At 36.0% G+C, this 57671-nt stretch carries 60 protein-coding genes, 2 pseudogenes and 3 riboswitches (1 of these 65 running past the window's edge); of the genes and pseudogenes, 51 read left to right on the forward strand and 11 right to left on the reverse strand.

Annotated elements, in window-relative coordinates:
- Positions 1-22: 22 nt before the first annotated feature.
- The 3 genes and pseudogenes from K9V48_RS12390 to yxiS form a co-directional block, all read right to left on the reverse strand.
- A pseudogene (locus K9V48_RS12390) lies at positions 23-1381 on the reverse strand (IS1182 family transposase).
- A 207-nt stretch (positions 1382-1588) separates the two neighbouring features.
- Positions 1589-2011 (reverse strand): VOC family protein, encoded by a 423-nt coding sequence (locus tag K9V48_RS12395; protein WP_224139303.1) that lies wholly within the window; start codon positions 2009-2011, stop codon positions 1589-1591.
- 2 nt (positions 2012-2013) lie between these two features.
- Positions 2014-2328 carry a protein YxiS gene (gene yxiS, locus K9V48_RS12400; RefSeq protein ID WP_224139304.1) on the reverse strand — a complete coding sequence of 105 codons (315 nt, stop codon included), beginning with the start codon at positions 2326-2328 and terminating at the stop codon, positions 2014-2016.
- Between the two features lie 246 nt (positions 2329-2574).
- On the opposite strand from yxiS, the gene K9V48_RS12405 reads away from it, so the two are divergent.
- Complete coding sequence (locus K9V48_RS12405) at positions 2575-2988, forward strand: VOC family protein (protein ID WP_224139305.1); 414 nt, start codon at positions 2575-2577, stop codon at positions 2986-2988.
- A gap of 74 nt (positions 2989-3062) precedes the next feature.
- The gene (locus K9V48_RS12410; protein WP_224139306.1) at positions 3063-4157 is read left to right on the forward strand and encodes a PRK06851 family protein; all 1095 of its coding nucleotides are present in this window, start codon (positions 3063-3065) and stop codon (positions 4155-4157) included.
- A gap of 144 nt (positions 4158-4301) precedes the next feature.
- Here K9V48_RS12410 and K9V48_RS12415 read toward each other — a convergent pair whose 3' ends face one another.
- Complete coding sequence (locus K9V48_RS12415; RefSeq protein WP_224139307.1) at positions 4302-4973, reverse strand: SIMPL domain-containing protein; 672 nt, start codon at positions 4971-4973, stop codon at positions 4302-4304.
- 279 nt (positions 4974-5252) lie between these two features.
- Between K9V48_RS12415 and K9V48_RS12420 the strand changes: the two genes are divergently transcribed.
- Complete coding sequence (locus tag K9V48_RS12420; protein ID WP_224139308.1) at positions 5253-5522, forward strand: DUF1292 domain-containing protein; 270 nt, start codon at positions 5253-5255, stop codon at positions 5520-5522.
- A 67-nt stretch (positions 5523-5589) separates the two neighbouring features.
- Positions 5590-6513 carry a DUF1835 domain-containing protein gene (locus K9V48_RS12425; RefSeq protein WP_224139309.1) on the forward strand — a complete coding sequence of 308 codons (924 nt, stop codon included), beginning with the start codon at positions 5590-5592 and terminating at the stop codon, positions 6511-6513.
- Positions 6514-6576: 63 nt separating this feature from the next.
- Here the strand turns inward: K9V48_RS12425 and K9V48_RS12430 are convergent, their stop codons facing one another.
- Complete coding sequence (locus tag K9V48_RS12430) at positions 6577-7266, reverse strand: MgtC/SapB family protein (protein ID WP_224139310.1); 690 nt, start codon at positions 7264-7266, stop codon at positions 6577-6579.
- A gap of 302 nt (positions 7267-7568) precedes the next feature.
- On the opposite strand from K9V48_RS12430, the gene K9V48_RS12435 reads away from it, so the two are divergent.
- The 14 genes from K9V48_RS12435 to K9V48_RS12495 all read left to right on the forward strand — a co-directional run bounded on the left by K9V48_RS12435 (position 7569) and on the right by K9V48_RS12495 (position 21559).
- Entirely contained in the window at positions 7569-8324 is a 756-nt protein-coding gene (locus K9V48_RS12435) for an exodeoxyribonuclease III (protein ID WP_224139311.1), read from the forward strand.
- Between the two features lie 34 nt (positions 8325-8358).
- Positions 8359-9003, forward strand: coding sequence for a branched-chain amino acid aminotransferase (locus tag K9V48_RS12440; protein WP_224139312.1), 645 nt, complete (start codon positions 8359-8361; stop codon positions 9001-9003).
- A gap of 893 nt (positions 9004-9896) precedes the next feature.
- Complete coding sequence (locus K9V48_RS12445; protein ID WP_224139313.1) at positions 9897-11033, forward strand: M20 family metallopeptidase; 1137 nt, start codon at positions 9897-9899, stop codon at positions 11031-11033.
- Positions 11034-11234: 201 nt separating this feature from the next.
- Positions 11235-11609, forward strand: a complete 375-nt coding sequence (locus K9V48_RS12450) for a nucleotide excision repair endonuclease (RefSeq protein ID WP_224139314.1) — start codon at positions 11235-11237, stop codon at positions 11607-11609.
- Positions 11610-12037: 428 nt separating this feature from the next.
- Positions 12038-13393, forward strand: a complete 1356-nt coding sequence (locus K9V48_RS12455; RefSeq protein ID WP_224139315.1) for an arsenic transporter — start codon at positions 12038-12040, stop codon at positions 13391-13393.
- 181 nt (positions 13394-13574) lie between these two features.
- Entirely contained in the window at positions 13575-14435 is an 861-nt protein-coding gene (locus K9V48_RS12460) for a gamma-glutamylcyclotransferase family protein (protein ID WP_224139316.1), read from the forward strand.
- 211 nt (positions 14436-14646) lie between these two features.
- Entirely contained in the window at positions 14647-15081 is a 435-nt protein-coding gene (locus tag K9V48_RS12465) for a YueI family protein (protein WP_224139317.1), read from the forward strand.
- 108 nt (positions 15082-15189) lie between these two features.
- Positions 15190-15348, forward strand: a complete 159-nt coding sequence (locus K9V48_RS30175) for a hypothetical protein (RefSeq protein ID WP_498043124.1) — start codon at positions 15190-15192, stop codon at positions 15346-15348.
- A 324-nt stretch (positions 15349-15672) separates the two neighbouring features.
- Positions 15673-15885, forward strand: a complete 213-nt coding sequence (locus K9V48_RS12470) for an acetyl-CoA carboxylase biotin carboxyl carrier protein subunit (protein ID WP_224139318.1) — start codon at positions 15673-15675, stop codon at positions 15883-15885.
- 35 nt (positions 15886-15920) lie between these two features.
- Complete coding sequence (locus K9V48_RS12475; protein WP_224139319.1) at positions 15921-16826, forward strand: hydroxymethylglutaryl-CoA lyase; 906 nt, start codon at positions 15921-15923, stop codon at positions 16824-16826.
- Positions 16827-16873: 47 nt separating this feature from the next.
- A complete protein-coding gene (locus K9V48_RS12480) occupies positions 16874-18406 on the forward strand; it encodes an acyl-CoA carboxylase subunit beta (RefSeq protein ID WP_224139320.1) in 1533 nt (510 codons plus the stop codon).
- Positions 18407-18615: 209 nt separating this feature from the next.
- Positions 18616-19755 carry an acyl-CoA dehydrogenase gene (locus K9V48_RS12485; protein ID WP_224139321.1) on the forward strand — a complete coding sequence of 380 codons (1140 nt, stop codon included), beginning with the start codon at positions 18616-18618 and terminating at the stop codon, positions 19753-19755.
- 29 nt (positions 19756-19784) lie between these two features.
- Positions 19785-21131 (forward strand): acetyl-CoA carboxylase biotin carboxylase subunit, encoded by a 1347-nt coding sequence (locus K9V48_RS12490; protein ID WP_224139322.1) that lies wholly within the window; start codon positions 19785-19787, stop codon positions 21129-21131.
- 77 nt (positions 21132-21208) lie between these two features.
- On the forward strand, positions 21209-21559 hold the full coding sequence (locus K9V48_RS12495; RefSeq protein WP_224139323.1) for a nucleotidyltransferase family protein: 351 nt from the start codon (positions 21209-21211) through the stop codon (positions 21557-21559).
- 244 nt (positions 21560-21803) lie between these two features.
- Here K9V48_RS12495 and purF read toward each other — a convergent pair whose 3' ends face one another.
- Positions 21804-23183 carry an amidophosphoribosyltransferase gene (purF, locus tag K9V48_RS12500; RefSeq protein ID WP_224139324.1) on the reverse strand — a complete coding sequence of 460 codons (1380 nt, stop codon included), beginning with the start codon at positions 23181-23183 and terminating at the stop codon, positions 21804-21806.
- 307 nt (positions 23184-23490) lie between these two features.
- Between purF and purT the strand changes: the two genes are divergently transcribed.
- From purT to K9V48_RS12550, 10 genes are all read left to right on the forward strand, one after another.
- On the forward strand, positions 23491-24654 hold the full coding sequence (purT, locus tag K9V48_RS12505; protein ID WP_224139325.1) for a phosphoribosylglycinamide formyltransferase 2: 1164 nt from the start codon (positions 23491-23493) through the stop codon (positions 24652-24654).
- 777 nt (positions 24655-25431) lie between these two features.
- Positions 25432-25592, forward strand: a riboswitch (cobalamin riboswitch).
- 499 nt (positions 25593-26091) lie between these two features.
- Positions 26092-26295, forward strand: a complete 204-nt coding sequence (locus K9V48_RS12510) for a DUF1657 domain-containing protein (RefSeq protein WP_224139326.1) — start codon at positions 26092-26094, stop codon at positions 26293-26295.
- Positions 26296-26424: 129 nt separating this feature from the next.
- Entirely contained in the window at positions 26425-26817 is a 393-nt protein-coding gene (locus K9V48_RS12515) for a YhcN/YlaJ family sporulation lipoprotein (RefSeq protein WP_224139327.1), read from the forward strand.
- Between the two features lie 13 nt (positions 26818-26830).
- Entirely contained in the window at positions 26831-27310 is a 480-nt protein-coding gene (gene spoVAC / locus K9V48_RS12520) for a stage V sporulation protein AC (protein WP_224139328.1), read from the forward strand.
- Positions 27310-28326 (forward strand): stage V sporulation protein AD, encoded by a 1017-nt coding sequence (gene spoVAD, locus K9V48_RS12525; RefSeq protein WP_224139329.1) that lies wholly within the window; start codon positions 27310-27312, stop codon positions 28324-28326. Before spoVAC ends, spoVAD begins: the two co-directional genes overlap by 1 nt.
- The gene (gene spoVAE, locus K9V48_RS12530; RefSeq protein ID WP_224139330.1) at positions 28323-28673 is read left to right on the forward strand and encodes a stage V sporulation protein AE; all 351 of its coding nucleotides are present in this window, start codon (positions 28323-28325) and stop codon (positions 28671-28673) included. Before spoVAD ends, spoVAE begins: the two co-directional genes overlap by 4 nt.
- 10 nt (positions 28674-28683) lie before the next feature.
- A complete protein-coding gene (locus tag K9V48_RS12535; RefSeq protein WP_224139331.1) occupies positions 28684-28890 on the forward strand; it encodes a DUF1657 domain-containing protein in 207 nt (68 codons plus the stop codon).
- A gap of 25 nt (positions 28891-28915) precedes the next feature.
- Positions 28916-29776: a DUF421 domain-containing protein gene (locus K9V48_RS12540; RefSeq protein WP_224139332.1), complete on the forward strand. Its 861-nt coding sequence runs from the start codon at positions 28916-28918 to the stop codon at positions 29774-29776.
- Positions 29777-30409: 633 nt separating this feature from the next.
- Complete coding sequence (locus K9V48_RS12545) at positions 30410-31894, forward strand: aldehyde dehydrogenase family protein (protein WP_224139333.1); 1485 nt, start codon at positions 30410-30412, stop codon at positions 31892-31894.
- 40 nt (positions 31895-31934) lie between these two features.
- Positions 31935-32081, forward strand: a complete 147-nt coding sequence (locus K9V48_RS12550; protein WP_224139334.1) for a hypothetical protein — start codon at positions 31935-31937, stop codon at positions 32079-32081.
- 134 nt (positions 32082-32215) lie between these two features.
- Here K9V48_RS12550 and K9V48_RS12555 read toward each other — a convergent pair whose 3' ends face one another.
- Positions 32216-32428 (reverse strand): hypothetical protein, encoded by a 213-nt coding sequence (locus K9V48_RS12555; RefSeq protein ID WP_224139335.1) that lies wholly within the window; start codon positions 32426-32428, stop codon positions 32216-32218.
- A 379-nt stretch (positions 32429-32807) separates the two neighbouring features.
- On the opposite strand from K9V48_RS12555, the gene K9V48_RS12560 reads away from it, so the two are divergent.
- The 7 genes from K9V48_RS12560 to K9V48_RS12590 all read left to right on the forward strand — a co-directional run bounded on the left by K9V48_RS12560 (position 32808) and on the right by K9V48_RS12590 (position 38870).
- Entirely contained in the window at positions 32808-33602 is a 795-nt protein-coding gene (locus tag K9V48_RS12560; protein ID WP_224139336.1) for an alpha/beta fold hydrolase, read from the forward strand.
- Positions 33603-34031: 429 nt separating this feature from the next.
- Positions 34032-35318 carry an ergothioneine biosynthesis protein EgtB gene (egtB, locus tag K9V48_RS12565; RefSeq protein ID WP_224139337.1) on the forward strand — a complete coding sequence of 429 codons (1287 nt, stop codon included), beginning with the start codon at positions 34032-34034 and terminating at the stop codon, positions 35316-35318.
- Positions 35315-36289, forward strand: a complete 975-nt coding sequence (gene egtD / locus K9V48_RS12570) for an L-histidine N(alpha)-methyltransferase (protein ID WP_224139338.1) — start codon at positions 35315-35317, stop codon at positions 36287-36289. The genes egtB and egtD overlap by 4 nt, the downstream gene beginning before the upstream one ends.
- A 334-nt stretch (positions 36290-36623) precedes the next feature.
- Complete coding sequence (locus tag K9V48_RS12575) at positions 36624-37226, forward strand: DUF421 domain-containing protein (RefSeq protein WP_224139339.1); 603 nt, start codon at positions 36624-36626, stop codon at positions 37224-37226.
- Positions 37227-37825: 599 nt separating this feature from the next.
- The gene (locus K9V48_RS12580) at positions 37826-38125 is read left to right on the forward strand and encodes a hypothetical protein (RefSeq protein WP_224139340.1); all 300 of its coding nucleotides are present in this window, start codon (positions 37826-37828) and stop codon (positions 38123-38125) included.
- A gap of 170 nt (positions 38126-38295) precedes the next feature.
- Positions 38296-38604 carry a hypothetical protein gene (locus K9V48_RS12585; protein ID WP_224139341.1) on the forward strand — a complete coding sequence of 103 codons (309 nt, stop codon included), beginning with the start codon at positions 38296-38298 and terminating at the stop codon, positions 38602-38604.
- Between the two features lie 98 nt (positions 38605-38702).
- Positions 38703-38870 (forward strand): hypothetical protein, encoded by a 168-nt coding sequence (locus tag K9V48_RS12590; protein WP_224139342.1) that lies wholly within the window; start codon positions 38703-38705, stop codon positions 38868-38870.
- Between the two features lie 99 nt (positions 38871-38969).
- Here the strand turns inward: K9V48_RS12590 and K9V48_RS12595 are convergent.
- Positions 38970-39674, reverse strand: a pseudogene (locus tag K9V48_RS12595) (DUF421 domain-containing protein).
- A 330-nt stretch (positions 39675-40004) separates the two neighbouring features.
- Here K9V48_RS12595 and K9V48_RS12600 point away from each other — a divergent pair.
- The 14 genes from K9V48_RS12600 (at position 40005) to K9V48_RS12665 (ending at position 53977) form a co-directional block, all read left to right on the forward strand.
- Positions 40005-40382: a hypothetical protein gene (locus tag K9V48_RS12600; RefSeq protein ID WP_224139343.1), complete on the forward strand. Its 378-nt coding sequence runs from the start codon at positions 40005-40007 to the stop codon at positions 40380-40382.
- Between the two features lie 529 nt (positions 40383-40911).
- Positions 40912-41100, forward strand: a riboswitch (cobalamin riboswitch).
- A 142-nt stretch (positions 41101-41242) separates the two neighbouring features.
- Complete coding sequence (locus K9V48_RS12605) at positions 41243-41785, forward strand: cob(I)yrinic acid a,c-diamide adenosyltransferase (protein WP_224139344.1); 543 nt, start codon at positions 41243-41245, stop codon at positions 41783-41785.
- A 19-nt stretch (positions 41786-41804) separates the two neighbouring features.
- Positions 41805-43187 carry a cobyrinic acid a,c-diamide synthase CobB gene (locus K9V48_RS12610; protein ID WP_224139345.1) on the forward strand — a complete coding sequence of 461 codons (1383 nt, stop codon included), beginning with the start codon at positions 41805-41807 and terminating at the stop codon, positions 43185-43187.
- Positions 43174-44697 (forward strand): cobyric acid synthase, encoded by a 1524-nt coding sequence (locus tag K9V48_RS12615; RefSeq protein WP_224139346.1) that lies wholly within the window; start codon positions 43174-43176, stop codon positions 44695-44697. Before K9V48_RS12610 ends, K9V48_RS12615 begins: the two co-directional genes overlap by 14 nt.
- Positions 44694-45767, forward strand: a complete 1074-nt coding sequence (gene cobT / locus K9V48_RS12620) for a nicotinate-nucleotide--dimethylbenzimidazole phosphoribosyltransferase (RefSeq protein ID WP_224139347.1) — start codon at positions 44694-44696, stop codon at positions 45765-45767. The genes K9V48_RS12615 and cobT overlap by 4 nt, the downstream gene beginning before the upstream one ends.
- A 59-nt stretch (positions 45768-45826) precedes the next feature.
- Positions 45827-46025, forward strand: a riboswitch (cobalamin riboswitch).
- Positions 46026-46162: 137 nt separating this feature from the next.
- The gene (locus tag K9V48_RS12625) at positions 46163-47161 is read left to right on the forward strand and encodes an ABC transporter substrate-binding protein (protein ID WP_224139348.1); all 999 of its coding nucleotides are present in this window, start codon (positions 46163-46165) and stop codon (positions 47159-47161) included.
- Positions 47124-48188 carry a FecCD family ABC transporter permease gene (locus K9V48_RS12630; RefSeq protein ID WP_438803891.1) on the forward strand — a complete coding sequence of 355 codons (1065 nt, stop codon included), beginning with the start codon at positions 47124-47126 and terminating at the stop codon, positions 48186-48188. Before K9V48_RS12625 ends, K9V48_RS12630 begins: the two co-directional genes overlap by 38 nt.
- A gap of 2 nt (positions 48189-48190) precedes the next feature.
- The gene (locus K9V48_RS12635) at positions 48191-49657 is read left to right on the forward strand and encodes an adenosylcobinamide amidohydrolase (RefSeq protein ID WP_224139349.1); all 1467 of its coding nucleotides are present in this window, start codon (positions 48191-48193) and stop codon (positions 49655-49657) included.
- Positions 49654-50607, forward strand: coding sequence for an adenosylcobinamide-phosphate synthase CbiB (cbiB, locus tag K9V48_RS12640; protein WP_251525887.1), 954 nt, complete (start codon positions 49654-49656; stop codon positions 50605-50607). The genes K9V48_RS12635 and cbiB overlap by 4 nt, the downstream gene beginning before the upstream one ends.
- A 20-nt stretch (positions 50608-50627) precedes the next feature.
- Positions 50628-51710 (forward strand): threonine-phosphate decarboxylase CobD, encoded by a 1083-nt coding sequence (cobD, locus tag K9V48_RS12645; RefSeq protein WP_224139350.1) that lies wholly within the window; start codon positions 50628-50630, stop codon positions 51708-51710.
- On the forward strand, positions 51704-52234 hold the full coding sequence (locus K9V48_RS12650; RefSeq protein WP_224139351.1) for a bifunctional adenosylcobinamide kinase/adenosylcobinamide-phosphate guanylyltransferase: 531 nt from the start codon (positions 51704-51706) through the stop codon (positions 52232-52234). The genes cobD and K9V48_RS12650 overlap by 7 nt, the downstream gene beginning before the upstream one ends.
- Positions 52222-53013: an adenosylcobinamide-GDP ribazoletransferase gene (gene cobS, locus K9V48_RS12655; RefSeq protein ID WP_224139352.1), complete on the forward strand. Its 792-nt coding sequence runs from the start codon at positions 52222-52224 to the stop codon at positions 53011-53013. Before K9V48_RS12650 ends, cobS begins: the two co-directional genes overlap by 13 nt.
- Positions 52965-53594 (forward strand): histidine phosphatase family protein, encoded by a 630-nt coding sequence (locus K9V48_RS12660; RefSeq protein WP_224139353.1) that lies wholly within the window; start codon positions 52965-52967, stop codon positions 53592-53594. Before cobS ends, K9V48_RS12660 begins: the two co-directional genes overlap by 49 nt.
- Positions 53558-53977 carry a bifunctional adenosylcobinamide kinase/adenosylcobinamide-phosphate guanylyltransferase gene (locus K9V48_RS12665; RefSeq protein WP_224139361.1) on the forward strand — a complete coding sequence of 140 codons (420 nt, stop codon included), beginning with the start codon at positions 53558-53560 and terminating at the stop codon, positions 53975-53977. Before K9V48_RS12660 ends, K9V48_RS12665 begins: the two co-directional genes overlap by 37 nt.
- Positions 53978-54068: 91 nt before the next feature.
- Here K9V48_RS12665 and K9V48_RS12670 read toward each other — a convergent pair whose 3' ends face one another.
- Complete coding sequence (locus K9V48_RS12670; RefSeq protein WP_224139362.1) at positions 54069-54884, reverse strand: metallophosphoesterase; 816 nt, start codon at positions 54882-54884, stop codon at positions 54069-54071.
- Positions 54885-55087: 203 nt separating this feature from the next.
- The gene (locus tag K9V48_RS12675; protein WP_224139354.1) at positions 55088-55633 is read right to left on the reverse strand and encodes a YkoP family protein; all 546 of its coding nucleotides are present in this window, start codon (positions 55631-55633) and stop codon (positions 55088-55090) included.
- 197 nt (positions 55634-55830) lie between these two features.
- On the opposite strand from K9V48_RS12675, the gene K9V48_RS12680 reads away from it, so the two are divergent.
- Positions 55831-55998 (forward strand): hypothetical protein, encoded by a 168-nt coding sequence (locus tag K9V48_RS12680; protein ID WP_224139355.1) that lies wholly within the window; start codon positions 55831-55833, stop codon positions 55996-55998.
- Between the two features lie 114 nt (positions 55999-56112).
- Here K9V48_RS12680 and K9V48_RS12685 read toward each other — a convergent pair whose 3' ends face one another.
- Positions 56113-56817, reverse strand: a complete 705-nt coding sequence (locus K9V48_RS12685; RefSeq protein ID WP_224139363.1) for a DUF421 domain-containing protein — start codon at positions 56815-56817, stop codon at positions 56113-56115.
- Positions 56818-57088: 271 nt separating this feature from the next.
- On the opposite strand from K9V48_RS12685, the gene K9V48_RS12690 reads away from it, so the two are divergent.
- On the forward strand, positions 57089-57671 hold the 5' portion of the coding sequence (locus K9V48_RS12690) for a DEAD/DEAH box helicase (RefSeq protein WP_224139356.1). 719 nt of this gene lie beyond the right edge of the window; only the first 583 of its 1302 coding nucleotides appear in the window; its start codon is at positions 57089-57091; its stop codon lies off the right edge, out of view.

Consider the following 57671-nt stretch of genomic DNA (forward strand, 5'->3'; position numbering starts at 1 on the left):
AGACCTCTCTTAGCTCACTTTATTATGCCATTTCTGAACCTCGCCATGTCCAGTTAGCCATCTTCTTCAAATTCATGGCAGCGAAAGTAAGCATCGCCTGCATCGACAATTTTTTAAGTCCCCTTAATGTTGTCCAACGCATGCCATGCTTTTCTTTTGCATCTGCGAATACACGCTCAATCGTTTCTTTACGTTTCGCATAAATGGATTTTACCTCTTTGTGATGGCGAAGATGGTCTGCTTCTTCCATGTATTCTTGCCAAATATGACGTGTTACCACTTTTTGATGCTCTTTACTTTCTGTACATTGCGCTAAAAAAGGACACGTCGCACAAAGGTGTTTTGGTGATTTGTACTCACGATAACCCTCTTTATTCGTTGTCGAATAGTTCAATACTTCACCTGCTGAGCAAAGGTAACAGTCGAAGTATTCATCATAAACATATTCATGTTTTCGGAAGAATCCTTCTTTCGTGCGTGGTCGTGTGTAAGGCAAGACAGGTGTCATTTCATTTTCAAATAAGTAACTCGTAATCGCAGGTGTTTTATAAGCTGCATCTGCGGCAACAGCTTCGGGCTTTCCAACTCTTTCAATTACTTTTTCAACTAATGGCTCTAAGATATGACTATCATGTGTGTTACCTGGTGTGACAATCGTGCCAAGTACAAAGCCATTGCGGTCTGCGGCCGCATGGAATGAATAGGCGAACTGTTTTGTCCGTTCGTCTTTGACGTAGTAACCACTATCTGGATCGCTTGTGCTTTCTTTGATTTCTTTCGATTCTTCCTTATCGAACTTATCTGGTGGAAACGGCTTTTTTCCATGGTCTTCACAGTCTTGATTAATCTCTTCTTGAAGGCGTTCTTAATAAGCACGTGTTTCTTTGCGAACGACTTTCTTTTCGAATTTGCGCTTATTCGCACTCGCTTTCACATGTGTGGAATCGACGAAAACGTGCTCTGCGCTAATTAACTTTTTCTCGGCAGCTGTCTTTAATATACGATAGAAGATCTGTTCAAACAGGTCTGTACCTTTAAAGCGACGCTCGTAGTTTTTCCCGAAAGTGGAGAAGTGCGGCACTTTATCATGAAAGCCGTAACCTAAGAACCAGCGATAGGCCATGTTTGTTTCCACTTCTTCAATCGTCTTACGCATCGAGCGAATACCAAAGGTATATTGAATGAATGTCAGTTTAATCAAAATCACCGGATCAATACTTGGACGACCTACTTCTGAATACATATCTTTCACCAAGTCATAGATGAAAGAGAAATCAATTGCCGCCTCTATTTTTCGGACCAAGTGGTTCGTGGGCACCAGTTGATCTAAAGCAATCATTTCAATTTGATCTCGTTGAATGGAATTATGTTTCGAAAGCATCGTCATCAGCTCAAGGTTTTTCTTATTTCTAGTTTAAAGCAAAAAAGACTGTAAGCAAACTCGATTTTCATCGAATTTGTCTACAGTCTGAAATGATCTGTTAAAGCAGATCATTTTTTGTGTTATAGGAAACTATAAAATTCTTGTACTGTGGCTAATCAAGGCGCTTGCGCCTTTGTTCTTGAAGGGGATAAGAACTGTCTTACTTCATAGTCCCTTGTTTGGATAATCGCAATATTCAATAATTGTTCCTTCCGTATCTGCAGGGTTTAGGTAGATTAACCTTCTGCCATGTTTATTAGTACGTAAGGAATCTGCTAATATACGAATTCCTTGTTCTTCAAGCTCTATTATCGCTTCATCAAGGTTTTCAACTTGATACGCAATATGGTGGACGCCTTTTCCTTTTTGCTTGATAAAACGTGCAATAGGTGAAGTTGTATTATTTGTTGGAGATAATAATTCGATTCGATCACCATTCACGTCCATTATTGCGATTTCGCTTTCAACACCAATCGCATCACTTCGATATCGGTCTATTAACGTCCCACCTAAAACATTCTTATAGATAGATATACTATTTTCTAGATCGCGCACAGCTATTCCTATATGATCTATTTTTTTTCTCATGTTTAACCCGGGATTCCTTTTTTCTTATTTTTATTCATTTCCTCTGTCACGACAAATGCTAAGTCTTCATTTCCATATAAAGATAATACATTTAGTAAAGTAGTATCAGGAATTTCTTCTGATTCTTCTTTTGGTACAGTTAACTCAATTGCTTGTTTAAGTGCATAATTATTGGCTTGATCTGGATAAGCTTTTAAATAGATATCCTGTGGATTTAAGCTGCGGTTCACGCACCATTGAGCAAATATTAAGATCATCATTTGTTCATCTTTTTGATAGTTTTGAATGATTCTTTGTTCTAACTCTTTTGAATTCAATCGTAATTTCCCCTTTAAACGTTATACAAATCATTATATCGGACGCGATTATGAATTCGCAATAAATACTCTGGAATTGTTGTCTTTTATGTAAGCATAGAAATCATGACTAGATCAAAGAAGCAGCTTGTCACATCGCATATAGGAAGAACTTATCTGTTCGAAGTAACTTGGGAATTGTCAGACTCTTTGTAAAATAATAAAGTAGACTAGAACAAAATAAAAACAATAATAGGAAAAATAAAAATGACAAAACAATTTTGGATTAATTTGCCGGTGAAAGACATCAATAAATCAAAAGAGTTTTTCATGAAACTAGGTTTTTCTATTACGACGCCACATGGCAATGGTGATCATGCGAAATTAGTCATCGGAGATAATAATGTTCCCGTGATGCTTTTTCCGGAGTCCACTTTCAAACGGTTTACGAGAAATGAAATAACAAATACAAAAGAAGCTTCAGAGGTATTGTTTTCCATTGATGCTAAGAGCAGAGAGGAAGTAGATGAAATAGCAAAAAGGGCTGAAAGTGCAGGCGGTACAATTTTTGGTAAGCCTGCAGAAAACCAGGGCTGGATGTACGGATGCGGATTTACCGATTTGGATGGTCATCGTTGGAATGTATTATACATGGATATGAGCAAGATGCCAAAGGAGTAAGGAATAGAACTGGGCATTCACCCTTGTAAGATAATCTACATATGCTAGGAGAAAAGGTGTGAAAGGGTGATTTGATGACTGCAACGATTCGTCATTACTATGCTAAGGGTAACACAGCAAGAGGGTTATATAGTCTCTATGACTCAGTATTAGAGGGGTTAGATCGAGTGTACATTTTGATAGGAGGAACTGGAGTCGTTACATCCTCGTTACTGAAAAAGATTGGTGAAGTAATGGAAGCAAAAACACTTGATGTTGATTATATTCAATGCGCCTCAGATAATAACTCAATCGATGGAGTTATACTACCTACCTTAAAAGTTGGGATTGTTGATGGTACAGCCCCAACTATGATTGAAGCAAAAGCACCTGGTGTTATTGAAAAGTATGTGAATTTAGGAATTGCATTGGACACAGAAAGGTTAGCAACAAATAAAGAAGTGATATTGAAATTAAATGAAGCTATCGCGATTAAGTTCAAAAGTGCATATGATACATTCGCTGCTGCATTAAGAGCTCATGATGAAATTGAAGATATTTATATTTCAAATATGGATTTTTCAGAAGCAAATAAATTAACAACGGAATTAATTGCCCAATTTTTTGATGAAGAAATCTTAGATAAAAAATCAACGATCAAGCATCGATTTTTAGGTGCAGCTACTCCAAATGGTGCTGTTGATTATATTCAAAATTTAACAGAAGATATCGAAAAACGGTACTTTGTAAAAGGGAGAGCAGGATCAGGTAAATCGACAATGCTGAAGAAGCTTGTAGCAGCAGGGGAAGAAAAAGGCTTTGACCTTGAGGTTTATCATTGTGGTTTTGATCCAAATAGTCTTGATATGGTTATTTTCCGCGAAAAAGGAATTGCGATTTTCGACAGTACGGCTCCGCATGAATACTTTCCTGACCGTGATTCTGATGAAATTATTGATATGTATGAGCGATGCATTACAGTAGGGACTGACGAGAAATATGCAACTGAAATTGCTAGAACAACAAAAGCATATAAAGATAAAATGAAAGAGGCAATTTCATACCTAGCAGAAGCAAAAGAGCTTCGGGATAAGCAGGAGCCTTATTATTTAGAAGCGATGGATTTTACAAAGATAGAGGAGATCCAACAGAGTCTATTAGATGAAATAGAAAAGTTTATTAACAAGTAGATTATGTATTTATATAAGTGAGAAAAGTACCATATAGATAGGGCTGATTTTAAGTGTCTACTCTAAATGGTACTTTTTAATGTGATGGATCCTTCTTTCGCATTTCGAAAAAAGTTCAATTCATTGAAATGCCGCTTATGATTTTTAATAATGAAAGATAACAGTTATTTTTGCTTGAATTTCTAATGTACTCCGCTGTATAGGAGGAGCTGCTTGTAACGGGATATCTGTGGGATAGGATAGTGCTACTTCTCTTGGTGAAATCAATGTTGGTTCTTCTGTTATTTTAGCTGGGGGAAGTATGATCTTCACCCCGATTTGCTGACCAAGTTTCAAAGCTTTATCAGTTGCATCCTTCATTGCAAGTTGTAAAGCTTCTTGGTAATAAAACGCAACATTAGACACTTCAAATCGAACACCCCCTGACATATTTGCCCCTGCAGCTACTGATGTTTCATATACTGTAGCTACTTTGTTAAGATCGTGAACAGTTACTTCAAATATATGTTTAATTTGATAAGCCCTAAAAATGGACTGACCTTCAACAAAATCATAAATTGGTTGAATGGTATAAGACAAGGTTTGAATGTCATTTTTTAAAATTCCGATTTTTTCAAGTGATTCAATTACCTGATTTGAGAGAGCGGAATTTTCCTTTTGAGCGTTTTCAACATGCTCATTTTCAGTCATAATACCGATATTAATCATAGCTTGATCGGGAATCACACTTTTTCGACCTGTCCCTCCAAGTATCATTTTCCCTTGGATGTGCTTACCTGATGAAAAATGAGGAATTGAGCGTTGAAAATAGGTCATAAACGAAACATCCTTTCTAAAAAAATCATTGTCATTGTGGAGCAAGAGATATGATCTTATATAAGGAAGATATGCGACATCCTTTATGGTAAATGCATCATTTAATTGATGATCCTATAGCATTTTTCGTGGATCAACGTGAGGAAAACACCGACTCCAAGACGAATCTTAGTCAGGATGAGGTGAATTACCCATAAATGTCTAAGGAAAGTCTTGCTTTAATTGTATTGTTGATGCTTAAAGTGTTATCATTGGTACGTTCGAAAGGAGGTTTTTAGTATGGACAAGATTGAAGTAGGAGAAGTGTTTACGATTACTGATGAGAATGATCAGGAAAATGAAATTGAAGTATTGGCAGTTATTACTTTAGAAGGAACCGATTATGCTGCTGTTGGCTTTTTGGAAGATATTCAAGAGGATTCCGAAGAAGAAATCGATGTGTTCTTTTTAAAAGTAGATGCTGAAGGTGATTTTTCTGCTATTGAGAGTGATGAAGAATTCGAAAAGGTATCTGTTGCATTTGAAGAAATAATGACTGAAGAAGAGTAGTGTTTAAGTAAAGAGGGGGAAAAGCCTCTCTTTATTTATGTTTGGAGATATTTAAGGGGGAGTAACGATGTTGCATATTGTAAATGGCGATGTTTTAGGAAGGAAGATAAAAGACATTGATGGTGATATTATCGTATGGAGGGAGATGTATGACTTTGGCCCGTTAAATTCAGGCTGGACAAATGATGAGTTAATAAAGAGGAGATCCTTATTCTTTGAAGAAAAACTTAGTATTCCTTCCTCCTTATTTATAGAAAATTGTCATAATCAACTAAACTTATTAAATAAACGGTCACTTGATGAAGAAGTGATTCTTTGGTTTGAGCATGATCGCTATGATCAAACGATGTTGGTGTATATACTTACACAATTATCAACTAAAAATAGATCAAATCTATCCATGGTTAGTATTAACTCTCATCCTTCAATTTCCCCATTTTACGGATTAGGGCAGTTAACTTCCGCACAATTAAAGGCGCTTTTCAAACATAGAGTGAGTATTTCGAATCAACAGGTAGCTGAAGCGGTTGAAGGATGGAAAGCTTATTCTTCTCCGGATTTGGATGACATAAAAAAATGGATAACAGAAGTCCCACATGAATTACCTTTTTTGCTAGCAGCCCTTGAGCGGAACATAAGCTATATGCCTTCAACATCTACTGGTATAAATGAAATCGAATCCTTGATCCTGCAAAACATTGAAAAAGGTCCTTGTTCATTTAGGGAGCTTTTTAAAAACATCTCTCCGAATTTAATAAACGATGGATTAAGTGATTTACATATTTCTGCCATCATAAAAGAACTGATGAATGGTGAAAACGCGTTAATCAAAGCGGATGGTGCCCTTCCTATGTATGATTTAACTTACGAAAATCCCAATTTAGCTATAACATCCTTTGGGGAAAGTGTTCTTACTGGGAAGGCAAATCGTCTTGATTTAATTGGCATTGATTGGTGGGTGGGAGGAGTGCATCTGCTATCTAAAAAATAATAAAACGAACATTCCCTGCTATAGTACCATCCACAGTTAATGAATGTAAAATGGAATCTCAGGTTATAGAGATTCCATTTCCACTTTTATCACATGGTCAATCTGCTTTAATGTATAATACAAATCTGTCAAGTATAGTTTTTCGTTAACTAATAAGACCAACTCGAGCTGTTGAAGTTCCCCTTGTTCAATATCCCTAACCTTTATTTTTCGTGCTTTCATCTTATTTTTCTTTAAATCTTTAAGAATATCTGTCATTTTGTCTCCAGCATTGACGATTATTTTTACTTTTAATTCTTTTTCCCGTAAAGATTTTGGCCCAATGAATTTAATAATAAAAGGGATGATTTCCACACTAACAAATAACAAAATAGTTGCAACACTTGCCTCAAACCAAAAACCAGCGCCACAAGCAATACCTATTCCACCAGCGCCCCAGACCAATGCAGCGGTTGTAAGCCCTGAGATCATATCATTGTTTCGTCTTAAAATAACACCAGCACCTAAAAATCCAATTCCTGATACAATCTGTGCAGATAATCTTAAAGGATCCATTGGTTTTATATAAGCTTCAGCAAATTTTTCCGATGCTTCAATTGAAACACTTGTTAATAAGCAGCTGACAATCCCTATGACTAAACATGTTTTTAAACCTAAGGGCTTTTTCTTTAGTTCCCGCTCTAATCCAATGATAATAGATAAAATTGTTGCCACTCCTAGATTGAAAATAAATGAATTTGGTTGAATTAACATAGTATCTCTCCTTTATTTTACTTTTTGTCATCATTTTAAAATGACCAATTGGTAGTGTATGATTTTGCATCTTTCCATAATCATACACTACAATTTATTTTTTAGAAGTGGTTAAAGTATGATTTAGAGCGAGACTCCTAACATTTGTGTGATATTTAAGGGATTAGAAGTTTTTTCGATCTGGCAGTTCGAACGTTGGTTTACTATTTGTTTTTATTATTTAATATGATAGAGTTTTATCAGTACAATATACGCCTCATTAGGTAGGACAAAAAAGAAAATTGGGAGCAGAATTAACTTATATGAAACTTGTGTCATGGAATGTTAACGGAATTAGAGCATGTGTACGTAAAGGGTTTTTACATTATTTTAATGAAGTCGATGCAGATATATTTTGCATTCAAGAATCAAAATTACAAGAGGGTCAGATCACACTTGATCTCGAAGGTTACCATCAATATTGGAATTATGCTGTAAAAAAGGGTTATTCAGGAACTGCGATTTTCACAAAGAAAAAACCACTATCAGTTTCTTATGGTGTCGGTCAAAATGAGCATGAGCAAGAAGGAAGAATCATCACACTGGAATTTGCCGAATTTTATCTGCTCACAGTTTACACACCAAATGCGAAAAGGGATTTGTCAAGACTTGACTATCGTTTACAATGGGAAGATGAAATTCGTCAATACATGATCGACTTAGAGCGAAAAAAACCTGTCATCCTTTGTGGGGATCTGAATGTAGCGCATCAGGAGATAGATTTGAAAAATTCGAAATCGAATAAAGGGAACTCTGGATTTACTGAGGAAGAACGTCGGAAAATGACAGCTTTACTTGATGGCGGTTTTGTAGACAGTTATCGATTTTTCTATCCTGAAAAACAAGATGTATACACATGGTGGTCATATATGAGTAAAGTAAGGGAAAGAAACATTGGCTGGAGAATCGATTACTTTATCGTATCAAAAAAATTGAGTGATCGCTTAATTGACGCTCAGGTTCATTCAGACATAATGGGAAGTGATCATTGTCCTGTTTTTGTTGAAATTGACCTGTAACAGAAAAATTTGATTTGCTGGAGTGGATGTAGATTTGCTTAAAAAAGAATTGGAACAATTTATTAAAACAAATATTGAAAAACAGCAAGCTTTACAACAAGAGTCAACTGAAATTGTCTTATATAAAGAGGAGAAAGACTACATAGAAAAATATGAATTACTATCAGATGATTTACGAACAACGTTGACATTTGTCGAAAGTAATTCAATCGCACGTTTTAATGATGCATACATTGAACGAAGTGCGAAAGAAACAGAAGAAGTGATTGCGATTGAAGCATCTTCTTTCTTAGATAAACCTGTTCAGTATCTTAAGGAGCATAAGGAAGAATTTATATATCTAGAATCGAAATGGTTTGAATTGATTGGGGTAGACGCTATTTCATTTGAAGTTGATGATGTATTTGGAACATATAATGTCATGCTCGGGTTGAAACTGCAAAAGAAATTTGAGAATTTGATAAAAAAGCATCTTAATCAAGAACTAAAAGGAAATGAAATTAATTTTAATTTAATGTTTAATCAAAATGATGGATTATGGGACTTGAATTTCCCATTGGACTTACTCCAAGAGTTTAAAGAAAACATAACGATTGGTGAAGCATTTTGTTTGATCTATCGGTTCCTCTTTAGTCTTGTTGAAGCTGTAGAGGAAGCAAATAAAAACGCAAAGCAATAGTTAAAATATCGATGCCTTTATCCGATACTTAACGAGCAGTAAAACGATTGCTCGAGATTATAGAGAAATAATGAAGAGAAGTTAGTAAAGTAGGTAGTTATCTACGTAGATATCAAAATATAGGCTGAATGAGACAAGGGGTATGACGTAGAACGAAAAAAATCATCCCCCTTCTAAGAACAAAAGCGCTAGCGCCTTGATCAGCCTCAGACAAATAAGCCACTTTTGGAATAGAAGAAGGCGTACTTTGCCTTCTATTCCAAAGTGGCTTAGACCCAAGAGGGGCAAGCAGTTGGAGCTGGATGTCGTGCGCTTATCCACATTACAAGAATTTTATAAATTCCTAAGCAACAAAAAAGTTTCTATTTAGAAATAAGCTAGACAAGAGACGTTTCAGCGGTCAGACTCTTCTGATTCACCCCATTCATTTATCTAATCCAAAAGGAAGTAATACTAAATCCCGCTTTTAAAATATACATCACTAATCGCATGGAGAACTTCATTTTTGCTAGGTTTAATCTTTAATTCTAGTCATGTGTTTGTATCATTATTTAGGTTAAATAGTAAAATGATTTTATTGACTTTTTTGAAAGATAAGAAAGTATAAATTTTTTGACTTAGTTTTCGTGTCCAGCGAAAGGCGCTATCAGCTCGAGGTCACAAGCCAATCCGACCAAAAAAGGTTAAAGAACAACCTTTCCGGCCGGTTCGTCTTGCGCTTTTCTTAGATTATTGCGAATAATTTAATCGAATCTTAAACGAATGACTGAGGATATGGTATATTAGATAAAATAAGTAACTAGAATTTTGCTACGCTTATGTAAATAGCGTCATTCTGGTAACATCCTTATAATCACATATTATCTGTTGGAAAGAAAGAAGGCAAATGCTTCATGGAATCATTTTTAGATCAGCATCTGGAAGAGATGCTGCAATTTATAGAGAAACTTGTAAGTATCGATAGTGGATCCTATTGTAAGGAAGGGATAGATAAAATAGGTAAACTATTAGAAATGAGCTACAAGCAACTTGGATTTAACGTTATTGTAGATGAGCAGGAGGAATTTGGTAACCACCTTATTATCGAACATAAAGATGCAATAGATCCAAATATTATTATCCTCGCACATATGGATACGGTATTCCCTGAAGGAACGGCAATGGAAAGACCATTTCGAATTGAAGGGAATCGGGCATATGGCCCTGGTGTTATCGACATGAAAGCAAGTCATGCATCAGTATTATATGCCATAAAAGCGTTGATTTATCAAGGGTTTGAAGGGCATAAAAATGTACGTATTGTCCTCAATAGTGACGAAGAAATTGGATCTCCTACCTCACGCGGAATTATTGAAAGAGAAGCAAAAGGAAGAAAATATGCCCTTGTCATGGAGCCGGCTAGAAAGGATGGTTCTTTAGTTTCTGCAAGAAGAGGAAAAGGTAATTATACTCTAATTGTTGAAGGAAAAGCAGCACATTCTGGGATTGAGCCTGAAAAGGGTAGAAGTGCAATAGAAGAATTGGCCCATAAAATCATTCAATTACACGAACTTTCAGATCATGAAAATGGGATTAGTGTAAATGTTGGCTTAATTGAAGGTGGCTCAAGTGCAAATACTGTATCAGATCATGCAGAAGCACAGATAGACGTTCGCATTAAAGAGATTGATCAAGTCGTCTTTCTTGAAGAAAGGTTAGAAAAAATTTGTTCATCTTCAGATGTAGCAGGAACAAAAATTTCATTAGAAGGCGAAATGAATCGTCCACCAATGGAAAAGAATAAAAAAACACGAGCTTTACTCCGAATCATTCAAGACGTCGGTGATGAAATAGGTGTAGAAATTGAAGATACTGCTACTGGTGGGGGATCTGACGCATCGTTTACATCTTCTCTTGATGTCGCTACTATTGACGGATTAGGTCCAGTGGGTGGAAATGCTCATAGTGATAAAGAATATTTGGAAATACCAAGCTTAGTGGAGCGAACATTCTTATTGGCAACACTCATTGAGAGATTAACTAGAAAATAAGGCGATTATTTCATGATGAGTTATTGTTTTATATAATAGCTTACTTTTTTGTTTTTCCATTAACATTGTCATTTTGTGTGCTAATATGCATAGGTTGACTGCTTTCCAAATAACAGTTATTATACGGTAGCCAAGATAGAACGTTTTAAAGAAAATTTCGTTATATGAATCTTGATTAAATGAAACAGGAAGTGAAATGATTTGATTAAAATTGAAATTCCTTCACCAGATCTAGTAGTAGTAAAAAAGCGACAATTAGGTGAAAAAGACGAGCCTGTTGTAAGTAGTGTATATGGGTTCACGGATTATATGAAGGTCCCGCGAGATAAAAGCGGTGTTTATATGTTTTTCAACAATAAAGATGAATTATTATTTGTCGGTAAGGCTAGAAAATTGAGATTAAGAATTAGGAAACATTTTGAAGATAATGTATCACCTATCAAACCATATCGAGATGAGGTTTATAAAATAGGTGTGGTTTACGTTGAAGATCCAATCGATAGAGAAATTTATGAAACCTATATTATCAATACTCTTCAAGCCAAATATAATGTTGACAAGGTTTTCTTTAGATAAATTAAAAGAAACCATTATATATGTTAAAGCACTGATTGTGAAATCATGTTTCTTCCTTTGTGTATGTGTCATAGGGTCATATACACAGTAGTGACATGATTTTTTTTTATTAATCGATTAAGGTTAAAATTGAACCTCCCTCCTTAAAAATTCGTTTCATCACACCGTTTTTTCATCTAAATGGATATAAATAATTCTTCATGAATCAACTATTTTCGTTGTTAGGACAAGTAACTTAGTATATATATCTACACACAAATAGGTTTATGCTTCTAGTTATTTCTACCCTACTGACAAAGGTACATTTATTAAAAGCTAGTAAAAAATCTAATCCTTTCACTCTAGGTTTGAATATAAATATAAATATAAGTACTAGGACATGTAGCCACAGGTGTCTCGAATAAATTTAATAGAAAGGAGAATAAGTAATGTCGTTTGAAATTGGATTGACTATTTTAGTTTTTGTTATGACGATGTTCGTCATTTTTTGGAGACCAGGTGGCTTAAATGAGGCATGGCCAGCTTCAGTTGGAGCTGGGATCATTCTCATAACTGGAATTGTATCACAAGCAGACGTCGCAGATATTATCAGTAAAATTGGGGGCGCATCGATAACGATTATTGCAACGATCGTAATGGCTGTAATATTAGAAAGCTTCGGCTTTTTTCACTGGGCAGCAGCCCGACTTGCTACTTTATCAAAAGGCTCCGGCTATCGACTATATTGGTACATCCAGTTATTATGTTTTTCAATGACCCTATTATTTAATAACGACGGAAGCATCTTAATTACAACCCCAATCTTAATCTTACTCCTAAAAAGTCTTCGCCTTAAACCACATCAAATGATTCCCTATCTGTTAAGTGGAGCACTAATTGCAACAGCTTCTAGTGCACCTATTGGGGTAAGTAATATTATCAATTTAATCGTATTACAAATCATCGATATGTCGCTTTATATGTATACAGCGATGATGTTTGTACCAGCAACACTAGGTTTGTTATTTATGGCATGGTTAATGTTCGTTGTCATCAAGAAGAAATTACCGAAGAAATTACCAGCTACCTCCTATGACATTGAGGAAATCTTTTTCACTGAAAATTTTCACCCGTTAAAAGGAAAATTGTCTGTCGAAACAAGGAATCAACGGACTAGATTAATGATGAAAGTACTACTCTTTGTATTTGTCATGCGTTGTCTACTCTTTGTCGCTTCATACTTTGCTATTCCAATTGAGCTGGTTGCCGTATTGGGCTCAGTAGTCTTGCTCGTGTGGAGATGGTATTATTTGCGAACGAATCCGATTGATATTTTAAAGAAGCCACCTTGGCACATTCTAATTTTTGCCTTTTCAATGTATGTCATTATTTATGGTCTCCATAATGCGGGATTAACAGCATTTCTTGTCGAAAGTATTAATCCAATTGTAAACCAAGGATTGTTACATGCAAGCTTTATCATGGGCGGACTAGTATCCATTCTATCGAACATCTTTAATAACCATCCAGCCTTAATGATTGGAACGATTACCTTAACTGAAATGGGATTAGATCCGATAACATTAAAGACAATTTATCTTGCAAATATTATTGGAAGTGATATGGGTTCTTTATTACTACCAATAGGAACTCTAGCCTCCCTTATTTGGATGCATATCCTAAGGGAAAATAAGATAAAAATTAAGTGGAAGGATTATTTGAGGGTATCTATTCCAGTTATTCCTCTTACAACAGTTGTAACATTGTTTTTACTTTTCTATTGGGTGCAAATGGTCTTCACTTAAAACATGATGTTAGGAAAGAATGGGTTTAATGCCTTATCAACCAAGACGATAGTAAACCCACTTAGGAAATATTATACAGTGGGTTTACTATTGCTCAGTATACTTAGTCCAAAAACGTAATTAAGTGATCAAGAGAGTAATAGGTAATTGACAGTGACAATATCTCAAGGAGGTTACAATGATGGATGATAAAATTCTTGTTTTTGTTTATGGTACCCTCCGGAAACACGAGCAAAATAGTTCATTAATGAATAATGCAAAATGCTTATCAATGCAAGCGTGGACATACGGTGTCCTTTTCGATAGTGGCAACGGTTATCCTACAATGGCTTGTGATCCTTCACAAAAAGTTTATGGTGAAATTTATGAGATTTCAAAAGAGCGCTTGAACGAGTTCGATAGGCTTGTGGGTAATAAAGGTGAGCATTCAAAAACTCACTATGATCGCATCACTCAGACGGTGTACACAGCTGAAACTAGCTTTGAAAAAGTAGTTGTTTATGTATATAAAAGAGCAGATCATTGGACAAAGATTGTATTTGGAGATTGGAAATGTCACAAATACCTAAATCAAGATAAACTGCTATATTTTGCTTATGGATCTTGTATGGATGATGAACGATTTCATCGGCATCGCGTACAGCATCTATTTCATCTGAAAGGGTGTGGAAAAGCGAATAATTTTTCCTTAGCATATACACGTTTGGCATCTGATGGAGGAAGGGCAGATATGCTTGAATCCAAAAGTATAGTGGAAGGGAAAGTGTATGAAATCACTCAAGAAGGGTTGAATTATTTGTATAGACGAGAAGGTGTTCATGCAAATATTTATCGACCAGCATTTATAGATATCGACATGAATGGAAAGACTTATCATGATGTTTTAACTTTTCTCGTCATTGATAAAATGGCTGAAACAGCACCACCGGAGCATTACGCACGAGAGATTTTACGTGGTGCAAAAGGTTTTGTGAGCGATACCTATTTTGCAAAACTTGAAAAGGAATTATATGACAAGTTCCAAATGAAAATGACAATTTAAATGAGACTGAAAAGAACTGCATTTTATTATGCTTTTTCAACAAATTGGTCATGATTAAGTGGATTTAAAAAACAAAACGAACGAATCAAAAAGATAGTCCTTTGAATCAGGGCAGATGTATAATTTACTATAGAGAATTATCGTTTTAACTTGTACGATTAAAAAGTACAAGTAAATTCTTTTTCAAAATAATGAAATGGAGGAAGCGAATTTGTCCGATCATTTAGATGATTACATTCAACAAGGAATTCATGGAGTTCGAGAAATAAAACCGGATGAAAGACGCAAATTTTTAGGGACGTTAAGAGAACGAGTTGTTGTGGTATTAACAAAACAGCAAGTAAGGGAAAAAGGAATCTATAAAGAAGTTGAAGAACAGATGAGAAAGTATAAAAATGCCACGTTATTTTTAAATGGAACGATGAATTACAAGTATTTATCGAATTACATTAAACTCGCAAATCAACTAGGAATAAAATTTTTAATTTCTACCAATAAAGAACATAATACTGACCTCGGTTTAGTATTAGCACATAGTGATGCAATTAATAAAGAAGATATTTACATAGAAAAACAAAAAAAGGCTCAAGTAGAAGCACATAAAAATGAATCCAGTGTAATTCGATTTCTAAAAAAACTATTTTAAATAAGTTTTTTAAAAATAATTTGTCCAATCTAAATATATGCCTATCAATCTTTATGCCATTTCATCATTAAATAAAGAGAAAGTATTATATCGATAGGATGGATGGAAATGGCGAAAAGATATCGTGGTAAAACATTGAATAAATTACCATCAAATGGTCGTGGGGAATGTCCACTGTGTCATAGAACAGGAATTAAATTATTGTATCCACATAGAGCGGATACAAATCAATTAATAAATGTTTGCAAAAACTGCCGTAATAAATAATGCAAAGGTTAAAAACAATATAAGCCTACATCGATGTCAACGCGATTTTGTGTTGGCTTTTTTCTGTATACAAAACATCTATGACGAATAAAACATCTATGACGAATAACCCCCATCCAATATGAAGAGAAATTAGTGGGGATATCAACAAGCCTCGCTTTGATTAAGAGTGGAAATTGCACGATCAATATCATTTAAATACACGACAATATCAATTAAGTTAGGAGAATGAAAAATAATTCAAAAATTTAATCGTGATTATAAGTATAGATTCCTTGAATAGTATATAAGTAGATGACTTAGAAAAAAAAGGAGGTCGATACGATGAGTCACATCTATTCAAATATGGCGGGAAGTGTGTGGAAAATATTAGTTCAAGTCAATGATCAAATAATAGAGGGCCAAGACGTTGTTATTTTGGAATCAATGAAAATGGAAATCCCAATTGTGGCAGAAACGAACGGAATTGTAAAGAGCATAAAAATAAACGTGGGAGACTTCGTAAATGATGGTGACGAATTAATTGAATTGATATAGATGTGATCTAAATCTAAAACAGGAGGGGCTAGGCAATGAAGTGGCCTAAAGCAGTTACAATCAAGGAAGTCGGCCCTCGTGATGGACTACAAAATGAGCAATCCTTTATCAAAACAGAAGATAAAATTACCTTTATTAATCAATTATCACAGACAGGTTTACCTTACATTGAAATCACCTCTTTTGTTCATCCAAAATGGATTCCATCTTTAGCTGATTCTTTTGAGGTAGCCATGGGGATTCATCGTGTAGAGGGTGTAACTTATGGTGCACTTGTACCAAATATGAAAGGTCTTGAAAAAGCATTAAAAGCAAATATTGATGAAGTGTCTGTATTTATGTCTGCCAGTGAAACTCATAATAAGAGAAATATTAATAAAACCATTGAAGATACATATCCGATTATAAAACAGGTTGTGCACGAAGCGCTTGCTTCTGGAAAGTCTGTTCGTGGTTATGTATCTACCGTGTTCGGTTGTCCTTATGAGGGTGAAGTAGCGATTCGTTCAATTACGGAGGTTTCAGAGAAACTGTTTGAGATGGGAATAAGTGAATTATCTCTAGGTGATACGATTGGTGTTGCAAACCCGAAACAAGTTCAAGAAATTTTAACTGTTTTATTAAAACGATTCCCATCAAAGTCTTTAGCGTTGCATTTTCATGATACGAGAGGAACAGCGTTAGCGAATGTAATCGCTTCCTTGGATATGGGGATTACGACATTTGATAGTTCTATTGGAGGGCTAGGTGGCTGTCCATATGCACCTAGAGCATCTGGCAATCTAGCAACAGACGATCTCCTTTTTATGCTAGATGGAATGGAGGTATATACTGGAATAAACAAAGAGAAGCTTCATCAAACGGCATTATTTATTCAAGGTAAAATCGATCGACCACTGTTAAGCCATAACTTTCAAGCGGATAATGGGGAAACAAGATAATTTCAAATCTCGTGAACAATTTGTATACAAAACAATGAGGGGGAATTATGTTGTCATTCGAAAAACAATTGCAGGAGCAAGTAGAAAAAATAAAAAAGGGAGGAGCAGCGAAATACCACGAAAAAAATGCGCAACAAGGAAAATTATTTGTACGTGATCGGTTAGAATTGCTTTTTGATGAAGGTTTACAAGTGGAAGATGCTCTTTTTGCCAATTGTATGGCTGAGAATTTACCCGCTGATGGTGTCGTAACTGGAATGGGAAAGGTGAACGGTAAGACAGTTTGCATCATGGCCAATGATTCTACAATCAAAGCTGGGTCATGGGGGGCGAGAACGGTTGAAAAAATCATTCGCATTCAAGAGACTGCTGAAAAGCTTCTTGTGCCACTAATTTATCTCGTAGATTCTGCAGGTGCACGGATTACGGATCAAATTGAGATGTTCCCAGGACGACGTGGAGCAGGTCGGATTTTCTATAATCAAGTAAAATTATCAGGTAAGGTTCCGCAAGTATGCCTTTTATTTGGCCCATCTGCAGCAGGAGGAGCGTATATACCTGCTTTTTGTGATCTTGTTGTAATGGTTGATGGGAATGCCTCGATGTATTTAGGTTCACCGCGGATGGCTGAAATGGTAATCGGTGAGAAAGTAACACTCGAAGAAATGGGCGGTGCGAAAATGCATTGTTCTGTCTCAGGTTGTGGTGATTTATTAGCGAAATCTGAGGAAGAAGCCATATTGTTTGCTAGACAATATCTTTCATATTTTCCAGCAAATTATTCAGAAAAACCTCCTATAAATAAAGCTGTATCCCCTGGGAATTTTAAAAAATCACTAGAAGAAATCATCCCTAAAAACCAGAATGCCCCATTTAATATGAATGATTTAATCGAGCGGATTATTGATGAAAATTCGTTTTTTGAAATCAAAAAATTATTTGCTCCCGAATTAATTACGGGCCTTTGCAGGATAAATGGTCAGTCTGTTGGCATAGTAGCCAATCAGCCGCGCATGAAGGGTGGCGTGCTTTTTCACGACTCAGCTGATAAAGCGGCGAAGTTTATTACATTGTGTGATGCATTTAATATTCCATTACTATTCCTAGCTGATATTCCAGGTTTTATGATTGGAACAAAGGTGGAGAGAGCTGGAATTATTCGTCATGGGGCAAAAATGATTTCTGCAATGGCAGAAGCTACAGTGCCAAAAATATCAATCATTGTACGTAAGGCGTATGGTGCCGGACTTTATGCAATGGCTGGGCCAGCGTTCGAGCCAGATTGTTGCTTAGCGCTCCCAAGTGCATCGATTGCTGTGATGGGCCCTGAGGCTGCCGTTAATGCAGTATATGCGAATAAAATTGCTGAGCTACCTAAAGGAGAACGACCTGAATTTATTGAACAAAAGCGTGAAGAATACCGCAAAGATATTGATATTTTTCGTTTAGCCTCAGAAATGATTATTGATGGAATCATTCCAGCCAACTCACTTCGAAACGAACTCATTGCCCGCTTTGATGCCTATATGTCGAAATACCTTGTCTTCACACAGAGAAAGCATCCTGTTTACCCCGTTTAATGGAAACTATTGATATCCTATTGCTTTACCAAGTGTTTATGATTGAGGATAAATAAGGGGGTAGGTAGCTAATTTGAACCATTGATTGTAATGGAAGTTTGATCGCTTATTAGGAATTGTGTATTAACCCTAATTTTTTTACAACATTCGTAACTCTAGTTGTTCTTTCCAATTGATTTTTAATCCGAAATTGAAAGGATTGACGTAGGATGAATTTTGAGTTAACGAAAGAACAAGCGATGATTCGTAAGTTAATTCGTGACTTTACCCAAGAAGAAGTCGCACCGGAAGCAGATGAAAGGGATAGAACAGGCATGTTTCCAAAAGAGATCTTTACAAAATTAGCTGCACTTGGAATCATGGGACTCCCTTTTCCAGAACAGTATGGTGGTGGTGAAGCAGATACAATTAGCTTTGCAATTGTTGTTGAAGAGTTAAGTAAAGCTTGTGCATCAACGGGGATTACGTATTCAGCACATATCTCGCTTGGGGCAGCACCTATATTTTTATTCGGGACGGAAGAACAAAAAGAGAACTATTTAATTCCTCTTTGCACCGGAGAGTACCTTGGTGCATTTGGTCTTACTGAACCGAATGCGGGTTCTGATGCTGGAGGAACAGAAACGCAAGCGTCATTAAATGGTGATCAATGGGTTATTTCTGGTTCTAAATGTTTTATTACAAATGCAAGCTATGCAAAGAATCTCGCAATTACTGCCGTAACCGACGGATCAAAGGGAACCAATGGAATTAGTGCCTTTCTCATTCCAACTGATACACAAGGATTTACTGTCATTGATAATTATGAAAAAATGGGCCTCCACGCTTCAAATACAACTGAATTAATTTTAGAGAATGTAAATGTACCGAAAGAGAATCTTCTTGGGGTTGAAGGAAATGGATATAAGCAGTTTCTAGCTACGTTAGATGGCGGAAGAATTGGAATCGGAGCGATGGCTGTTGGAATTGCCCAAGGAGCTTATGAAAAATCGCTGCAATATGCAAAAGAAAGAAAACAATTTGGCAAAAGTTTATCTGCTTTTCAAGCGATCCAATTTAAATTGGCCGACATGGCAATGAATATTGAATTAGCTCGTAACATGGTTTACAAGGCAGCATGGCTAAAAGATCAAGGAAGAGTATTTAAAAAAGAAGCCGCCTTTGCAAAATTATTTGCTTCAGAAATGTGTATGAAAGTATGTGATCAAGCGATACAGATTCATGGTGGCTATGGGTATATGAAGGAATATCAAGTTGAGCGCTTCTTTCGTGACGCAAAACTATTAGAAATCGGTGAAGGGACATCGGAAGTACAACGAATGGTAATCGCTAGACAAATTGGCTGTTGAGAGGATTTAGAGGGGAAGGGGGTAGACGTATGTTAAAAAAGGTTCTTGTTGCTAATCGTGGTGAAATTGCTGTTCGAATTATGAAGACGTGTAAATTATTGGGAATTCATACAATTGGAGTCTATTCTGAAGCAGATGCAGATGCCTTACATGTAAAAATGGCTGATGAAGCTTATTTAATTGGTGGTCCGCGTGTATCGGAGAGCTATTTAAACATTGATAAAATAATTAAAATTGCCCTAGGATCAAAAGTGGAGGCTATCCATCCAGGATATGGTCTTCTTTCAGAAAATGCTGAATTTGCTCGTCGATGTGAGGATTTGGGAATTGTTTTCGTCGGTCCTTCCTCTGAAGTTATTGCACGTATGGGGAGCAAAATTGAAGCGCGGAAAGCAATGAACGATGCTGGTGTTCCCATCGTTCCAGGTACGGCTTATCCGTTGACTGATGCAGAGGAAGCGGTGCAAGTTGCTGATCGTATGGGCTACCCAGTCATGCTAAAAGCCTCATCAGGTGGAGGCGGAATTGGGATGAAAATTGTAAAGAATGGCGATGATATCCGAAAATCATTTGCGGGGAATCAAAAAAGGGCAAAAGATTTTTTTGGTGATGGAGCGATGTATATTGAGAAATATGTTGAAAAATCGCGTCATATTGAGATCCAGCTACTAGTAGATGGATTTGGAAATATCGTTTACTTATGGGAACGTGAATGTTCAATCCAGCGTCGTCATCAGAAGGTTATTGAAGAAGCTCCCTCTCTTTTTCTTGATGAGAGTACTCGATCCAAGTTAGGAGAAACAGCAATAAAAGCTGTTAAATCAATCGGATACAAAAATGCAGGTACGGTTGAGTTTTTGGTTGATGAGAACAAACAATTCTATTTTCTTGAAATGAATACTCGCCTGCAGGTCGAACATCCTGTTACAGAAGAAATTACTGGTTTAGATTTGGTCGCAGAGCAGCTTCGAATCTCTGCAGGAATCCCTCTAAACTATACTCAGGCTGATGTTAAGCGAGAAGGTCATGCAATAGAAGTTAGAATTTATGCGGAGGATCCTAAAAGCTTTTATCCCTCACCAGGAACCATAACAAAATTAGAATTACCTACTGGTAAAGGGATTCGGCATGAATTAGGCATCCATGAAAAATCAATTGTTACCCCTTTTTATGACCCTATGATTGCAAAGTTAGTTGTAAAAGGAAAAGATCGGAACGATGCAATTAAAAGCCTCCAAAATGCATTAGCTAATTATCACATTCAAGGAATTAAAACAAATATTCCGCTGCTGCAAGAAGCCGTCTCACATCCTGCTTTCTTATTAGGTGATACGACAACAGATTTTCTGGAGAAGTTGATTAGTAAAAAGAAATAAGCAGGCGTGTCTAATGGAAGAGAAGAATGCTCGAGCAGAGCTGTACATGGTGTTGCATTTTGAGGGGGAATCTCAGATTGAAAGCAGAAACAAGGATATTTGGGATTGTGTTAGCAAGCGGACAATCCATTAGAATGGGAAAACCAAAACTCCTATTGCACTGGCAGGGGGGTTCACTTATAGAACATATTTTGAATAAAACAACGGTCATTCCTTTTGAACAAGTGCAGGTTGTAATTCCAGATCAGAATGAACATTTAAAAAGAATCGTTACCCAATATAATTATTCTCTTATTTATAACAATTCTCCATATATGGGACTGGGGAATAGCTTATCATTGGCTATCGGATCTCTCCCTCTATCTTCTGAAGCAGCTATCATTTTATTGGGGGACCAACCTATGTTATCTGCTGAAGATATAGTGTAGAATTTAGTTGAATCTAAAATGACAATATAGACAGGGGGTAATATAAATGAACCCAGTCTGCCTATTTTGTATGATAAGAAAGTATAAATTTTTTGACTTAGTTTTCGTGTCCAGCTCCAGCGCCTAGCCCCTCTTGGGTCTAAGCCACTCAGGAATTGAAGGCAAAGAACACCTTCTATTCCTAAGTGGCTTATTTGCCCGAGGCTAAACAAGACGCTTGCGCTTTTCTTATATGTTTGGAAAATCATTCAAGATATAATTTTGTCGGATATGCCCCACTAAAACATGCAATACATCGATTACTAGTTTCTGCAAGATTCACATCTACTGCTTTTAGTAAACCATCAGTACTTAAAAAAGCTAATGTATCCGCTCCAATAGATCGTCCCATTTCTTGTTCCTGTTCATGTTTATTGGCAAATAATTCTTCCTTTGTTGGCATATCGACACCATAAAAACAGGGGTTTCTAACCATTGGTGAACTAATCCGCACATGAATTTCTTTGGCACCTGCTTGTCGAAGTAATTGGACAATTCGTTTACTTGTTGTACCTCTAACAATTGAATCATCAATAAGTACGACTTTTTTTCCATTGAGAATCCCTTCGACGGCACTCAATTTAAGGCGAACAGCCAATTCACGTAGTTCTTGAGTAGGTTCTATGAATGAACGGCCTACATAAGGGTTTTTGATTAGTCCAATCTCATAGGGAATGCCAGATTGTGCAGCATAACCAATCGCAGCTGGAATGCTCGAATCAGGAACCGCAATAACAACATCTGCATCTATTGGATGCTCTTTCGCGAGAATTTGCCCTAATTCCTTTCGAATTGCTAATACACTTCTACCGTGAATGATACTATCTGGACGAGCAAAATAAACAAATTCAAATGAACAAAGAGATTGCTCGCTTTTTGGCGCAAATCGTCCCGTTTGAACCCCGTTTTCATCAATCAATAGCCATTCTCCTGGCTCAACATCGCGCCAAAACTTGGCATCAACAGCATTCAAAGCGCATGTTTCTGAAGCAGCCACAACCGCATCACCGATTTTACCTAAGCTTAAGGGACGTAAACCGTGGCGATCTAATGCAATAAGCATCTGTTTTTCCGTCATGATTAACAAAGCAAACGAACCATCGAGTCTCTTCAGAGTATCAGGCGCAGCCTTGGCAAAGTGCTTTTTACTAGAACGGGCAATAAGATGTGCAATGATTTCGGTATCAGTTGTTGTTTGAAAGATACTTCCTTGCTGTTGTAAAACATCTCGTTCCACTCTTGCATTGACTAGGTTTCCGTTATGTGCAACAGCTAAGTCTCCTTCACTATACTTAAATACGAGTGGTTGGGCATTTTCTAATAAACTTTGCCCAGACGTTGAATAGCGAACATGACCAATTGCCATGTTTCCACTAAGTCCGTCTAGAATATCTCTTGAAAATACTTGTGTAACTAGTCCCATACCACGATGGTGCCTAAATGTTTTTCCATCACTAGCTACAATTCCTGCACTCTCTTGACCACGATGCTGAAGAGCGTGAAGACCGTAATAAGTTAAATCTGCTGCTTGAGGGTGATTGAAAACACCAAATACCCCGCATTTCTCCCTCATTTCTGAAGACATACTTTCCCCTCCAATTTAAATACTGTTACTATTCTTTGTGAAAGGATAATTTCTATTCCGATAATAGGTTTACTTTATATTTTCAATAATATGTATTAAGCTGATAGTCACGTATGGAAATGTAGAATTTTCCAATTTTTCTGTTAGATGGGGCTTTTTTGGCCAACGTCCGTAAAAAAGAATCGAAAAATTTGGATAACCCTATGATGAATGTAATAAATGACAAAAAAGGCGAATAAATTTTTCTTTTTATTTAATTATTGTTCGTTTATAATAGCTGTAATTAGAATTGGAGGAGTTAAATCGCATGTATTATACAAAGAAGCTATTATTATTAGGATCAGGTGAATTAGGAAAGGAAGTCATTATTGAAGCGCAACGACTAGGTGTTGAAACGATTGCAGTTGACCGGTATGAGCATGCTCCGGCTATGCAAGTAGCACATCGGAGTTATGTCATTGATATGCTTGATCCAAAGCAACTAAGGGAAATTGTTGAAAAGGAAAAACCTGATTTAATCGTACCAGAAATAGAAGCAATCGCTACATCTGAACTTATTAAATTGGAAGAAGAGGGCTTTCATGTGATTCCAACTGCTAGAGCAGCAAAACTAACAATGGATCGTGAAGGTATTCGACGACTAGCTGCAGAAACTCTTCAACTTCCAACAGCTAAATATAGATTCGCTGATACATATGAAGAATTTGAACAAGCTGCTAAAGAAATTGGGTTTCCGTGCGTAATTAAACCCCTCATGAGTTCTTCAGGAAAAGGGCAAAGTGTTTGTCACACCGAAGAGGAGACAGAGAAATGCTGGAAAATAGCAATGGAGGGCGGAAGAGTCCAAAATGGAAGAGTCATTATCGAAGAATTTATACGATTTGATTCCGAAATTACACTTCTAACTGTTCGTGCAGTCAACGGTACAATGTTTTGTGCACCGATAGGTCATATCCAAAAGGATGGCGATTATATTGAATCTTGGCAGCCGCATAATATGACAGAACAACAGATACAAGAAGCAAAGAAAATTGCGCAGTCGATCACAGATGAGCTTGGAGGCTATGGAATATTTGGGGTAGAACTTTTCCTTGCCGAAGAAAAGGTTTATTTCAGTGAGGTTTCACCTCGACCACATGATACAGGTTTGGTTACGCTTGTAACACAAAATTTATCAGAATTTGCCTTGCATGTTCGAGCGATTTTAGGTTATCCGATCCCTGAAATTACACTTCTTTTTCCAGGTGCAAGTCGCCCAATTAAAGCCCAGGAAGAATTGAATGAATACTCATTAGTTGGTATAGAGCAAGCACTAGCAGTACCAAACACACAGATTCGTGTCTTTGGAAAGCCTGTTACGAAAGTTGGGCGCAGAATCGGGGTTACCTTATCTACTTCCAATACAGTTGAAAAAGCGAAAGAAAATGCGAAACGCGCACTGGATAGCTTAATTTTACAAAATAACACATAATGAAGAGCAGATACATCTTAGTAAATCTTTATCTAAAGGAAATTAATTAAAATTTCACTAAATCATCAGCTGGTTCTTAAATTAAGAACTGGCTTTTTCACATTGGTAAATTTCTGTCTTTAATTCATTTCCCAGGCAAGCGCAAAATTTGACAATAAGATACATTTCTCTGTCAAATTTAGAGGTTATTTGATTCGTATTTTGGAATAAAGTTAATAAGGGGAAATTTTCAGTTTATAAATAAATGAATAATTTTTATAAAATATGGATAATTAATGAAAATAAAGGGAATAATATAAAACAAAATAACTGTAATTATTTGTAATTTATAAAGAAATAGGTTCAAATTTAAATGAGGTGATAAGATGATACTAAAAATTTGTGAAGTATGCGGAAAAATGGAAGAAATTATCGAAGAAAAACATGATATATACGGTGTCTGTGATAAGTGCATGAATGATTTTCATGTAGATATATCTGAGTCAATTTAATCATAACAAATGATGAAACTAGGTTAATCTAGAGAATCTATACATAGAGTGGTCTCGTTAATGTGTTTTATACGATCTGTTTAGATAATAAATTCTATATACAGATTCTTTAGAATCATTGAAATTCAATGTGAATCATATAAATGCATAATCTTCTTTATATTGGATATCTGTTGTTAGAATTTTTAAGTTGTAACCTTTAAAATTCCCCAATCCTTTTCCTGAAATTTATCATTTCTGTTTATAAGCATCCTTACTTTTCCTATAATGACGATGACATAGTAAAACGAATAATTGGCAAATAGGTTCTTAATCATGTTAAGAATAATAGGGAAGTTGGTGTAAATTCAAGGCGGTCCCGCCAATGTAATCACGAAGCCTCACAACATAAGCCTTTATGGAAAGGGGATTTGAAAGAAGAAGAGTAGCTATTTTATGAGGTCTTTCTATATACTCTCAATCTTTTAACCCTCGTCTTTCCTTATTTTTCCCGGTTTTCTTATGAAATATTATTTATAACAATATCTTTAGTATTGTTGTTAGCTTTATATTAATAAAGGAATTTGGACGATAGTTAGAATTAATAATATTAATAAGCTCATATTATCCCCTCCTATACAAAAGTTTAGTCGGAGTTTTGAAACAAGAATAGTGGGAAGTAATGAGTTTACCTAAATTCTAACTTTAATATGGATAACCACAGAAAACAAGTAAATCGTTATCTAAACTCAATAGAAAATAAAATTATATCGGAAACACTGGTAAAAATACTTATGAGTACTGGGTAAGTTCCTGTTGCTATTCCTGGCACTATTAGCGGCTAGATGATCTTTTATTAAATTTTTTCATGATCCTTTTGAACTGAAATTTTTAGAATAAGTCGTATAAATTATTTATTTTTATGCATTCTATTATTGTTAATACCCACATTTTAGGAGGATCAACTATGACCGTCGTAAATCAAGTCAAAACAACGTTAGCCGGGTTAAAAAGTGCTCAAGCAAGTCTCGAAACATTTGCATTAGGTACTGATAATCAACAAGCAAAGTCTCTTTACGAGAATGCAGCCAAGCAAACTCAGTCCGTAATTGATAGCATCGAACCCCGCCTTCAAGAGATTGAACAGGAAGAGCCACAATACAAACAGTAATAATGATTTAAAAGAGGTTGGTTTTGAACCAACCTCTTTTGAACTGAGAATGAGGTGTTTCAAATAAAACATAGGATAATATTGATTTTACACATCGTGATCATCTTAATGGTTACTTCTGGATGTAATATGACAAATGCTAACAATGAAAAAAACAGCATAAATATAACTAATGTATCAAGTCAAAACACAAAGAATTTGAATATGACAGATCAGGTTAAACAACTACTCAATAAACAAAAGGAAGTCAGCGATGTCAAAGTGGTAAATTCTGATAAAGAGCTTTTTATTGCTGCTGAAATTAAACATATGGATCGATTTCGTATAAAAGAAATCGAAAAAAAGTTAAAAAAATTAACCGAAGATAACTATCCAAATCATAACGTGACTCTATCAACTGACATGAAAATATTTCTAGAGCTCGATGAGTTAGAAAAGAAAGTAAACGAAAAGAATATGAGTAAAAAGAAGATTGAAAAAGAACTAAAAAGAATAAAAAGCCTTTCAGAGGAACAAACATAAAGAAGGTGAAAGAATGTCAAATAATAAGAAGAAAAACTTAACCCCTGTTCAGCAGGAATATCAAGCATTTCAGGATGAACGTGAAGTAAAGCGTCCAGTCGTGCGAAATTGTCTTAAGGCTTTTTTCGTCGGTGGGGTTATTTGTCTAATTGGTCAGGCGATTCAAACTTTTTTTATTTATAATTTTGATTTTACGGAACAAACGGCTGGAAACCCTACGGTTGCTGTTATGATTTTTTTGTCAATGCTCTTAACAGGCTTTGGTGTATATGATCGGCTTGCGCAATTTGGTGGTGCAGGTTCAGCAGTTCCTGTTACCGGGTTTGGAAATGCAGTGATTTCAGCAGCTATTGAACACAGAACAGAAGGGTTTGTCCTTGGTGTAGGAGGAAATATGTTCAAATTAGCGGGATCAGTCATCATGTTTGGAACGTTTGCTGCTTTCGTCATCGCGACCATCAAAACAATCCTGATCCAATGGGGTGGTTTGTAATGTTAACTGGACATCGCACGTGGTTGTTTCAAAACGAACCGGTTATTGTTTCTACGGGAACAGTAGGCGGACCATTTGAAGCAAATGGAAATATCCCAGAAGATTTTGATTTGCTACATGAAGATATTTGGCTTCGACAAGATTCGTTTGAAAAGGCTCAAAAAGTCATGTTGGAGGAAGCTTGCCAGAAAGCAATGGAAAAAGCAAATGTTCAACAAGAACAAGTTCAATTTTTCCTTGGTGGAGATTTGATCAATCAAATTACGCCTACTAGTTTTGCAGTAAAAACATTTGGATTTCCTTATTTAGGTTTATTCGGTGCTTGTTCAACTTCTATGGAGGGATTGGCACTGGGAGCCTTTCTTGTCAATTATGGGGGCTCAACTTGTTTAATGACAGGTGCTTCAAGTCACAATGCTGCAACAGAAAAACAATTTCGGTACCCAACAGAATATGGAGGACAAAAACCACCAACATCACAATGGACTGTTACAGGTGCTGGGGTCGCTATATTAAAAGATAAAGGTGAAGGTCCAAGAGTAACTTCTGCTACGATTGGTCGTGTTATTGATATGGGTTTAACAGATCCCTTTAATATGGGCGGTGCAATGGCTCCTGCGGCAGTCGATACAATTGAAATTCATTTAAAAGAACGAGGTGTCGATTCGTCGTATTATGATTTAATTGTGACTGGAGATTTAGCACATATCGGTCGTGAAGTTTCTCTCGATCTTCTAAAAAAACATGGTATTGAAATTAATGAAGATCAATTTCAGGACTGCGGACTGATGATATATCGTGAAGGACAACCAGTTCTCGCTGGTGGAAGTGGTGCAGGATGCTCTGCCTCTGTTGTTTACGGTCATTTACTTAATCGAATGAAAAAAGGGGAAATTAAGAGGATGTTAGTTGTAGCTACGGGTGCATTACTATCTCCTCTTACATTTCAGCAAAGTGAAACAATTCCTTGCATTGCTCATGCAGTTTCAATTGAATATGGGGGTCAAAATGGATGATCTTTTTTTGGGCATTTGTTATCGGAGGGTTCATTTGTGTGATTGGACAAATTATGTTTGATGTTTTTAAATTGACGCCCGGACACACACTAAGTACGTTAGTTGTAATTGGAGCGATTTTGGACGGTTTTAATTTATATGAACCTTTGATCGCTTTTGCAGGCGCAGGAGCAACGATTCCAATTACAAGCTTTGGTAATTCTTTAGTTCATGGTGCAATGCAGGAGGCAGAGCAACACGGTCTTGTAGGAGTGATTACCGGGATGTTTGAAGTAACAAGCTCAGGTATTTCAGCAGCCATTATTTTTGGCTTAATTGGAGCCATTATCTTTAAACCAAAAGGATAGGAGAGTTATTATGACAGTTGGTGCACAAGTGAAACAATGTTTATCAACAGTAAAAGGCATTGAGGCAAGTTTATCAAGTCTTGCAATTACTTCTCAAGATGAAGATTCAAAAAGAGTTTTTCATGAAATGATGATGGTAATGGAAGAAGTTAAAGAAGATTTAAAGGTTCGTGTCGGTCATTTAGAACGGGAAGAATTTCAATACAAAGGATTTTAATATGGATAGTAAGAGGTGATAATCGATGCCTGAATGGCTGGACGTTGTCTTAAGATCTTTTCTCTTTATAGCCGTTTTGTTTTTAATTACGAAAATTTTAGGAAAAAAACAGTTAACAGAGCTTTCATTTTTTGAGTATGTAACTGGTATTACAATCGGAAGCGTTGCAGGAGAAGTTATTATGGGACTGGATGGGAGTATGTGGAATGGCGTAATATCCATTTTAATTTTCGGTTTTGTTCCATTCATAGTAGGAATGATTTCTTTAAAAAGTAAAAAATTCCGAGACTACGTTGAAGGAAAGGGAACAATCTTTATAAAAGACGGAAAAGTTATGGAAGATAATTTAAAGAAAGAAAGATACACAGCTGATGAATTACTTGAACTTCTCCGCCGAAAAGATGTATTTCAAGTTGCAGACGTTGAATTTGCTGTATTAGAGTCGACTGGTGACTTAAGTGTTCTGCTAAAAAAAGAAAATCGACCTGTTACAGTTAAAGATCTTGGTTTGGCTTCCCCGAATGAAAAAGAGTCACAAACAGTCATTATGGATGGTTTAGTGTTAGACGAACCACTTTCAACAGCTGGGAGAAATCGACGGTGGCTTGAAACAGAGTTGGACAAATTGAATGTAAGCATTGAAAATGTTTATTTGGCTCAAGTAGATACTTATGGTCAGTTAACAGTTGACTTATTTGATGACAAAATAAAAGTGGCTTCACCACAAGAAAAACCATTGTTGTTAGCAATGATAAAAAAATGCCAGGCTGATTTAGAATTGTTCTCCTTAGCTACTGAATCAGAAGAGGTAAAGAAAATGTATCATCATAATGCATTAAAAATCGAAAAAGTAAAAAACAAGTTGACGCCATATCTTAAGAATTAAAGGAGCCTATCTTAAAAGAAAAGGTTCCGTTTACTTTTCTTTGTTTTATATCACTTTACAATGTTTTTTTTAGATGTGGAAAATGAAATCTTCTGGAGAAAACTTAGAAATTTTACTAGGAGTTAATGTTAGAGCAAAGGATAAAAATCAACTGGATTGTACAAGTCTTTTCATACATAGGCATAAGGGGATTTGATTAACAGGCATAGTTAATTATATAAAACGATAGAGGGACTTCATCATTTGAAGTCTCATTTTTAAAATATATTTCAACTAGACACTCAAAAGTGGTATCAAATAAAATTATAAGATGAGTTCCAGATAAATTTAAAAGTAGTGAGATAACTTAATTAACTTCAAATCATGGGGCAGTCTTTACTCTAGAAGAGAATTCTTCAATTTTTTAAAATATGTGATAGTAGAGCATATGTTGGGCAACAGCTCTACTTGTTCATTTAATATAAATCGATTTTCAGGATATATTGTCAAAATTTATCAGAATATTTGGATAACTTTCCGTTGAGTACTTAACTCTTAATATGTAAAACTAGTATTGTAGGTGTCAAACATGATACTTACATTTTTATTGTGTCGATCATGAATTACATAATAAAAATTAAGAGGAGGAATAGTATGAGCCAATTAGCTGTTCAATTAAGAGAAAGAGTAGAAAAGTTTCTGACTGGAAAAAAGAAGCTCTTTATTAATGGGGAGTTTGTAGAAAGCGTTTCTGAAAAAACGTTTGAGACATATAATCCAGCTACAGGCGAAGTACTAGCAAATGTATTTGAAGCAGGTCCTGAAGACATTAATTTGGCTGTTAAAGCTGCACGCAAAGCCTTTGATGAAGGTCCATGGTCTAAAATGGGAACTGCTGAGAGAAGCCGCTTAATGTATAAGCTGGCAGATTTAATGGAAGAACATAAAGATGACTTAGCTCAATTAGAAACGTTAGATAATGGTAAACCAATTAGAGAAACAACAAATGCAGATATTCCTTTGGCTATTGAACATATGCGTTATTATGCAGGTTGGTCAACAAAAATTGTTGGACAAACAATTCCTGTAAATGGTCCGTTTTTTAATTATACACGCCATGAAGCTGTTGGTGTAGTAGGACAAATTATCCCGTGGAACTTCCCATTATTAATGGCGATGTGGAAGCTGGGAGCTGCTTTGGCGACTGGATGTACAGTCGTATTAAAGCCTGCAGAACAAACACCTTTATCTGCATTATATTTAGCAGAATTAGTACAAGAAGCTGGATTCCCAGCAGGAGTTCTTAATATTGTTCCTGGTTTTGGTGAGACTGCAGGTCAACCACTAGTCGATCATCCAGAGGTCAATAAAATTGCCTTCACAGGATCCACTGAAGTCGGAAAACTGATTATGGAAAAGGCAGCAAAAACATTAAAACGAGTCACACTTGAATTAGGTGGAAAATCTCCGAACATAATTTTACCTGATGCGGACCTTACAGAAGCTATTCCTGGTGCATTAAACGGGGTTATGTTTAACCAAGGGCAAGTTTGTTGCGCTGGATCTCGCGTGTTCGTTCAAAAGAAACAATTTGATAATGTTGTGGCTGACATGGTGAGTCACGCAGAAAAAATTAAACAAGGATCAGGAATCCACGCTGATACGGAAATTGGTCCACTTGTTTCGACAGAACAACAAAACCGTGTATTAGGCTATATTGAAAAAGGTGTAAACGAAGGTGCTGAACTATTAGTAGGTGGAACAAAACCATATGAACAAGGTTACTTCGTATCTCCTACTATTTTTGCAAATGTACAAGATGAAATGACGATTGCGAAAGAAGAAATTTTTGGTCCAGTCATTTCAGCCATGCCTTATGATAATATAGATGATCTTATTGCTCGTGCAAATAATAGTGAGTATGGATTAGCAGCTGGAGTTTGGACAAGGGATGTGGCAAAAGCTCACTATATTGCGGAAAATCTTCGCGCAGGAACTGTATGGGTAAACTGCTACAATGTCTTTGATGCTGCATCACCATTTGGTGGGTACAAGCAATCAGGTATTGGTCGTGAAATGGGATCTTATGCATTGAACAGCTACACCGAAGTTAAGAGCGTTTGGATTTCTAAGAAATAATTTGTTTTGAAACAAATGTTCATTTAGGACTAAAATGGCAATGTTCACTCAAACATTGCCATTTTTATATACAAAATATATTTATAAACTGATACAGAAGCACAATACGGCCGACGCACTAAGTAGTATTTTGGAGAGTGCATACGAGGGAATTGCCGTTGTTGATGAGTATAGTACAGGAATTTAACGAAGCTTATAAGGAGATCCCTTATAACATATCTTAGATAAATTATAGGGTTTTTGATTTAGGGAAGGATTTCCAATGCCTCGTTACCTACTTTTTAATCCTAACTTGGCCACAATCAACAATCCCACGAAAAATCAATCGTGGGATTGTTGATTTGTTGTTGCTTCCTTTTTGTAGTTTAAGCACTTACTTATTTCACTTATGATTTCTTTGGCAGCATAAGGTTTTTGAATTTTTTTGATGTTTTGTATCATTGCTTCATGATAACGCTCATTAAATAAAATGTGTTCTAATATTACAGGAATTTCTTTGCAAATTTCAGCTTTTACAGCTGCTCCATAATTCATAGAAAAGTGGACAGATACATAGTAAAAATAATACTTTATCAGGCATGTGTTTTACAAATGAATATATAAATAGTTCATCCGTATTCCGACTAAGAAGAGGATGGAGTATACAACACTTTTTGCTCGGTGATAACCGATTTTCATGTTCCTGAAGCATAGGTAATTAGAGGTAGATATCTTTATTTGGTATCAAGTTTTATTCATAATTTGACAAAAATTCGAGTTTTATATCAGAACCAAGACAAGAATAAATGTTTAATTTTAAGGAGAACCTAAAATTTGTAACATACAAGGAATGATAAGAATGAATCTTTTCATAAAAGATTAACCCGAACTATAAAACAGTTGATGTTAATCTATTTTGGAGTGATAGACAAATATGCCATCAAGCAAAATAAACGATAATAAATTTTTGTGTTATGAGGAATATGGTCAGGGAATACCAATAATATTTATTCATCCGCCGGGGATGGGAAGTAAAGTGTTTTATTACCAGCATGATTTGTCTAACCATATGAGGACTCTCTTTCCTGATTTAAGCGGACATGGAGAAAGTGATAAAGTTGAACAAGAAGTATCTATCTCCTATTATGCAAATGAACTATTACATTTTATGGATGCATTAAACATAAATAAAGCAGTTATATGCGGTTATTCTGCTGGTTGTCTAATTGCTCAACATATTGGAATTTATCATCCAAAAAGAGTAGAATTAATGATTTTATCGGGAGCTTATCCTGTAGTTAATGACTTTTCCTCTAAAACATTACATAAAACTGGAATATATATGGTGAATCGACACCTGCATTTGTTAATAAAAGTCATTGCTAGAAGTCACACTAAAGATAAAGCGCTAAGAGAGATTCTGATAAATCATATGAAGAAGGCGAATAAAAAAGTTTGGTACCAGTATTATCTGGCTTCGTTACAATATAATTGTTTAGAAAAATTAGATTCTTTAACAATGCCTTTGTTGTTTATATATGGCGCAAAAGGAGATTGGACTAGCCGATATTTAACGTATTATAAAAGCAAATGTAAACATGCCGAATTCTTTTTATTTGAAAAACAAAGTCATCAATTGCCTACAAAACAATGGAAAGCTTTTAATGAACTAATCACAAGGTTCGTATTGAACAATGCTAATTTAAATAAAAACGGATTGTTAGAGTAAAAAATTTGCGGGATAATAAATACCTATATTTTCCAGTAATGGGTATTTACAGCTGAAGACTATGGGCAAGCTTTAAAGAATCGATATCCAGGTTATTATCTTCTCTCTTATAAAAAGTAAACGGATACTGTTCTGAAAATTTAAAAAACATATGCTCCTGGGTTAGTCAATATGGATATAATATAAATATCAAGATAAGTTAATAATAAAACCGACAAACACAATTTTTTTGAAAAACCGCCAGCCGTCCAAAGCTAAGGCGGTTTTTCTCATTTTTTTAAATTTCGACATTAATGAAAATTAGCTGTGGAAGATCATGGAGGAAAATTTATTCTGATTCTTTGATTCAACTCATACATATAAATGGGAATTTAAAATAAGGTTTGATCAAGGGCTGTGTGAAGACAACTATTCTTTGTTAAGGAGGAAATGAATAAGCAAATGATCATTGAGACGCATAAACATTCCAAAGCGATTGAATTTAGGTTTACCTCGATCAGGAAATTTACGGAGCATATTGTAGAACCCCTTGAAATAGAGGATTTTACCATCCAGGCGATACCTGATGTTAGTCCCGCAAAATGGCACTTAGCACATACCACATGGTTCTTTGAAACTTTTGTTTTGGTCCCGAATAATCCGTCATATAGGGTGTTTCATCCCAGATTTGACTATCTGTTCAATTCATATTATGAAACAATTGGGAATCCGTTTCCTCGCCCACATCGCGGTAGGCTTACTCGTCCATCTAAACAAGAAGTTATGGATTATCGTCATTATGTAGAAGAACACATCCTGAACTTGTTAAAAGAAAGCGACGAGGAACTACGATCAAAGATTGGACCAATTATTGAAATTGGTTTAAACCATGAACAGCAGCATCAAGAACTACTGTTTACAGATATAAAATATAACTTTTATGTGAATCCTTTACGCCCAGTCTATCGTAAAAAAACACAGTCATCTACTTCTGTAAATCAACCTTTGAATTGGGAAGTGTTTAAAGAAGGGCTCATTAAAATCGGCCATAACGGAAAAGGTTTTTCTTTTGATAACGAATCACCTCGGCACAAAGTATGGCTTGAATCATACGAAATAGCCTCACGTCCGGTGACAAACGGGGAGTTTATCGAATTTATCGAAGATGGCGGTTATGAAAAAGTGGCATACTGGTTGTCTGATGGATGGATGGCCGTAAAAGCGGAGGGATGGAAAGCCCCTCTATACTGGGAAAAAATTGATGGGGCATGGTACAATTTCACATTGTCGGGGATGCGTGAAGTAGATAAGAATGAACTGGTAGCCCACGTCAGTTATTACGAGGCCGATGCTTACGCAAGATGGGCAGGCAAACGGCTGCCGAGAGAAGCAGAATGGGAGAATGCCTTTTCAAATCAAGAAATTAAAGGGAATTTTGCGGAGTCAGGTTTTTATCATCCATATGTAGGTCAGGAAGTAGAGAATAATGGTTTACAAAAGGGTTTTGGTGATGTTTGGGAATGGACGATGAGTCCTTACATACCATATCCGGGAAACAAACCATTGGATGGCGCACTTGGAGAGTATAACGCCAAATTTATGTGCAACCAGATGATTTTACGCGGAGGTTCTTGCGTGACCCCTTTATCTCATATTCGTCTGACATACCGTAACTTTTTTCAACCGGAAAAACGCTGGCAGTTCAGCGGTATTCGTTTGGCAGGCGACATAATATGAACGTACAGAAAACATCCGTTAAACTTTTAGATGTGCAATCAAATACAGAAAACTTTCGTCTGGAGGTCCTTACCGGTTTGAACAAGGAGCCGAAACAGCTTGATTCAAAATGGTTATATGACGAAAAGGGCTCCAGCTTGTTTGAAAAAATCACGACGTTGCCGGAATACTATCTGACGCGAACAGAACTGTTAATCTTAAGACGTTATGCTAAAGAAATGGTCTCTTTTTTCGGGGAGCGTGCAATTTTAATAGATTTGGGCAGCGGCAGCAGTGAAAAGGTGAAGATTTTACTGGATGAGGTACCTGATCTCTCAGCTTATATTCCTGTCGATATTTCAAAGGAATTTTTAAAAGAATCAGCCACAGCTCTTGCCAGTGAATACCCGAGCCTAAAGGTAACCGCCGTTTGCGCTGATTACACCAAACTTTTTGATCTTTCGAGCTTCAATCAAGAAGGGAAAATGATCGTTTTCTTTCCAGGTTCAACGATTGGTAATTTTGAGCCAAGTCATGCCGAGGCTTTTTTTAAGCGGATTTCCAAGATGTTAACAAAAGGGGACGGCTTACTCATTGGAATCGATATGAAGAAAGATCCTTCGATTCTCAATCGGGCCTATAACGATTCATTTGGAATTACGGCCGCTTTTAATTTGAATGTATTAGCAAGAATCAATCGTGAACTACAGGCAGATTTCCAGCTTCATCAGTTTGAACATTATGCCTATTATAATGAAAAACATGAAAGGATAGAAATGCATATTCAAAGTTTAGTTGATCAGGTTGTTACAATTGACAGGATGCCAATTCTGTTTAAAAAAGGGGAAACAATTCATACTGAAAACTCGTACAAATACGATGTAACCACATTTAAAACAATGGTTGAGAAAAACGGGTTTAAAACGGAAAAGGTTTGGACGGACCCTGATTCCTTTTTCAGTGTCCATTATCTGACTTTAAGCTTCCCATGAGGTACTGAACTACACAAAAGCTAAGCGCGCTTTGGCTAAATCTATAACAACCTTTTAAATCAACAAGGCGATGCAAAAGAAAGCGTCGTCTTGTTGATTATTAATCGTACTCATCTTAATGATAGGTATTTAGAAGAACATGTTCTTCCATATTTTTGATGATAGTACTTATATATTGAAAAATAACACGATTAAGTATGTTTTCAAATTTACGTGACAGAATAATATGTGTATTTTTTATGGATAAGTAAATTAAAATGAGGTTGGAAAAATGTTCATTTTTATCGGGAAGTTAATTCTACTCTATGGTCTGGTAATTATAGGAATGCGCTGTATGGGAAAAACGGTGTTGGCTCAGTTGACCCCACCTGACCTTGCTGCCATTGTGTTTCTCATTACGTTATCTGTTAGTCCCCTCAAAGTCAACGGAATTGGACAGGCTATTATAGGGATCGTTACTATTGTTGTTATGTACCTGTTATTATCTAAATTAAGCCTTTTTCGCTTGTTAAACCGGTTGTTCATCGGCCATCCGAGCATATTAATCAAGCATGGAAAAATCTCTAAAAAAGAATTACGAAAAACTCGCTTTTCTCTTGTAGAGCTATTATCAGCTATTCGGGCTGCAGGATATCCGAACATACAGGATCTCGATTACGTAATACTTGAACCAAATGGAAATCTTAGCATATTGCCTAACCAAGCTGTTGTTAATTTGACCCCAAGACACTTAAATATTGAAACGGACTATCAAGGCTTGCCGATTGCTATAATAGTCGAAGGGAAAATCCAACATAAAAATTTACGATTAATTCATAAGGATGAAAAATGGCTTCAGGAAGCGCTGGAGAATAAAGGATTTCACCAACTCAATAACATATTTTATGCGGCAGTCAGCGATAAAGATCATTCTTTAATTATCGATACCGGCAATTAGAACGCTGATTTACATATTGAATGCAATAAATATAATTAGGAAAAACATCAATCTATTTAAATAAAGTTAATATGTAAGTAACTGGAAAAGGTGTTATTGCCGTACAGTTGTTTAATATTAATAATTTTTTGTATTAAATGGACTAAAAGTACTTATCGAAAAAGCGGTAAAAAAATCAGGCAAAAAACGAGCCTACTAATGAGCTCACCTTTGTAGATAAATAGGGTTAGGGTTATACAAGAAAGTTCTATAGGCTATAGCTAAGATTTTAAATGATAGAAATATTTTAAGTTTTTGATTACAGTCATTTGAGATTCCTCTTTGTAGTGTAACATCGTTTAATTTGACCTTAATATTTCGAGATATGGCAGGTAATAATTAGGGAATAAATATACAGGAAAATGTCTACCATAAGTATACTTATAGTAGGCGAAACGATTGTTAGGTTTACGCCTATAAAGTGCCGTAATTTAGGGGGGAATCGCCCCAAATTTTAACACATCATATAAAACAAAGGTATTAGAAATTACCAACACTATTTTCTATAGATTTAATACAGAATATGATTGTCTCAAAAAAAATCTCAGGAGGTAATCTGAATGAACAATTTAAACACTCTTTTTTCATTAATAAGAGGAAGAAGAAATTTACGCTTCTTTAATATTTTTAGAAATAGAAGAACGAATAACGGCAGTATGATTTTATGGTCAATACTTGGATTAACGGCACTTGGAGTGATTGGTAGCCGCAATACAGAACGGGGACAGAAAATTCAAGAAGGCTATAACAATCTTCGAAATAATCCAAGAATACCGTTACAAAACTCAGTAAAATTTGCTACTGAATTCGCAGAAGAAGTAACACCTGAAATTTTAAATAAAAACAATAATAACCAATAGAGTTTTTTCAGGTAGGGGCTAACTCAAAGTGGATAGTCCCTTTTTAAATAAAATCCAAAATAAGACATGTTCGACTTTGGATATGTAGGCAAATGCCTCTTCCCTAGGATATTCGTGGAACATAGTATGTTATTGAATGTAATCATTAACTAGAAAGGGGAGTAAACATGATGAGCCACTTATATCCTTACCACATGTCTTATTATCAACCACAGCATGTCAGCCAATTTCCGCAATTCCCTCAGTCTGAAATGTGGGCAAAACAACTAATTAAACAACCTTTATACCCTCATTTGAAACCACAAGTATTAAATTACATTGACCCTTTTGTGAAATATGGCCTAAAAGAGGCTACTGCTACCTCATATGAGCATGCATTACAAGAAGTTGCTGCGATGAGCTACTTACTTGGTAAAGGAATGGATCCGCATACTGCCTATTTAACAGTTGAATCTTGGGAAATGAATGAAATGTTTTGAAAATTTTTTTTATATTTTTTAAAGTACCCCCAATACATGAATAACAAAATGATATTTTCTTATACTAAGGTCGAAAACCGATAGAAGGAGGATATCGCATGACTGAACAAAATCGCTCTGCCATTGACCGAGGGCGTAATACAGCAAAACGTGGAGTTGAAGCAACTGGTGATGTTGCAAAAAATGCTATTGATGCTGTTGAAAATGCTGGAAAAGCAGTTGTTGACCGTATTTCCGAGGCAGTTAAAGATGTTACTGTGAGATAATTTTTTAAGTATTAGTAGTAATAGTTGATCGAGGCTGTCTTAAAGGATTCGATCCCTTTGAGACAGCCTCTTATTTCATTCTAAGCAATAAGGTAAATTCTATTTATACAAAAAGATTTTAAGATTTTCATTATTATCAATAGTTGCCAATATGACATCATTTATATTGACGTTATATGTATTGTTTAGTTTATTTAATATCCATTGTTCGTCTTTTCCAAGCTGTTTTAACGCATTATAATCAATTTTTCGCTCCTTAATAACCGTCTTAGGAAAATCAAAAGGTTTAATCGTTAATGTTAAATCAGCAGGTGTGATTGGCTGATGTTGAGGATTTAAAAAGATCGATATCGTTCCTCCGGGTTCCCATTATGCAAGTGCTACTTTTTGAATATCTTCCGTTTTTTCTTTTCGTAATTCAGATAAAAGAATATCAATTGTTATCCTTGCTTTTAGTAAATTTTTATAATGAATTTGTCCATTTTCTATAAGCGGGATGGGGGAAGGATCAAAGATTTTTCGTATTACATTCCACCTTAAGCTCAGGTAAATCCCAGTCACATATAAAATAACAAGAACACTCATCGTTATCATAGAGCCTTCTAACCCTAACTTCTCATCTGATAAAGGGTGAGCAATAATGTTTCCAATAATTAATGCAATAACAAAATCAAGAAATCTCAACTGTGAAATGGATCGTTGTCCCATTATTTTTGCTATAAATATAACAAAGAAAAAAACGACTACTGCTCTTAATGCCCACTGTACAGCAGTAAGTGATTCTTGACTGGTAAAGAAATTCATGACATCTCTCGTCCTTATTGATTAAAAACATTCTATGTTTACAATTAAACATATTTATCACAATTACTTTTTTATTATTATTCTTTCCTTGATATGTATCCTAAGGTTTATAATCTTAGCAGATATAATTTTTGGTACGCATAAACAGGGAGGAAGGAATAAAAGAAGCTTTTTCTTTTGCAGAGCTAAGGATAGTATGCAATCAAAGTTTTATTCAGTTATATTTTTTGGAAATAGCAAAAATTGTAAGATCAATTTAATACTAAGAAATTGTTTTATGTACATATTAAAATTGTGTTTCACCAATTTAAAAATATGGAGGTTAAAACAATGAAATACAAGTGGCAACTCTCTATTTTATCTGGTTTGCTTTCTGTAAGTTTTTTAACAGCATGTAATTTGGGGAATAACGAGATGAATGAGCCAGATGAAGTAGATTTTCGTCCGGTACGTTATGACCGTGACAACAACATAAATGATAATAATGACTTTCTGGATAATGATCGAACTGATGAAAGAGACATTGACCCAACAGATGTAAGGAATGACCGTGACAATGAACTTGACTTAAATAATAATAGAGGCCCTGATTTAGATTTAGACCCAAGAGATGTACGTGAAAAAGGTGAGCCTGATACACCATTTAACATGGATGAAGAAGAACCAGACTTAGATGAGGAACCATCCGAAGAACGAAGAGGTAATTAATAGCCGTCTAAATTGGTATCGTAAATTTCATCATGCTTTTACTTTAAATTTTAGTGTGTTTTATGACTATTCTTTAATTACTTAGATGTTAAGCGGAGCTTTCTCTTTCATAAAGTTAGTTGTTTAGACTTTGAAGTATTTAAAAGATGCATGGCACCCAAAAACAAACTAAGATTCAAAAATATATTATTTTCTTGGTTTTCCTTTTTCTTTTCCCCTTAACCTAAGTTAAGGGGAAGCATTACTGTAATGAAGAAAAATGAGGTTTGAGCATAAGGGTTTTAATCATCGGCAAGGTCCATAGAATTGTACATCTGTTTGGTCTCCTTGTAACTACATGAACAAAGTTGATTCACTTTAGCATCAAAAATTAATGAAAATTGTGAGGATAATATGTTAAAGTAGCATTGACATTTTCAAGTGAATTTAATTACCTTTTTTTAAATATCTCATAATAAATAAACTTGTAATTATACCATTTTCATTTACAAGCATCTACACTTCTCATATAATGACAATGACAAAATAAATTGAATATTCACAAATAGGTTTTTAACAATGTTAAGAATAATAGGGAAGTTGGTGTAAATCCAACGCGGTCCCGCCACTGTAATCACGGAACGACGCAACAAATGCCCACTGTAATCGATTTATGGGAAGGGGGTTGTGTTTGTAAGGATGTGTAAGCCAGGAGACCTGCCTGTTTGTGTAATTCAAGTATCCTTCGAGGAAAGGAGATTTGAAAGATAGAGTGCCTATTTTTATAGGATTTTTCAATTTACACTCAATCTTTTAATCTCTCGTCTTTCCCTATTGGAAAGGCTTTTTTATGTTCTAGATCATTTGGAGGGAGTATGTAAATGAAAGAAAAACAAAGAGGGTTAACACTCATTTATACAGGCGATGGAAAAGGGAAAACAACTGCTTCAATTGGTCTATCGGTTCGTGCAGTTGGACACGGGTTGTCGGTGAAGATTCTACAATTTATTAAATCCAAAGGAAGATCATATGGAGAGCAGATATCCCTTGAAAAGTTAGGGGTAGAAATTGTTCAGCTTGGTGAAGGGTTTACATGGACAAAAACACCTGATGTACACCGAAAAGCACTGGAATCTGCTTGGACGGTAGCCAAAGAAACGGTCATGTCCGGTAAGTATGATGTAGTCGTTTTAGATGAACTAAATAATGCACTAGCTATCGATTCATTTCCAGTTGATGATGTCTTGCCAATCCATGAGGTAAAAGAACTTATTCAAAATAAACCACAACATGTCCACTTAGTCATTACAGGTAGAAATGCAAAAGAAGAAATTAAAGAATTAGCAGATCTTGTTTCAGTCGTAGATGTAGAAAAGCATTATTATGATGAAGGTGTAAAAGCCGTTAGAGGGATAGAATTCTAAAGATAAAGGGTGGATAACTATGTCGATTCAACGACTAGTCATTGCAGGGGTTTCAAGTGGAGTTGGTAAGACCACCTTTACTATCGGTTTGATGGCCGCACTTAAAAAAAGAGGATTAAATGTTCAAGGATTTAAATGTGGTCCCGATTATATAGATCCGAGTTTTCATACGGCAGTTACGGGGCGGATTTCACGTAACCTAGACAGTTGGATGTTTTCAAATGATGTGTTGAAAGAAGTGTTTGTTAATGGAAGTAAAGGAGCAGATATTTCAATTATTGAAGGTGTAATGGGGTTTTATGATGGAAAGTCAGCTAACACAAATATTGGATCAACTGCTGAGATAAGTATGTTACTAGATTGTCCAACTATATTAGTTGTAGATTGCAGTAAGATGGCGAGAAGTGCTGCGGCCATTGTCAAAGGGTTTCAACTTTTAGATCAACGCACAAACATTGTAGGTGTTATTGCAAACAAAGTCGGGAGTATAGGGCATTACCAAATCATAAAAGAAGCAGTTGAACAAGAATGTGGAATTGCAGTATGTGGTTATTTATTAAGTGATTCTAGCATAAAGATGCCGGAAAGACATTTAGGTCTTGTACCTTCTGTAGAGCGAGGGGACTTAAATAATCTTTTTTTAAAATTAGCAGAAGTAGTTGAAGAAACGATCGAAGTCGATCAGCTTTTGAAGCTAAGTAAGAGAAAGCCAATTGAAGTTAATGAATCGCATACTATATTCAAAAAGCGTTCTTCTAAAGTGATCAAACTTGCGGTCGCAAAGGATAAGGCCTTTAATTTTTATTATCAAGAAAACCTTGAATTGCTAGAAGCTTATGGGGCAGAATGTCTTTATTTTTCACCATTAAATGGTGAGACCATTCCAGAAGAAGCTAACGGACTATACATAGGTGGAGGATTCCCAGAACTATTTGCAGCAGAACTCTCAGCTCAAAGTGCTGTCAAACAATCTATTAAACAAAGAATTGACCAAGGATTACCCACGTTAGCTGAATGTGGTGGTTTTATGTATTTGTCGGAATCAATCGAAACCATTGATGGGAAAATACATCCAATGGTAGGAGTCATCTCTGGGAAAATGAAAATGAATAAAAAGTTAGCAGCAATTGGCTACAGGGAAATTACAGGTCTATCTGGGAACTTCTTGTTTCATAACGAGTTCACTGCACGGGGCCATGAGTATCATTATTCTTCATTCCATTCTAATGAAGCGATCCCTTATGCTTACCATACGAAAGGATCCTTTGGTGAAGGTGAGGAAGGCTACTTAACGAGGAATGTCATCGCGGGTTATACACATATTCATTTTGCATCCTATCCAGCATTAGTTGAAAACTTCATCCAAAAATGTGTGGAGATGAAAAAGAATGACTCACAATAAAGCGCTCCCTATCATGGTCCAGGGAACTCATTCAGATGCAGGAAAAAGTGTAATAGCAACAGCATTGTGCAGAATTTTTGCTCAGGATGGGTTTCGTACAGCACCATTTAAGTCGCAAAATATGTCTTTAAATTCCTATATTACACATGATGGAAAAGAGATTGGCAGAGCCCAAGGCGTTCAAGCAGAAGCAGCTGAGATCGTCGCCACGACAGATATGAATCCGATCCTAATTAAACCTACACGAGATGATGAGGCGCAAATTGTTGTTCACGGAAAACCACTCAAAAACATGAAAGCTTTTAGTTATAGAAATGACTACTATGAAACAGCGAAAGATATTATTGAAAAATCATATCAAAATCTAGCTTCTTCTTTTGAGAGGATTGTGATTGAAGGTGCGGGGAGTCCTGCAGAAGTGAACTTAAATGATCGAGAGCTTGTCAATATGCGTGTCGCTAATATGGCAGATGCTCCTGTACTATTAGTTGGAGATATTGACAAGGGCGGTGTTTTTGCAAGTCTTGTTGGTACATTGCAGCTTCTTTCCCCTCAAGATCGCGATCGTGTTGTTGGAGTCATTATCAATAAATTTCGTGGCGATCTTGCGCTTCTTGAACCAGGATTATCATGGTTTGAGGAGTATACTGGAAAACCAGTATTAGGTGTAATCCCATATATTAATGATTTGTTAATTGATGCAGAAGATTCCTTAAGCATAGGGAACTACAGTCTACACAAAAATAAAGATAAAGAACTGGATATCGCCGTTATTAGCTTTCCCAGGATTTCTAATTTTACAGATATTGATCCCATTAAATTTGAACAAGATAGTCATGTGAGGTTTGTTGAAAAAGCCAATCAGTTGGAACAACCTGATGTGATTATTTTACCCGGAAGTAAAAATACAATTGATGATCTCATGTACATAAGGGAAAAAGGCTTAGAGCAAGAAATTATTAGAGCACATCAAAATGGCGCGGTCGTCTTTGGCATTTGCGGTGGATACCAAATGCTTGGAGAAACGATAGAAGACCCCTATCAAGTAGAATCAAAAATAAATTGTGCAGAAGGTTTGAAGTTGATTCCAATCCATACGACATTAACAAGGGAAAAGACAACGGTTCGATCAGCAGGTACACTGCATCTAGCAGGAGAAAAAGCGAACGTAACTGGATATGAGATTCATATGGGAAACACAACCCACCTTTCAAGCTTACATTCTCTCATTCAATTAAATAATAGAGAAGATGGAAGTAAAAATGTATCGGAAACATGTATGGGAACGTATCTTCACGGTATTTTTCATAATGATCATTTCAGATGGTTATTTTTAAATCATATTCGAAAAAAGAAAGGACTTCAGCCTATTGGTAATCGGGAATCTTATGATGACAGACAATTTAATGAATATAACCGTTTAGCTAAACATGTACGAGGTGCAATCGATATTAAAAGACTCAATCAAATAATTGAACAATTTCCAAAAAGAAAGAGAGATCATTTATGAGTGCATATATAGAAATACAAAAGACGCTTCAATCAATTCAAGCGCTTAATCATGAGAAAATGGAAGAAGCAAGAGAGCATATAAATACTTTAACAAAACCGGTAGGAAGTTTAGGGAAAATAGAAGAGCTAGCAATTCAACTTTCGGGAATAACAAATCAAGTATATCCTGTGGTTACCCGTCCAGGAATTGTCGTTTTTGCAGCTGATCATGGGATTAGTGAGATGGGTGTATCGGCTTATCCCAAAGAAGTAACGGCCCAAATGGTCTATAACTTCCTAGATGGTGGAGCAGCTATTAATGTTTTTGCAAAGCAAATAAATGCTTTGTTAAAAATTGTTGATATTGGAGTAGCGGAAGAGATTAATCATGAACAGTTGCTTCATAAAAAGGTGAAATACGGTACAAATAATTATCTGTATGAAAATGCCATGACAGAGGCCGAAGCTACACAGGCCCTATTAGTGGGAATGGAAACAGCTCAACAATTGCTTGACGAAGGAGCAAGATGTATCATCGTCGGTGAGATGGGAATAGGCAATACGACAACTGCTAGTGCGATTGCATCGGTTATTACCGGCTGTTCAGTAGAAGAAGCAGTTGGATTAGGGACAGGGATTTCTAATGAAAACAGGAAAGAAAAGGTATCGATTATTGCAAAAGCTTTGGAAGAAAGAAAACCAATTCGAAATGATGCAATTGACATATTAATGAAGGTAGGAGGGCTTGAGATCGCTGGAATGACTGGTGCGATCATAAAAGCTAGTGAAAAAAGGATTCCAATTATCCTTGATGGTTTTATAAGTACAACTGCTGCTCTATTAGCTGTTCTTCTAGAAGAAAAGGTGAAAGATTATTTGATTGCCGGTCATTTATCAAAAGAGCAAGGTCATTACCATGCTTTAACATTCTTAAATAAATCTCCACTCTTAGATTTAGGGTTAAGATTAGGCGAAGGAACTGGGGCTGCACTTTCTTTTCCGTTGCTTGAAGCAGCAACAAATATGGTGAAAGAAATGGCTACGTTTCAATCAGCTGGTATTGCGAATGAAAGACAAGAGGACAAATAGAAGCAACTATTTATTTACAATTATCACATGTTCCTTTATAATGTTGCTGTCACAAAAAAACGAATATTCAAACAATAGGTCCTTAAATTCGATAGAGTTTGAGGTTAATAGGGAAGATTGGTGTAATTCCAACGCGGTCCCGCCACTGTAAACGTTGAATTTAGCTTATATATACTCACTGTATACATCTATATGGGAAGGGTTTAGCTATAATGTTGATGCGTAAGCCAGGAGACCTGCCTTTTGTTTCGTAAGAAGTATCCTTCGAGGAAAAGGGTGGCTTTCAAATGCTGGTGTCGTCTGATGGTTACATAGCAATCACCATTTCCTTTGCATTTATCGCCTTTTTCAATGAATAGGCGTTTTTTTGTGGGAAAAAACAAGGAGTGGTAAAAATGACAACACCTGGAATAAAGAAATCTCTTTTTTTAAGCATCATGTTTTCTATGATGATTGTGTTCATGATTGGTTGTGGAGTTTCAGAAGAAAAAGCAACCGATGAAAATGATACAACTGTCGAATCTAACTCTACAAATGAAGCAAAGGACAATTCTGACTTCCCAGTTACAGTTGTTGACGGGACAGGCGAAGAGGTAACGATAGATTCAGAACCTCAAACGATCGTATCTGTTATCCCAAGCAATACAGAAATTACATTTGCATTAGGTCAAGGTGATAAGGTAATTGGTGTAGATGAATACAGTAATTATCCTCCTGAAGTGCAAAAAATCGAAAAAATTGGTAATCAAGAAATGAATGTAGAAAAGATTTTGGCGTTACAACCTGATCTTGCGTTGGTAACCGATTTCCAACATGAAAACAATGCCGAGATTCTACAGCAATTTAAGGATGCTGGAATTGACGTCATTGTAATCGGAAGTGCAGAATCTTTTGAAAATGTATACAATACGATTTCGTTAATTGGTCAAGTAACGGGCGCACCTGAAGAGGCTGAAACCATTGTCCAAGAAATGAAGGATCGTTTAGCTGAAATACAAGAGAAGGCAAAAGCTGTAACAGAAAAGAAAAGAGTGTGGGTAGAAGTCTCTCCTGCTCCAGATATTTTTACAACAGGTCAAGGTACGTTTATGAATGAGATGTTAGAGGTAATTAATGCTACCAATACTGCTGGTGAAAAAACAGGTTGGGTTAAGCTGACAGAAGAAGAAATTGTGACATTAAATCCGGAGGTTATCATCACAACTTATGGATATTATGTTGAAAACCCTGAAGAAGGTGTATTGAGCCGTGCTGGCTGGGATGAAGTTCCTGCTATCAAGGCAGAGCAAGTCTTTGATGTGAATAATGATACGGTTACAAGACCAGGGCCGCGATTAATTGATGGGGTTGAGACGCTTGCTAAGCTCATTTATCCGGAAGTCTTTAGTGAATAAAATTATTTGGATGTATATTTTTGGCGGAGTGTTTGTACTTTGTACAGCACTCCTCGGTTTATTAATTAGTAGTGTTCACTATCCAATTCCGGTCATTATAGATGTATTATCGTCTAAATTATTTGGATTTACCATCTTTGGTGAGGAGATTCAAAAGACTGTAGTGACGATCATATGGGAAATTCGTTTTCCTCGCGTTTTATTAGCGCTTTTTGTTGGTGCTGCTCTATCACTAGCAGGGGCAGCCTTTCAAGGGTTATTACGAAATCCGCTAGCCGATCCTTATACGATTGGTGTTTCTTCAGGGGCATCTTTGGGTGCGGTTAGTGTTCTATATTTTCAAATTTCAATTTCACTCCTCGGTAATTATACACTACCGGTTATTGCGATTTTAAGTGGTTTGTTCACGATGTTAATTGTATTTGCGGTGACACATTTTTCAAATCGTAAGCTTTCGATTGAGACGATTATCCTTGCCGGTATCATTGTAAGCTCATTTATTGGAGCAGTTATTTCACTTGTCATATCATTAAGTTCACATGAAGACACCAGGCAGATCTTATACTGGTTAATGGGGAATATAGGAATGAGAGGCTGGAGTCATGTTAAATTAATCGTTCCCTTCTTTATTATTGGTGCTTTTCTATTAATAGTACGTTCACGAGAATTAAATGCGTTTGCCCTTGGAGAAGAATCTGCTGAACATATAGGAGTAAATGTACAAAGGGGGAAGATTTATATTTTAATTGGAGCATCTTTACTTACCGGAGCAGCTGTATCTGTATCTGGATCGATCGGTTTTGTCGGTTTGGTTATTCCTCATTTTATTCGTTTATTAATAGGTCCAAATCATCGGCATGTCCTACCTTTATCGATGTTGGCGGGTGGGGGGTATTTGATTCTTGCTGATTTGATCGCTAGAACAATTATCGCACCTAGTGAACTACCAATAGGAGTGATCACCGCACTGATCGGAGCTCCAATCTTTGCGTTATTATTAATTAGAGAACGCTTCGGAAGGGGCTAGACATGCTTGACATAAAACACTTATCAGGTGGTTATCAACAAACATCGATTATACGAGATATAACACTTACAATTGAAACAGGTAATTTTTATGCATTGATCGGTCCAAATGGAAGTGGAAAAACGACCCTTTTAAAGTTAATAACAGGTGTGTTACAAATTCAGGATGGAACAATTACGATTTTTAATCAGTCTCTTCATAACTATTCTGCATTAGAACGAGCAAAAATGATGGCTGTCTTATCTCAGGAAGCTAACGTTGAATTTGATTTTCTCGCTGAAGAGATTGTTATGCTCGGACGTTACCCTCACCAAAAAGGTTTTTTTAAAAACATCTCCAAAAGAGATCGTATTGTCGTTGAAGAGGTGATGAAGCAAACCGACGTATTTCAATTTCGTCACCAACCATTTAAAAAGCTAAGCGGTGGCGAGAAGCAACGCGTTTTATTAGCGAAAGCACTTGCGCAAGAGCCAAAGATTTTGTTTTTAGATGAGCCTACCAACCATTTAGATATTAAACATACGGTAACGATGCTTCAGCATCTTAAGGAATATCAACGGAAGAATAATCTAACAATTGTTGCTATTTTACATGATTTGAATACAGCGGCACTATTTGCAGACAAGATTGGATTATTAAGCAGAGGAAAATTAGTTGAGACAGGTGAACTATCTATTTTACAAAATGAAGAACAGCTGAGAGACGTATATGAAGTCGCGATTAAAAACAATTATCATCCCATTATTCCAAAACCGCAAATTTCTGTAGTACCTAATCAAGAAGAACAGCAGAATCTAGGTCTAGAGTATGAATTAAAGAAAACGGATCGATATATCCATCTGGCATTTAACAATCCACTACGAACAATATCAAACGGTGTACTAGGCGAAGGTTTGCAGTGGTGCAAGAACTTTTGTAATTTTAATGTGCGAAAAGATTATAATGGTTCATATCCTAAAGGGGATATCATTAGCTGGCTAAGACAAGAGGAAATCTCAGAGTATGATACGGTGGGAATGATGACAGCGGTTAACTTGAAAGATATGAGTATCGTTCAAGCGGAATACGAAGGGGTTAAGATTCTAGCAGTCATAACAGCAGGAGTTGGAAATGCTGTTGATATTACAGAAAAAGCCGTTGTTGATGCAAGTTTTCAAATCGGAACAGTAAATATCATGGTCTTTATTGATGCTCATTTAACTGATGGTGCTTTAGTAAATGCTGTTCAATCTGCTACAGAGGCAAAAACGAAAGCCTTTATTGATTTACATATTAAAGATGCTGTAACTGGTACCTTTGCTACAGGTACATCGACAGATTGCATACTCATTGCTGCTACACAAAGAGGTGAACCAACACCATATGCAGGATCGGGAACAGTGATTGGTAAAGGAATTGGTTTAACAGTTTATAAAACGTTGATGGAAGCTTTAAGAAAATATGAGAAACGAAGTGAAAAGCAACTATGAATTTCTTTGATTTTCACTATTATATGATAATAGGGGCGATTATTTTAGATTTATTAATCGGCGATCCTAGATGGATTCCCCATCCGGTTATCATCATCGGAAAGTGTATAAGTTTCTTCGAAAAGATCTGGAATAACGGGAAGTTGCGAAGGATGAAAGGGATATTATTAACTTTGATGATTGTTGGTGGGACTTTTCTTTGCGTTTACATCCTTCTTTATGCCATCAATTTCATCCATCCATTCGTTAAGGTAATCGTTGAAATCTATCTCATTTCGACAACGATTGCGATGAATGGATTACATAAAGCAGGGAAAGAAGTGGCGAGGCCTTTGTTGAAGGGCGACCTTGTTTTAGCTCGAAAAAAGCTAGGCTACATCGTTGGCCGTGACACAGAAGAACTGCCACCTCACGAAGTGGTTCGTGGCACGGTTGAAACGATTGCTGAAAATACGGTTGATGCGATCATCGCTCCGCTCTGCTGGGCACTTATAGGTGGAGCGCCAATGGCAATGGCTTATCGAGCAGCAAACACATTAGATTCGATGGTCGGTTATAAAAATGAAAAATATGAACAGTTTGGTTGGGCTTCAGCAAGATTTGATGATGTTGTTAATTGGATACCAGCACGGTTAACTGCCACCTTAATGTGGCTTTTCTCGTGGTTCGTTCCTAAATCTCAGAAGTGGAATGCACTTGTTGTAATCGTTCGTGATGCTAAGAAGCACCCAAGTCCTAATAGTGGATGGCCGGAAGCGATGATTGCAGGGTTGTTAGGCATTGTTTTAGGAGGAATGAATAAGTACCAAGGAGTCGTCTCCTACCGAGCGGAGATGGGGAATCCTTATCGAAGGCTTGAACCTACTGATATTCGAAAAACGATTATTTACATGCATGGTGCTTGGATGATGTTTGTTTTACTACTTTTCCTATGTGCTACTAATCTTTAGAAAAGAAAGGCGTGATAGAAATGAACTGGCCAGAGCATGGGGGACAACCTAAGAGGATTTTTGAATTGAATGGAATCAAAAACGATGATCGATACTTTGACTTTAGTGCAAATATTAATCCTCTTGGTCCGCCACCAGTGTTAAAAGAACATTTAGTTGAAGCGTATAATCAATTAGAAAGGTATCCTGATCCAGACTATCGAGAAGCTACGAAGTTAGTTGCTGTACATGAAGGTCTAGTGCAAGAACAAGTACTTTTAACAAATGGAGGATCTGAAGCAATCTTCCTCGTTGCACAACAGTTTATAGGGAAAAAAGCATTAATTATTGAACCAACATTCTCTGAATATGAACGGGCTTGCCAAGTGTATAATTTATCAGTTACTCATCTTTCTCTTCAGCTTGAACATAATTTTTCATTTCCGCTTGAAAAAGTTTTACACAAAATCGAAAAGGTAGATGTCGTATTTTTATGCCGTCCAAATAATCCGACAGGAACTGTTATCGATTTAGAAGATATTAAAGCTTTGTTGAATAAAGGTGTCGAGTGTCAAACGACGATCGTTGTTGATGAGGCATTTATTCACTTTTTACCATCACAAATCACTGACTTAGCGTTTTTAATAGATACATATTCTAATTTAATTCTACTTAGGTCATTGACAAAAATTTATGCGATTCCAAGTTTACGACTAGGCTATATGATCGCTAGACCAGAGATGATTACAAGATTGAAGAGAAACCAGATTCCTTGGAGTGTAAATGGAATCGTTACTGCATTATTGCCGAATTTATTTACACAGGAATTGTTTATAGATGGAACGAAAGCTTGGTTGCAAAGACAGTTGAAAGTTTTGACATCTGAACTTTCAAGATTAGGATTTTTTTATTCCCCAACACTAGTTAACTTTTACTTATTAAGGGACCAGCATGCAGATAGTGAGCAACTGTTTCGCTACTTATTAAAGAATAAAATTATTCCACGCCATACCCATAACTTTAAAGGGCTTGATGGCCACTATTTACGTTTTGCTGTTCGTAGCGAAGATGAAAATAGCTATTTACTTAAAACGCTAAGTAGGTGGAGAGAAAAAACATGGTAACGTTTATCTCCGGAGGTGCTCGTTCAGGAAAAAGTTCTTTTGCTGAGAAATATGCTCTTCAATTTATACATGGTCTCAATGAAAAATCTTTACTATATTTAGCCACAGCAGAACGTACAGATCTTGAAATGGAACAAAGAATTGCTCGGCATATTAGAGAACGTGAATCGATTTGGCATACAATTGAAGCCCCGCTACATATAACAAACGTATTACAAAATGTAAACGGACAGGAAGTCATTTTATTGGATTGCCTAACTATTTGGTTAAATAACATGATGTACAAGGAGAAAGCTGATTTACCTTTGATGATGAGCGAAGTTTCAAACTGGTTCCGACTATCGGAGAAAAATCAACTGGAATTGATTATTGTATCAAATGATGTTAACGAAGGCATACCAAATGATAACTTATTTGTCCATCAATACATCTATAATCTAGAAAAGGTGCACAATCTTATTACATCTAAGGCAGACTCAGTTTATCAGGTTGTCGCAGGAATTCCGATTAAATGGAAAGGTTGATCAGCATGAAGCATTTCGTTCAAGGTTTAATTTTAGCGATGCAGTTTTTAACCCGTATCCCTATTCCTATTGCATGTCCGTGGGAAAGGCAATCAATTAAAGGAGCACTTTCATCGTTTGGAATTGTCGGTTTAATCATTGGAGGTATATTGGCTCTGACCCTTTCGATTACAGACACAGTATTTCCTGAATGGATGAGCGCACTTCTTATCGTAACGCTATGGGTGTTTTTAACAGGAGGGTTACATCTAGATGGCTTAATGGATGTGGCAGACGCAGTTGGCTCAAATGCTCCACTAGAGAAGAAGCTTGTCATCATGAAAGATCCACAAGTAGGGAGCTTTGCGGTACTTACTGCCATTTTCCATCTTGTATGGAAAGTAGCTTTTATCTATGGGTTTCTTACTTACCCTGATATGGAGCTTCAACTGTTACTATTCTGTGTCATCTTAATCCCTGCATGTAGCCGATTAATCCCACTTTTTTTACTTTATTATGTACCAGTAATGAAGCAGGAAGGACTTGCCTACCAATGGAAGCAGCATATTTCAGTTCGTGAGGTTTTTATAGGGACAGCAATTGTCTTCATCTATACACTCCTTTATCCATACATGTTCTTGATCTTCTTATCTTACTTCGTATACTTCTTTTTCATTCGTATCTGGATTTTGAAAAATTTTAAGGGGATTAATGGTGATATTCTAGGTGCATCAATCGAAGGAGGGGAATTATGGGGACTCTTCATACTATGGATGTATACTTGGTTCGTCATGGGGTAACAAGATGGAACATCGAAAAACGATACATGGGCCATTCGAATGAACCATTGATTGATCAGGAGCTTCACATGTTAAATCCATTGCGAAGCACTCTTGAGATGATCTCTTTTGATTTTTGTTATAGTAGTGATCTGAAGCGGTGCATAGACACATTCAAGTATTTACTTCCAAATGAACTCGTTTGTTTAGATTTTAGATTAAGGGAACTACACTTTGGTGATTGGGAAGGCTTGACCTATGACAATCTTAAAAGTGATAAAAACTATCAAGAGTGGTTAAGTGATTGGAAGGAGAAAGCACCACCAAATGGGGAATCGTTTATACAGTTTAATGGTAGAATTAGCACTTTTCTTGCAGAACTACATACTCAAAATCATTTAACATCTATTAATAGCAATGTACTTATTGTAACTCATGGAGGAGTAATCCGTTCAATTATGAAAAGCTTTAATTTAACAAACACATTTTGGGAGCTTCATGTTCAACATGGAACAGCATATCGTTTGTCACTTCAACAACAAAGGGGGAAATGGATTTGCAACTCGTGGTCGGTGGTGCCTATTCTGGAAAAAGAAAATTAGTGCGGGAACAATATGATGAAATAACATGGCACAGTGCTTATGATGAAGATCAGTTAACGAACTGGAAGGTTAAATTTACTTCAAGCTCGATGCTCGTTTTAGAAGGTTGGGAAAAATGGATACAGCATGAATTGTCTTCAAATTCTACACTTGATGAAGTGAGAGTTTCCTTTTATGGATTGATTGATGAAATATGTGAGCTAGAGAAGATGCACGGAAAGCGTGTTATTTTCATCATTTTGGAGATGGGCAGAGGCATTGTACCAATGAATGAAGAAGATAGGAACTTGCGAGATGTATCTGGCTGGATTCTACAGTATGCAACGAATAAGGCTGATACCGTCCAATATTGTTGGCATGGTTTATCTAAAACAATTAAATAGATAGGGTTTTTATCCCGTATTAACTTATAACGAAAGAAAATCCTCACTCTAAATCCAGTAGGGTGGGGATTTTCTAATGACATGTCTCAATTTAAGATAACGTATGAAATGTAATCTCAGGGCGACTTCCAACGCGAATATTTACCCCAGTCTGACCAAGTCCTTCACTAATGTAAAACGGTTTTCCATTGTGATAGTGTAACCCCTTTACCATCTTCATTCGAACCAGTTTCCCCATTTTGATTAGGTGGTATGGCTTTGGCCAATGAATTTGTCCACCGTGAAAATGACCTGATAATAGGTAATCAAAATGGAAGTCCTTCATTTCTAATACGATATTTGGGTCATGTGTTAATACTAAATTATAACCTTCTTCTAATCCTTTATAAGAATGAAGTAGATTGCTTCGTTTCGTACTAAAATCGTCAATGCCAATAATATTTAGTTTTTTTCCGTCGACATCAAGTGTTAGATGCTCATTTTGTAATGTTTTACATCCATTTTTCTCCAATGTTTCCTTTAATCGTTGAAAGTTAGTACCTTTTAAAACGTAATCGTGATTTCCGAAAACTGCATACATTCCTAATCTAGGTTTGATATTTTTTAAGACTTCTAGATACGGGATTAGTTTAGGGATGCTTCGTTTGCGATCTAAAAAATCACCGGTTAATGCAATTAAGTCGATTTGTTGTTTTTCTATCATTTTTTGAAGCATTCGAGGTGAAATTGAGATATTTTCTAAGTGCAAATCCGAAAGATGAAGAATGTTCAGTTGTTTATTTGCGAATTTTATTTCAGTTTCTGAGAGCGATATATTATTTATTGCAACATCTTTTGTATTTTTGTTAGCTTTATATAATAAGAAAACAATTGAGATTAATAATAAAATTAATAGAATCAATAATATCCCCCCTATATAAAAAAGTATAATAGGAGAGTTGTTTCAAACATAGTGGGAAGTAATGGGTTAATTTATCTGAGTAGTAATTCCTCCCCCCCCTTTTTTTCGTGGTTCAAAAAAGGGGGGCTAATAAAATCTAAGGTAAGTACACTATACAATTTGTCGTGAATAGATAGATGTTAATTGGTTGAAGAATCGCATGATATATATTAGTCGCTATCAATATTTCTACTATAAATGTTCTTTAATTTTTCTTTAGAAATGAATAAATAATTAGTGTCAGGTATTTTTGAGAATTGTGGTTGTTCTTTAGACAACAGAAAAAGAGGAATATGTGTCATTTTTTTGTAAAATCTATAAAGTTGATTGGAAGGAAGATACGTTTCAAAGCCAAGCTTTTCTACTCCTTTATGCAACATCGATATACCGATTGCTCCTTTAATTTCATGTTTTCGATTATGGTTATGAATAAATTCTGCAAGAAGAGGCAAGGACATATGTACTTTTCGGAAAATGATTCTACCCCTTTTAACAGAGCTAGAGACAGTTTTTAATTCACTTAAAAGCTGGATATTGTGTAAATGAATTTTTACTAACTTATCGTTTTTCTTTATTAATGTTCCGTCATTTAAGAGAACATCTCTGCCTTTATATGTCGTTAGTCGTACTCGGAAAATTCCAATATGCTCTAATCTGGTTAATGAATAATAGAAAGGATCAAGTATTTTCCAAAATGTAAGAAGATAGCTACGCATATTTCTAACCTCCCTTAAATGTAAAGTTATTTTGTCATAAATACGTTGAAAATATAATGGTGAAAAATAGGGAAATTGGCCGTATTCATCCCATGATGAATGCTACATGATTATGTGTTATTCCCTTATCACGAATGAATAACAATATGCTCTTTTCTAAATACTAAAATTGAATGCAATTTAAGGAGGGATATCGAATGACCGATGAAAATCGATCTGTCGTTGAGCAAGTAAGTAATCGTGTGAAACGTGGAGTTGAAGCAACAAGTGACGTAGCGATTAATTCAATCGATGCTGTTGAAGATACAGGTAAAGCAGTAGTTGATCGAATTTCCAATGCAGTAAAGGATATGACTGAAAAGTAATTGTTTGATGTGTATCTGAAAAAAAGAAACGGAATGATGAGAGTTAATAATCGAGTAAGGATAATTCGCCCTTACTCGATTTCAATTGGAATCAAATTGAGTATAGGAGTTTTACTACTTGTACAAAAAAAATGTAAGATTTTCATCTGTGTCAAGTGTTGCCAGTAATACATCATTTACATTTACGTTATAGGTGTTTTTTAGTGTATTTACGATCCATTGCTCGTCCTTGCCAAACTGTTTTAATTCATGTTGATCAATTTTCCGTTCTTTAATAATTGTTCTCGGTAAAGTAAAAGGTTTGGTTGGTAATGCTACATCAGCTGGTGTTATTGGCTGATTTTTGGGATTTAAAAAGAGTGAAATGGTTCCCCCGGGCTCCCACAATGCAAGCGCTACTTTTTGGATTGATTCCGTTTTTTCTTTTCGTAATTCAGATAAAAGGATATCAACTGTAATCCTAGCTTTATGTAAATTTTTATAATTTATTTGGCCGTTTTCTATAAGTGTGATTGGGGATGGATCAAAGATTTTACGTAATAATTGCCACCTTAAGCTCAATAACACACAAGCGACGTATAAAATGATTAAAATACTCATCGTTATCATTGACCCTTTTAATCCTAATCCCTCATCAGATAAAGGATGGGCAATAATGTTTCCAATTAATAACGCTATGACAAAGTCTAGAAATCTTAACTGCGAAATCGACCGCTGTCCCATAGCTTTTGCGATTATTAGTAGAAAGAAAAAGCCAACAATTGCTCTTAATGCCCACTGTATAGAGGTCAATGAATCTTGGCCAGCAAAGAAATCCATAAGTTCACGTCCTTGTTTCAATATTTCCTTCTTTTCTCTTTCTTTCGTATTATCATTCTGTCCCTTTTGAAAATTGATATGTATCATAGGAAGGAGAAAGAAATAGTAGATGATATGGAATACCCGGTGCATAGAAGTGGTTATAGGTGATACCAATGAACTAGTATGAAAAGTGAGTAACAATGACATGTAAAATACAAATCAATATGCTATAGTTAATAAGCCTTTAAATGATTTATGGTATTAATTTAAGAAAAGAGACGTGATTACCTTGCCTGATTTTTTACAACTTGGAATTCGAAAAGAAATTAATCATACATTAAAGTCTTTAGGACTTCAAACACCTACGCCAATCCAGGAAAAGACAATTCCAACTGTCTTATTAGGAAAGGACGTTATTGCCCAAGCACAAACGGGAACAGGGAAGACGCTCGCTTTTGTCCTCCCAATTTTAGAAAAGATTGATGCGAGCAACGCTGAAATTCAAGCACTAATCTTAACGCCAACACGAGAATTAGCTCAACAAATCTCAAAAGAAATAAAGAAAATGATTGAGAATCTAGAAGGCGTTAATGTGTTAGCCGTCTATGGCGGGCAGGATGTAGCGCATCAATTAAAAAAGTTAAAAGGTGCACAGCATATTGTCGTTGCAACCCCTGGTCGTTTATTGGATCATATTCGTCGGCAAACAATCGATCTTTCGACTGTTCAAATGCTTGTTTTAGATGAAGCGGATCAAATGTTACATATGGGCTTTCTTCCAGAGGTAGACGACATTATTTATGAAACACTATCTACGCGCCAAACAATGCTATTTTCTGCTACTATGCCAAGTGAAATAAAAACTCTTGCTA

Source organism: Metabacillus rhizolycopersici (genome assembly GCF_020075705.1).

Bases quoted from the DNA above. Each gene is read 5' to 3' on its own strand.
- K9V48_RS12445 (WP_224139313.1), top strand. From the start codon at position 9,897: ATGGAATCATTTTTAGATCAGCATCTGGAAGAGATGCTGCAATTTATA.
- K9V48_RS12680 (WP_224139355.1), top strand. From the start codon at position 55,831: ATGACCGATGAAAATCGATCTGTCGTTGAGCAAGTAAGTAATCGTGTG.
- K9V48_RS12535 (WP_224139331.1), top strand. From the start codon at position 28,684: ATGACAGTTGGTGCACAAGTGAAACAATGTTTATCAACAGTAAAAGGC.
- K9V48_RS12660 (WP_224139353.1), top strand. From the start codon at position 52,965: ATGGGGACTCTTCATACTATGGATGTATACTTGGTTCGTCATGGGGTA.
- K9V48_RS12510 (WP_224139326.1), top strand. From the start codon at position 26,092: ATGACCGTCGTAAATCAAGTCAAAACAACGTTAGCCGGGTTAAAAAGT.
- cobD (WP_224139350.1), top strand. From the start codon at position 50,628: ATGAACTGGCCAGAGCATGGGGGACAACCTAAGAGGATTTTTGAATTG.
- K9V48_RS12425 (WP_224139309.1), top strand. From the start codon at position 5,590: ATGTTGCATATTGTAAATGGCGATGTTTTAGGAAGGAAGATAAAAGAC.
- purT (WP_224139325.1), top strand. From the start codon at position 23,491: ATGTATTATACAAAGAAGCTATTATTATTAGGATCAGGTGAATTAGGA.
- egtD (WP_224139338.1), top strand. From the start codon at position 35,315: ATGAACGTACAGAAAACATCCGTTAAACTTTTAGATGTGCAATCAAAT.
- K9V48_RS12675 (WP_224139354.1), bottom strand. From the start codon at position 55,633: ATGCGTAGCTATCTTCTTACATTTTGGAAAATACTTGATCCTTTCTAT.
- K9V48_RS12475 (WP_224139319.1), top strand. From the start codon at position 15,921: ATGAAGTGGCCTAAAGCAGTTACAATCAAGGAAGTCGGCCCTCGTGAT.
- K9V48_RS12550 (WP_224139334.1), top strand. From the start codon at position 31,935: ATGTTCACTCAAACATTGCCATTTTTATATACAAAATATATTTATAAA.
- K9V48_RS12455 (WP_224139315.1), top strand. From the start codon at position 12,038: ATGTCGTTTGAAATTGGATTGACTATTTTAGTTTTTGTTATGACGATG.
- K9V48_RS12515 (WP_224139327.1), top strand. From the start codon at position 26,425: ATGACAAATGCTAACAATGAAAAAAACAGCATAAATATAACTAATGTA.
- K9V48_RS12615 (WP_224139346.1), top strand. From the start codon at position 43,174: ATGACTCACAATAAAGCGCTCCCTATCATGGTCCAGGGAACTCATTCA.
- K9V48_RS12605 (WP_224139344.1), top strand. From the start codon at position 41,243: ATGAAAGAAAAACAAAGAGGGTTAACACTCATTTATACAGGCGATGGA.
- K9V48_RS12585 (WP_224139341.1), top strand. From the start codon at position 38,296: ATGAGCCACTTATATCCTTACCACATGTCTTATTATCAACCACAGCAT.
- K9V48_RS12580 (WP_224139340.1), top strand. From the start codon at position 37,826: ATGAACAATTTAAACACTCTTTTTTCATTAATAAGAGGAAGAAGAAAT.
- K9V48_RS12435 (WP_224139311.1), top strand. From the start codon at position 7,569: ATGAAACTTGTGTCATGGAATGTTAACGGAATTAGAGCATGTGTACGT.
- K9V48_RS12540 (WP_224139332.1), top strand. From the start codon at position 28,916: ATGCCTGAATGGCTGGACGTTGTCTTAAGATCTTTTCTCTTTATAGCC.
- K9V48_RS12625 (WP_224139348.1), top strand. From the start codon at position 46,163: ATGACAACACCTGGAATAAAGAAATCTCTTTTTTTAAGCATCATGTTT.
- K9V48_RS12555 (WP_224139335.1), bottom strand. From the start codon at position 32,428: ATGAATTATGGAGCAGCTGTAAAAGCTGAAATTTGCAAAGAAATTCCT.
- cobS (WP_224139352.1), top strand. From the start codon at position 52,222: ATGGAAAGGTTGATCAGCATGAAGCATTTCGTTCAAGGTTTAATTTTA.
- egtB (WP_224139337.1), top strand. From the start codon at position 34,032: ATGAATAAGCAAATGATCATTGAGACGCATAAACATTCCAAAGCGATT.
- K9V48_RS12480 (WP_224139320.1), top strand. From the start codon at position 16,874: ATGTTGTCATTCGAAAAACAATTGCAGGAGCAAGTAGAAAAAATAAAA.
- K9V48_RS12650 (WP_224139351.1), top strand. From the start codon at position 51,704: ATGGTAACGTTTATCTCCGGAGGTGCTCGTTCAGGAAAAAGTTCTTTT.
- K9V48_RS12430 (WP_224139310.1), bottom strand. From the start codon at position 7,266: ATGTTAATTCAACCAAATTCATTTATTTTCAATCTAGGAGTGGCAACA.
- K9V48_RS12405 (WP_224139305.1), top strand. From the start codon at position 2,575: ATGACAAAACAATTTTGGATTAATTTGCCGGTGAAAGACATCAATAAA.
- K9V48_RS12395 (WP_224139303.1), bottom strand. From the start codon at position 2,011: ATGAGAAAAAAAATAGATCATATAGGAATAGCTGTGCGCGATCTAGAA.
- K9V48_RS12415 (WP_224139307.1), bottom strand. From the start codon at position 4,973: ATGACCTATTTTCAACGCTCAATTCCTCATTTTTCATCAGGTAAGCAC.
- K9V48_RS12635 (WP_224139349.1), top strand. From the start codon at position 48,191: ATGCTTGACATAAAACACTTATCAGGTGGTTATCAACAAACATCGATT.
- K9V48_RS12470 (WP_224139318.1), top strand. From the start codon at position 15,673: ATGAGTCACATCTATTCAAATATGGCGGGAAGTGTGTGGAAAATATTA.
- K9V48_RS12410 (WP_224139306.1), top strand. From the start codon at position 3,063: ATGACTGCAACGATTCGTCATTACTATGCTAAGGGTAACACAGCAAGA.
- K9V48_RS12685 (WP_224139363.1), bottom strand. From the start codon at position 56,817: ATGGATTTCTTTGCTGGCCAAGATTCATTGACCTCTATACAGTGGGCA.
- K9V48_RS12575 (WP_224139339.1), top strand. From the start codon at position 36,624: ATGGGAAAAACGGTGTTGGCTCAGTTGACCCCACCTGACCTTGCTGCC.
- K9V48_RS12490 (WP_224139322.1), top strand. From the start codon at position 19,785: ATGTTAAAAAAGGTTCTTGTTGCTAATCGTGGTGAAATTGCTGTTCGA.
- K9V48_RS12545 (WP_224139333.1), top strand. From the start codon at position 30,410: ATGAGCCAATTAGCTGTTCAATTAAGAGAAAGAGTAGAAAAGTTTCTG.
- spoVAE (WP_224139330.1), top strand. From the start codon at position 28,323: ATGATCTTTTTTTGGGCATTTGTTATCGGAGGGTTCATTTGTGTGATT.
- purF (WP_224139324.1), bottom strand. From the start codon at position 23,183: ATGTCTTCAGAAATGAGGGAGAAATGCGGGGTATTTGGTGTTTTCAAT.
- K9V48_RS30175 (WP_498043124.1), top strand. From the start codon at position 15,190: ATGGCGAAAAGATATCGTGGTAAAACATTGAATAAATTACCATCAAAT.
- cbiB (WP_251525887.1), top strand. From the start codon at position 49,654: ATGAATTTCTTTGATTTTCACTATTATATGATAATAGGGGCGATTATT.
- K9V48_RS12420 (WP_224139308.1), top strand. From the start codon at position 5,253: ATGGACAAGATTGAAGTAGGAGAAGTGTTTACGATTACTGATGAGAAT.
- K9V48_RS12610 (WP_224139345.1), top strand. From the start codon at position 41,805: ATGTCGATTCAACGACTAGTCATTGCAGGGGTTTCAAGTGGAGTTGGT.
- K9V48_RS12560 (WP_224139336.1), top strand. From the start codon at position 32,808: ATGCCATCAAGCAAAATAAACGATAATAAATTTTTGTGTTATGAGGAA.
- K9V48_RS12590 (WP_224139342.1), top strand. From the start codon at position 38,703: ATGACTGAACAAAATCGCTCTGCCATTGACCGAGGGCGTAATACAGCA.
- cobT (WP_224139347.1), top strand. From the start codon at position 44,694: ATGAGTGCATATATAGAAATACAAAAGACGCTTCAATCAATTCAAGCG.
- K9V48_RS12460 (WP_224139316.1), top strand. From the start codon at position 13,575: ATGGATGATAAAATTCTTGTTTTTGTTTATGGTACCCTCCGGAAACAC.
- K9V48_RS12485 (WP_224139321.1), top strand. From the start codon at position 18,616: ATGAATTTTGAGTTAACGAAAGAACAAGCGATGATTCGTAAGTTAATT.
- spoVAD (WP_224139329.1), top strand. From the start codon at position 27,310: ATGTTAACTGGACATCGCACGTGGTTGTTTCAAAACGAACCGGTTATT.
- K9V48_RS12600 (WP_224139343.1), top strand. From the start codon at position 40,005: ATGAAATACAAGTGGCAACTCTCTATTTTATCTGGTTTGCTTTCTGTA.
- spoVAC (WP_224139328.1), top strand. From the start codon at position 26,831: ATGTCAAATAATAAGAAGAAAAACTTAACCCCTGTTCAGCAGGAATAT.